52 protein-coding genes and 1 pseudogene (1 of these 53 running past the window's edge) are annotated in these 57,671 nt (G+C 49.9%); 30 read left to right on the forward strand and 23 right to left on the reverse strand.

Annotated features, from left to right (window positions below):
* Together FDX01_RS15755 and FDX01_RS15760 are read right to left on the reverse strand one after the other, a co-directional pair.
* Positions 1-1,175 (reverse strand): sugar transporter (locus tag FDX01_RS15755; protein ID WP_137400163.1); only part of this gene is annotated, 1,175 nt, incomplete at its 3' end.
* 150 nt (positions 1,176-1,325) lie between these two features.
* On the reverse strand, positions 1,326-2,201 hold the full coding sequence (locus tag FDX01_RS15760) for a LysR family transcriptional regulator (RefSeq protein WP_115258521.1): 876 nt from the start codon (positions 2,199-2,201) through the stop codon (positions 1,326-1,328).
* Positions 2,202-2,303: 102 nt separating this feature from the next.
* On the opposite strand from FDX01_RS15760, the gene sad reads away from it, so the two are divergent.
* The 6 genes from sad (at position 2,304) to FDX01_RS15790 (ending at position 8,391) form a co-directional block, all read left to right on the forward strand.
* Complete coding sequence (gene sad / locus FDX01_RS15765) at positions 2,304-3,692, forward strand: succinate-semialdehyde dehydrogenase (RefSeq protein ID WP_137363284.1); 1,389 nt, start codon at positions 2,304-2,306, stop codon at positions 3,690-3,692.
* A gap of 117 nt (positions 3,693-3,809) precedes the next feature.
* Complete coding sequence (gene glsB / locus FDX01_RS15770) at positions 3,810-4,736, forward strand: glutaminase B (RefSeq protein WP_096757076.1); 927 nt, start codon at positions 3,810-3,812, stop codon at positions 4,734-4,736.
* Positions 4,736-5,095, forward strand: coding sequence for a DUF4186 domain-containing protein (locus FDX01_RS15775; protein ID WP_137400112.1), 360 nt, complete (start codon positions 4,736-4,738; stop codon positions 5,093-5,095). Before glsB ends, FDX01_RS15775 begins: the two co-directional genes overlap by 1 nt.
* 81 nt (positions 5,096-5,176) lie before the next feature.
* Positions 5,177-5,704, forward strand: coding sequence for a GNAT family N-acetyltransferase (locus FDX01_RS15780; protein WP_135912062.1), 528 nt, complete (start codon positions 5,177-5,179; stop codon positions 5,702-5,704).
* 106 nt (positions 5,705-5,810) lie between these two features.
* Entirely contained in the window at positions 5,811-7,262 is a 1,452-nt protein-coding gene (locus FDX01_RS15785; protein WP_137400113.1) for a tagaturonate reductase, read from the forward strand.
* 214 nt (positions 7,263-7,476) lie between these two features.
* Entirely contained in the window at positions 7,477-8,391 is a 915-nt protein-coding gene (locus FDX01_RS15790; RefSeq protein ID WP_161959037.1) for a bestrophin family protein, read from the forward strand.
* Positions 8,392-8,396: 5 nt separating this feature from the next.
* Here FDX01_RS15790 and FDX01_RS15795 read toward each other — a convergent pair whose 3' ends face one another.
* Complete coding sequence (locus tag FDX01_RS15795; RefSeq protein WP_115258515.1) at positions 8,397-8,780, reverse strand: GFA family protein; 384 nt, start codon at positions 8,778-8,780, stop codon at positions 8,397-8,399.
* Positions 8,781-9,107: 327 nt separating this feature from the next.
* Between FDX01_RS15795 and FDX01_RS15800 the strand changes: the two genes are divergently transcribed.
* The 3 genes from FDX01_RS15800 to FDX01_RS15810 all read left to right on the forward strand — a co-directional run bounded on the left by FDX01_RS15800 (position 9,108) and on the right by FDX01_RS15810 (position 12,743).
* On the forward strand, positions 9,108-9,911 hold the full coding sequence (locus FDX01_RS15800) for a hypothetical protein (protein WP_137400114.1): 804 nt from the start codon (positions 9,108-9,110) through the stop codon (positions 9,909-9,911).
* Positions 9,912-9,944: 33 nt separating this feature from the next.
* Positions 9,945-11,867 carry an autotransporter outer membrane beta-barrel domain-containing protein gene (locus FDX01_RS15805; protein WP_170974783.1) on the forward strand — a complete coding sequence of 641 codons (1,923 nt, stop codon included), beginning with the start codon at positions 9,945-9,947 and terminating at the stop codon, positions 11,865-11,867.
* A gap of 369 nt (positions 11,868-12,236) precedes the next feature.
* Entirely contained in the window at positions 12,237-12,743 is a 507-nt protein-coding gene (locus FDX01_RS15810; protein ID WP_137400116.1) for a CaiF/GrlA family transcriptional regulator, read from the forward strand.
* Positions 12,744-12,847: 104 nt separating this feature from the next.
* Here FDX01_RS15810 and tam read toward each other — a convergent pair whose 3' ends face one another.
* A complete protein-coding gene (gene tam / locus FDX01_RS15815) occupies positions 12,848-13,606 on the reverse strand; it encodes a trans-aconitate 2-methyltransferase (RefSeq protein ID WP_117343113.1) in 759 nt (252 codons plus the stop codon).
* Between the two features lie 157 nt (positions 13,607-13,763).
* Between tam and FDX01_RS15820 the strand changes: the two genes are divergently transcribed.
* Positions 13,764-14,318, forward strand: a complete 555-nt coding sequence (locus FDX01_RS15820) for a GNAT family N-acetyltransferase (protein WP_137400117.1) — start codon at positions 13,764-13,766, stop codon at positions 14,316-14,318.
* Between the two features lie 299 nt (positions 14,319-14,617).
* On the opposite strand, the gene FDX01_RS15825 is transcribed toward FDX01_RS15820, so the two are convergent.
* The 5 genes from FDX01_RS15825 to FDX01_RS24105 form a co-directional block, all read right to left on the reverse strand.
* Positions 14,618-15,550 carry a hypothetical protein gene (locus tag FDX01_RS15825; RefSeq protein ID WP_137400118.1) on the reverse strand — a complete coding sequence of 311 codons (933 nt, stop codon included), beginning with the start codon at positions 15,548-15,550 and terminating at the stop codon, positions 14,618-14,620.
* 822 nt (positions 15,551-16,372) lie between these two features.
* Complete coding sequence (locus tag FDX01_RS15830) at positions 16,373-16,732, reverse strand: hypothetical protein (RefSeq protein WP_137400119.1); 360 nt, start codon at positions 16,730-16,732, stop codon at positions 16,373-16,375.
* A 74-nt stretch (positions 16,733-16,806) separates the two neighbouring features.
* Positions 16,807-17,211, reverse strand: a complete 405-nt coding sequence (locus tag FDX01_RS15835; protein WP_063929960.1) for a hypothetical protein — start codon at positions 17,209-17,211, stop codon at positions 16,807-16,809.
* 372 nt (positions 17,212-17,583) lie between these two features.
* Positions 17,584-17,898 (reverse strand): hypothetical protein, encoded by a 315-nt coding sequence (locus tag FDX01_RS15840; RefSeq protein ID WP_135912058.1) that lies wholly within the window; start codon positions 17,896-17,898, stop codon positions 17,584-17,586.
* Entirely contained in the window at positions 17,885-18,013 is a 129-nt protein-coding gene (locus FDX01_RS24105; RefSeq protein WP_255432753.1) for a hypothetical protein, read from the reverse strand. The genes FDX01_RS15840 and FDX01_RS24105 overlap by 14 nt, the downstream gene beginning before the upstream one ends.
* A 659-nt stretch (positions 18,014-18,672) precedes the next feature.
* Between FDX01_RS24105 and FDX01_RS15845 the strand changes: the two genes are divergently transcribed.
* On the forward strand, positions 18,673-18,927 hold the full coding sequence (locus tag FDX01_RS15845; RefSeq protein WP_117342769.1) for a hypothetical protein: 255 nt from the start codon (positions 18,673-18,675) through the stop codon (positions 18,925-18,927).
* A 345-nt stretch (positions 18,928-19,272) separates the two neighbouring features.
* Here FDX01_RS15845 and FDX01_RS15850 read toward each other — a convergent pair whose 3' ends face one another.
* On the reverse strand, positions 19,273-20,298 hold the full coding sequence (locus FDX01_RS15850) for an alpha/beta hydrolase (RefSeq protein ID WP_249360999.1): 1,026 nt from the start codon (positions 20,296-20,298) through the stop codon (positions 19,273-19,275).
* Between the two features lie 273 nt (positions 20,299-20,571).
* On the opposite strand from FDX01_RS15850, the gene FDX01_RS15855 reads away from it, so the two are divergent.
* The 6 genes from FDX01_RS15855 to FDX01_RS15880 all read left to right on the forward strand — a co-directional run bounded on the left by FDX01_RS15855 (position 20,572) and on the right by FDX01_RS15880 (position 26,391).
* Positions 20,572-21,729, forward strand: coding sequence for an aldo/keto reductase (locus tag FDX01_RS15855; protein ID WP_170974784.1), 1,158 nt, complete (start codon positions 20,572-20,574; stop codon positions 21,727-21,729).
* A 22-nt stretch (positions 21,730-21,751) separates the two neighbouring features.
* Positions 21,752-22,432: a heavy metal response regulator transcription factor gene (locus tag FDX01_RS15860; RefSeq protein ID WP_012606387.1), complete on the forward strand. Its 681-nt coding sequence runs from the start codon at positions 21,752-21,754 to the stop codon at positions 22,430-22,432.
* Between the two features lie 15 nt (positions 22,433-22,447).
* Complete coding sequence (locus FDX01_RS15865; RefSeq protein ID WP_137400121.1) at positions 22,448-23,905, forward strand: heavy metal sensor histidine kinase; 1,458 nt, start codon at positions 22,448-22,450, stop codon at positions 23,903-23,905.
* 64 nt (positions 23,906-23,969) lie between these two features.
* Positions 23,970-24,449, forward strand: coding sequence for a cupin domain-containing protein (locus FDX01_RS15870; protein WP_137400122.1), 480 nt, complete (start codon positions 23,970-23,972; stop codon positions 24,447-24,449).
* A complete protein-coding gene (locus FDX01_RS15875; RefSeq protein ID WP_137400123.1) occupies positions 24,427-25,188 on the forward strand; it encodes a carboxymuconolactone decarboxylase family protein in 762 nt (253 codons plus the stop codon). Before FDX01_RS15870 ends, FDX01_RS15875 begins: the two co-directional genes overlap by 23 nt.
* A 138-nt stretch (positions 25,189-25,326) precedes the next feature.
* Positions 25,327-26,391 carry an alpha/beta fold hydrolase gene (locus FDX01_RS15880; RefSeq protein WP_137400124.1) on the forward strand — a complete coding sequence of 355 codons (1,065 nt, stop codon included), beginning with the start codon at positions 25,327-25,329 and terminating at the stop codon, positions 26,389-26,391.
* Positions 26,392-26,443: 52 nt separating this feature from the next.
* Here the strand turns inward: FDX01_RS15880 and FDX01_RS15885 are convergent, their stop codons facing one another.
* Entirely contained in the window at positions 26,444-27,316 is an 873-nt protein-coding gene (locus tag FDX01_RS15885) for an aldo/keto reductase (RefSeq protein WP_117342775.1), read from the reverse strand.
* Between the two features lie 220 nt (positions 27,317-27,536).
* Between FDX01_RS15885 and FDX01_RS15890 the strand changes: the two genes are divergently transcribed.
* Positions 27,537-28,436, forward strand: coding sequence for a LysR family transcriptional regulator (locus FDX01_RS15890; protein WP_137400125.1), 900 nt, complete (start codon positions 27,537-27,539; stop codon positions 28,434-28,436).
* Positions 28,437-28,525: 89 nt separating this feature from the next.
* Here the strand turns inward: FDX01_RS15890 and FDX01_RS15895 are convergent, their stop codons facing one another.
* From FDX01_RS15895 to FDX01_RS15900, 3 genes are all read right to left on the reverse strand, one after another.
* Positions 28,526-29,317, reverse strand: a complete 792-nt coding sequence (locus FDX01_RS15895) for a carboxymuconolactone decarboxylase family protein (protein WP_137400126.1) — start codon at positions 29,315-29,317, stop codon at positions 28,526-28,528.
* A gap of 24 nt (positions 29,318-29,341) precedes the next feature.
* Positions 29,342-29,497: a cyclophilin-like fold protein gene (locus FDX01_RS23095; RefSeq protein ID WP_161959027.1), complete on the reverse strand. Its 156-nt coding sequence runs from the start codon at positions 29,495-29,497 to the stop codon at positions 29,342-29,344.
* Between the two features lie 92 nt (positions 29,498-29,589).
* Positions 29,590-30,639, reverse strand: coding sequence for an NAD(P)-dependent alcohol dehydrogenase (locus FDX01_RS15900; protein WP_135912050.1), 1,050 nt, complete (start codon positions 30,637-30,639; stop codon positions 29,590-29,592).
* A 450-nt stretch (positions 30,640-31,089) separates the two neighbouring features.
* Between FDX01_RS15900 and FDX01_RS15905 the strand changes: the two are divergent.
* Positions 31,090-31,374 (forward strand): annotated as a pseudogene (locus FDX01_RS15905) (aldo/keto reductase); the annotation flags it as partial.
* A 34-nt stretch (positions 31,375-31,408) separates the two neighbouring features.
* Here the strand turns inward: FDX01_RS15905 and FDX01_RS15910 are convergent.
* Positions 31,409-32,302: a LysR family transcriptional regulator gene (locus FDX01_RS15910; protein WP_137400127.1), complete on the reverse strand. Its 894-nt coding sequence runs from the start codon at positions 32,300-32,302 to the stop codon at positions 31,409-31,411.
* A 148-nt stretch (positions 32,303-32,450) separates the two neighbouring features.
* Here FDX01_RS15910 and FDX01_RS15915 point away from each other — a divergent pair, with 148 nt between their 5' ends.
* Positions 32,451-33,215, forward strand: coding sequence for an SDR family oxidoreductase (locus FDX01_RS15915; RefSeq protein ID WP_137400128.1), 765 nt, complete (start codon positions 32,451-32,453; stop codon positions 33,213-33,215).
* Positions 33,216-33,315: 100 nt separating this feature from the next.
* Here the strand turns inward: FDX01_RS15915 and FDX01_RS15920 are convergent, their stop codons facing one another.
* The 5 genes from FDX01_RS15920 to FDX01_RS15940 all read right to left on the reverse strand — a co-directional run bounded on the left by FDX01_RS15920 (position 33,316) and on the right by FDX01_RS15940 (position 38,585).
* Entirely contained in the window at positions 33,316-33,798 is a 483-nt protein-coding gene (locus FDX01_RS15920; RefSeq protein ID WP_137400129.1) for a GNAT family N-acetyltransferase, read from the reverse strand.
* A complete protein-coding gene (locus FDX01_RS15925) occupies positions 33,789-34,085 on the reverse strand; it encodes a DUF1778 domain-containing protein (protein WP_161959022.1) in 297 nt (98 codons plus the stop codon). Before FDX01_RS15925 ends, FDX01_RS15920 begins: the two co-directional genes overlap by 10 nt.
* A gap of 112 nt (positions 34,086-34,197) precedes the next feature.
* Positions 34,198-36,180 carry an alkyl sulfatase dimerization domain-containing protein gene (locus tag FDX01_RS15930; protein WP_137400165.1) on the reverse strand — a complete coding sequence of 661 codons (1,983 nt, stop codon included), beginning with the start codon at positions 36,178-36,180 and terminating at the stop codon, positions 34,198-34,200.
* A 308-nt stretch (positions 36,181-36,488) separates the two neighbouring features.
* Positions 36,489-37,118, reverse strand: a complete 630-nt coding sequence (locus tag FDX01_RS15935) for a winged helix-turn-helix transcriptional regulator (protein ID WP_117342784.1) — start codon at positions 37,116-37,118, stop codon at positions 36,489-36,491.
* Between the two features lie 279 nt (positions 37,119-37,397).
* Complete coding sequence (locus FDX01_RS15940; protein WP_137400130.1) at positions 37,398-38,585, reverse strand: outer membrane protein transport protein; 1,188 nt, start codon at positions 38,583-38,585, stop codon at positions 37,398-37,400.
* A gap of 850 nt (positions 38,586-39,435) precedes the next feature.
* Between FDX01_RS15940 and FDX01_RS15945 the strand changes: the two genes are divergently transcribed.
* The 5 genes from FDX01_RS15945 (at position 39,436) to FDX01_RS15965 (ending at position 49,687) form a co-directional block, all read left to right on the forward strand.
* Positions 39,436-44,775 (forward strand): peroxidase family protein, encoded by a 5,340-nt coding sequence (locus tag FDX01_RS15945; RefSeq protein ID WP_137400131.1) that lies wholly within the window; start codon positions 39,436-39,438, stop codon positions 44,773-44,775.
* 10 nt (positions 44,776-44,785) lie between these two features.
* Entirely contained in the window at positions 44,786-46,525 is a 1,740-nt protein-coding gene (locus FDX01_RS15950; protein WP_137400132.1) for a type I secretion system permease/ATPase, read from the forward strand.
* Between the two features lie 2 nt (positions 46,526-46,527).
* Entirely contained in the window at positions 46,528-47,862 is a 1,335-nt protein-coding gene (locus tag FDX01_RS15955; RefSeq protein WP_117342788.1) for an HlyD family type I secretion periplasmic adaptor subunit, read from the forward strand.
* Positions 47,863-48,019: 157 nt separating this feature from the next.
* Positions 48,020-48,307 carry a VF530 family protein gene (locus FDX01_RS15960; RefSeq protein ID WP_096757060.1) on the forward strand — a complete coding sequence of 96 codons (288 nt, stop codon included), beginning with the start codon at positions 48,020-48,022 and terminating at the stop codon, positions 48,305-48,307.
* 12 nt (positions 48,308-48,319) lie between these two features.
* The gene (locus FDX01_RS15965) at positions 48,320-49,687 is read left to right on the forward strand and encodes a glycoside hydrolase family 10 protein (protein WP_137400133.1); all 1,368 of its coding nucleotides are present in this window, start codon (positions 48,320-48,322) and stop codon (positions 49,685-49,687) included.
* 40 nt (positions 49,688-49,727) lie between these two features.
* On the opposite strand, the gene FDX01_RS15970 is transcribed toward FDX01_RS15965, so the two are convergent.
* On the reverse strand, positions 49,728-50,366 hold the full coding sequence (locus FDX01_RS15970) for a helix-turn-helix domain-containing protein (protein WP_135912040.1): 639 nt from the start codon (positions 50,364-50,366) through the stop codon (positions 49,728-49,730).
* Positions 50,367-50,564: 198 nt separating this feature from the next.
* Between FDX01_RS15970 and FDX01_RS15975 the strand changes: the two genes are divergently transcribed.
* Both FDX01_RS15975 and FDX01_RS15980 read left to right on the forward strand, forming a co-directional pair.
* Positions 50,565-50,903, forward strand: a complete 339-nt coding sequence (locus FDX01_RS15975) for a DUF3302 domain-containing protein (RefSeq protein ID WP_096757054.1) — start codon at positions 50,565-50,567, stop codon at positions 50,901-50,903.
* Between the two features lie 2 nt (positions 50,904-50,905).
* Positions 50,906-52,045: an HlyD family secretion protein gene (locus FDX01_RS15980; RefSeq protein WP_115259944.1), complete on the forward strand. Its 1,140-nt coding sequence runs from the start codon at positions 50,906-50,908 to the stop codon at positions 52,043-52,045.
* 48 nt (positions 52,046-52,093) lie between these two features.
* Here the strand turns inward: FDX01_RS15980 and FDX01_RS15985 are convergent, their stop codons facing one another.
* Both FDX01_RS15985 and hdeB read right to left on the reverse strand, forming a co-directional pair.
* Positions 52,094-54,037, reverse strand: coding sequence for a methyl-accepting chemotaxis protein (locus FDX01_RS15985; RefSeq protein ID WP_137400134.1), 1,944 nt, complete (start codon positions 54,035-54,037; stop codon positions 52,094-52,096).
* A gap of 156 nt (positions 54,038-54,193) precedes the next feature.
* Entirely contained in the window at positions 54,194-54,523 is a 330-nt protein-coding gene (gene hdeB, locus FDX01_RS15990; RefSeq protein WP_115258498.1) for an acid-activated periplasmic chaperone HdeB, read from the reverse strand.
* A gap of 400 nt (positions 54,524-54,923) precedes the next feature.
* On the opposite strand from hdeB, the gene FDX01_RS15995 reads away from it, so the two are divergent.
* The 3 genes in view from FDX01_RS15995 to FDX01_RS16005 are tightly spaced (at most 16 nt apart) and all read left to right on the forward strand, a layout consistent with a single transcriptional unit that may run on beyond the window.
* A complete protein-coding gene (locus FDX01_RS15995) occupies positions 54,924-55,790 on the forward strand; it encodes a MurR/RpiR family transcriptional regulator (protein WP_117342793.1) in 867 nt (288 codons plus the stop codon).
* 14 nt (positions 55,791-55,804) lie between these two features.
* Positions 55,805-56,392 (forward strand): D-alanyl-D-alanine dipeptidase, encoded by a 588-nt coding sequence (gene ddpX / locus FDX01_RS16000; RefSeq protein ID WP_096757050.1) that lies wholly within the window; start codon positions 55,805-55,807, stop codon positions 56,390-56,392.
* Between the two features lie 16 nt (positions 56,393-56,408).
* Positions 56,409-57,671: the 5' portion of an ABC transporter substrate-binding protein gene (locus FDX01_RS16005; protein ID WP_137400135.1), read on the forward strand. 300 nt of this gene lie beyond the right edge of the window; the window shows 1,263 of its 1,563 coding nt (coding positions 1-1,263); the start codon lies at positions 56,409-56,411; its stop codon lies off the right edge, out of view.

Below are 57,671 nucleotides of genomic sequence, written 5' to 3' on the forward strand. Positions count from 1 at the left end.
TCCAGCGCGACCGGCCACTTGCGAAAGATAATCACGGACCATATCAGCGCAGCCAGTGCGGGTATCGCACCGATGTAACCGATTGTGGACATCGACCAGTGCAAACTGACCTGATTTCCCACCAGTGCGCCCGCGCCGATACCCAGATTAAAGATCCCGGAAAACAGCGCCATGGCGACGTCGGTGGCATCGGGTGCCAGCGCAAGCACTTTCACCTGCATCCCCAGACCTATCACCATAATGGCCACACCCCAGAAAATACTCAGTATGGCGAGGTGCATCTCGCTGTCAGCAGCTGGTAATAGCAGCACCAGGCACACCGTCAGTAACGCGATAGCCGCACTTATCAGCCCGGATGCATGCTGATTACCCAGCTTGCCAAAGATGAGGCTGCCGATAATGCCCGCCGCACCCAGAACCAGTAACAACACGGTCGCAAAATTGGCACTCAGTCCGGCAACGGTCTGAACAAAGGGTTCTATATAGCTGTAAGCCGTGTAGTGCGCGGTGACTACAATGACCGTCAATAAATAAATGCTCATCAGCGCCGGGCGGCGAAACAGCAGCGGCAGGCTTTTTAGCGAGCCTGAATGCTCACTGGGTAGTTTTGGCAGCAGTTTAATCAGACAGAGCAAGGTGACTAATGCGGCGACGCCGATAGCGAAGAAGGTTGTGCGCCAGCCAAAATACTGGCCGACGATACGGCCAATAGGCAGACCCAGCACCATCGCCAGCGCGGTCCCGGTAGCAATCAGGCTCAACGCCTGCGCACGTTTGCCGGCGGGTGCCATGCGAATCGCTAATGACGCGGTAATCGACCAGAAAATGGCGTGTGCGAAGGCAATACCAATACGGCTAATGACCAGCACGGTAAAGTTCCATGCCAGGAAAGAGAGCACATGACTGGCGATAAACAGCGCGAAAAGGCAAATCAGAAGTTTGCGTCGCTCCACCTGACTGGTAAGCAGCATAAACGGCAGTGACATCAGGGCAACGACCCAGGCATAGATGGTCAGCATGATCCCGACCTGCGCTGTTTGCATATTAAAGCTTTGCGCGATGTCGGAGAGCAAACCGACGGGAACAAACTCCGTGGTATTGAAAATAAAAGCGGCAATAGCCAGCGTAACGACCCGTAGCCACGCGACCTTGCGGGAAACAGTGTGTGTTGTCATATCAAATAAATTGGATTAGCTGCGAAAAGGTGAGGTCACGATCTTAAAACGGTTACTGGTGAAAATACAATCATTTCGTGATTCAAATCACATTTTTATGCCTAATGCCTGGAAAGGAGGGCCGGGTGAACTTGCTCCACCCGGCGTCAGCTAATCTGCATTCTGCGCCAGTTGGGGGTTCAACACCTCAATAAATGCTTCCAGCTGTCGCGTCATCGCTCCCCGACGCCAGACCAGCCATGTATTGAGCCAACGCCAGTTTTCACTCAACGGCCAGGCGTTAACTTGATGGTGTCCCGGCATACTTTCCAGCATCGATCGCGGAATCAGCGCAATTCCCGCCCCGGCAATCACGCAGGCGAGCATGCCGTGATACGACTCCATTTCATGGATGGTGCCCGGCATTGCGCGATCGGCGTGAAACCAGCTTTCAAAATGGCGGCGGTAAGAGCAGTTCGCGCGAAAGGCATAAATACTGCAGCCGTTAACGTCGCTGGCCCGCTGTATGGGGGCGTGTCCGTGAGGGGTAACGATCATCATCTCCTCAAGGTAGACCGGCATGCCTTCCAGTCCCGGGTGGGTGATCGGGCCATCGACAAAGGCGGCGCTCAGCGTCCCCTCCAGTACACCGTCCAGCATGGTGCCTGAAGGCCCTGTTGCCAACGCAAACTGGATTTTAGGGTAGCGTCGATTATATTCAGCCAGCGTCGCGGGAATGCGTACGGCAGCGGTGCTTTCCAGCGAACCGAGAGAGAACAGTCCCTGCGGCTCATCGCCAGCAACGACCATGCGTGCTTCCTCTACCAGGGCAAGGATCCGCTGGCTATAGCGCAAAAAATTGTGCCCGGACGGGGAAAGTCGCAGGCGCTGGTTTTCACGAATAAACAGATCGACGCCAAGGTCGGCTTCAAGCTGGCGAATACGCGTGGTGAGATTGGACGGCACACGATGTACCTTCGCGGCGGCCTGCGTAATGCTGCCGGTTTCCGCCACCGCATTGAACATTTCCAGTTGCGTCAGATCCATTATTTTTCTCTATTCGTGAATGGTGTAGTTAATATTATTCATTTTTCAGAAAGAGTAAATACGCTCATGATATGACCATACCCTGCAAAAAGAGAGACAGCTATGACCATCACATCAGCAACACATGCGATTTCCGTCAATCCTGTGAACGGCGAAAGGTTAACGGCGATGCCGTGGGCTAGTCGGGATGAGATTGCCCATGCGCTTGATCTGGCCGCCAGTGGATTTAATGAATGGAAACACACCACCGTGGCGCATCGGGCGCAGATGCTGCGCAAGGTTGGGCACGCTCTGCGCCAGCGTGCGGAAGAGATGGCGCAGTGTATCTCACGGGAAATGGGGAAACCGATAAAACAGGCTCGTGCAGAAGTGGCGAAATCCGCGGCGCTGTGTGACTGGTATGCAGAGCATGGACCTTTGATGCTTAATCCTGAACCAACACAGGTGGAGAATAACCAGGCGGTGATCGAATATCGTCCTCTGGGCACTATTCTGGCCGTTATGCCGTGGAACTTCCCGCTGTGGCAGGTCATGCGCGGTGCCGTGCCTATTTTATTGGCCGGGAATGGTTACCTGTTAAAGCATGCACCGAATGTAACCGGGTGTGCCGGTATTATTGCGCAGGCGTTTGCTGATGCCGGTATCCCGCAGGGGGTATATGGCTGGGTGAATGCCGATAACTCGGGCGTTAGCCAGATGATCAATGATCCGCGTATTGCCGCCGTTACGGTAACGGGAAGTGTGCGAGCCGGGGCGGCAATTGGTGCTCAGGCGGGGGCGGCGCTGAAGAAATGCGTGCTTGAACTGGGTGGATCCGATCCGTTCATTGTCCTTAACGATGCTGACCTCGATCTGGCCGTGAAGGCGGCAGTCGCCGGTCGTTATCAGAATACCGGGCAGGTTTGTGCGGCAGCGAAACGTTTTATTGTTGAGGAAGGGATTGCGGCAGAATTTACTCAGCGTTTTGTGGCGGCGGCCAGTGCGCTAAAAATGGGCGATCCTCTGAATGAGGAAAACGATCTCGGCCCAATGGCACGCGTTGATCTGCGTGATGAACTGCATCAGCAGGTTGAGGCTTCGCTGGCTCAAGGGGCGACGTTGTTACTCGGTGGCGAAAAAATTGCCGGAAAAGGTAACTACTATGCCATCACGGTTCTTGGCGACGTGACACCTGAGATGACCGCTTTCCGCCAGGAATTGTTCGGCCCGGTAGCAGCAATTACCGTTGCGAAGAACGCAGAGCATGCGTTAGTACTGGCGAATGAGAGTGATTTTGGCTTGTCGGCAACGATTTTCACCGCTGATGAGACGCTGGCGCAGAATATGGCTGCACGCCTGGAATGTGGCGGGGTATTTATCAATGGTTATAGTGCCAGTGATGCCCGCGTTGCGTTTGGCGGGGTGAAGAAAAGCGGTTTTGGTCGGGAGCTTTCGCACTTTGGCCTGCATGAGTTTTGTAACGTGCAGACCGTCTGGAAAAACCGTATCTAATCTTCAGGGTGTCTCCACACGGGACACCCGTCCACGCATATCATCTGCATCCTGACGCGGTGCATTCAGCTCTGTTATACTCGCAGGCCTTTCAGACCTGCGAGCAAGGAGCATGTTGTGGCCAGGGCCATGGACAATTCAATCTTAGAAACCATTGTGCAGCAGGTTCGCCCGCTGATTGGTCAGGGGAAGGTCGCTGACTACATCCCCGCATTAGCCTCCGTTGATGGTTCCAAACTGGGTATTGCCATTTGTACCGTTGATGGTCAGCACTATCAGGCGGGCGATGCGCAAGAACGTTTTTCAATTCAGTCGATCTCGAAGGTGCTCAGTCTGGTGGTGGCGATGCGTCATTATCAGGAAGATGAGATCTGGCAGCGAGTAGGCAAAGATCCGTCAGGACATCCGTTTAACTCTCTGGTACAGCTGGAAATGGAGCAAGGAATACCGCGCAACCCGTTTATTAATGCCGGGGCGCTAGTGGTTTGCGACATGCTGCAGGGGCGTCTGAGTGCGCCACGTCAACGCATGCTCGAAGTCGTACGGGCGCTAAGCGGTGTGCCGGATATCGCCTATGATGCGACAGTTGCCCGCTCTGAGTTTGAGCATTCGGCACGTAATGCGGCCATTGCCTGGCTGATGAAATCCTTTGGCAATTTTCAACATGATGTTGCCACCGTTCTGCAAAACTATTTCCACTACTGTGCGCTGAAAATGAGCTGCGTGGAGCTGGCGCGTACCTTTGTCTTTCTGGCTAATCAGGGGCATGCCTTTCATCTCAATGAACCGGTGGTCACGCCGATGCAGGCCCGACAAATTAATGCGCTGATGGCGACCAGTGGTATGTACCAGAACGCCGGTGAATTTGCGTGGCGAGTGGGGCTGCCGGCAAAATCCGGGGTGGGTGGTGGTATCGTGGCCATCGTGCCGCATGAAATGGCGATAGCGGTCTGGAGCCCGGAACTGGATCCGGCAGGGAATTCACTGGCAGGTATTGCGGTGCTGGAACAGTTAACCCAACAGATGGGGCGTTCGGTTTACTGATGAACTCGCTCGAACCGCTGTTTTCCCGACTGGCGAAATCGACCTTTCGTTCACGGTTTCGCCTTGGTGACAAAGAACGACGCTATTGTATGGAGAAAGGCGCGCCGGTGATTGAGCAACATGCCGCCGATTTTATTGCCAAACGCCTGGCGCCTGCATTCCCGGCCAACGACGGTAAGCAGACGTCGATGCGCGGGCATCCGGTATTTATTGCCCAGCATGCGACGGCAACCTGCTGTCGCGGCTGCCTGGCAAAATGGCATGATATTCCTCAAGGGCAGGCGCTAAGTGCAGAACAGCAACGTTACGTTGTCACGGTAATTTATCACTGGTTAGTGCGGCAAATGAACCAGCCATAGATAACATAATCCTATGATAAGACCCCTTGTGTTGCGAAAAAGTTAAACGCACTATCATGGGGACTATCTGAGGAGAAAAAAATGGCCACTGGTACCCCCTGCATCGTGCTGAGCGCACAACAGATTGTGTCGAGAATCGACGAGCTTTGTGACGTTCTTGAACAGTGCGTGAATGACGGTGCATCTGTAAGTTTTATACACCCCTTCAATCGCGATAAGTCACTGCCATTCTGGACGGGCGTTGCGCAAAGCGTTGCCCGTGGCGAGAGAATTGTGCTGGCGGCTGAAAACACGCAGGGTATCCTGGTGGGAACCGTCCAGCTTATTGTCGATCAACCTGAAAACCAACCGCATCGTGCCGACGTCGCCAAATTACTGGTACATCCGTCTGCACGACGAACGGGTATCGCCCGGGAATTGATGAATGCGCTGGAAACGTGTGCGCGTCAACAGCATAAAACTACGCTGGTGCTCGACACGGCCACCGGTAGCGCTGCGGAGTTGTTCTACCACAATTGCGGCTGGCAAAAAGCGGGCATGATCCCCAACTACGCCCAAATGCCGGACGGAACGCTGACGGGCACCACACTTTTCTATAAATCATTGTAATTTGTTACCAGGGATTGATCAAAACAGGGTTTCAAGGTATTAAAGTTTGCTAACCTATTGGACCAATTCAATCAGGTTGTATGACTAATCAAAAAGGGAACCCATTGTGCAAACACTAAATCGTCGCGATTTTCCCGGTGCTCACTATCCTGAACGCATCATTCAGTTTGGTGAAGGAAACTTCCTGCGCGCCTTTGTTGACTGGCAAGTTGATTTACTGAATGAACATACCGATCTGAATTCTGGTGTGGTCATTGTTCGTCCTATCGAAAGTACATTTCCGCCATCACTGAGCACGCAGGATGGTCTCTATACCACCATCATTCGTGGTCTGAATGAAAAGGGCGAGGCCGTCAGCGACGCGCGTTTAATTCGCTCGGTTAACCGTGAAATCAGCGTCTATAGTGAATACGATGAGTTCCTGAAACTGGCGCATAACCCTGATATGCGTTTTGTTTTCTCCAATACAACGGAAGCCGGGATCAGTTATCACGCGGGCGACAAGTTCGACGATGCGCCTGCGGTAAGCTATCCGGCCAAGTTGACCCGCCTGCTGTTTGAGCGTTACAGCCATTTTGACGGCGCGCTGGATAAAGGCTGGATAATCATTCCTTGCGAACTGATTGATTACAACGGCGATGCGCTGCGTGAACTGGTGCTGCGTTATGCGCAGGAGTGGGCGTTGCCGGACGCGTTCGTGCAGTGGCTGGACGCGGCTAACGCATTTTGTTCTACGCTGGTGGACCGCATCGTTACCGGTTACCCGCGTGACGAAGTGGCCACGCTGGAAGCCGAGCTGGGTTATCACGATGCCTTCCTCGATACTGCAGAGCACTTCTACCTGTTTGTGATTCAGGGGCCGAAGTCATTAGCGACTGAACTGCGTCTGGACAAATATCCGCTGAATGTACTGATTGTTGATGATATTAAGCCGTACAAAGAGCGTAAAGTTGCCATCCTTAACGGTGCGCACACCGCGCTGGTACCGGTAGCCTACCAGGCAGGGCTAGACACGGTGGGTGAGGCGATGAATGACGCAGAGATTTGCGCTTTTGTCGAAAAAGCCATTTACGAAGAGATCATTCCGGTGCTCGATTTACCGCGTGATGAGCTGGCATCATTCGCCAGCGCGGTGACCGGACGTTTCTGCAACCCGTACATCAAGCATCAGCTGTTGTCGATTGCCCTGAACGGAATGACTAAATTCCGCACGCGTATTTTGCCGCAGTTGCTGGCAGGGCAGCAGGCCAATGGTCAATTGCCGGCGCGTCTGACGTTTGCGCTGGCGGCGTTGATTGCTTTCTATCGCGGCGAGCGTAACGGTGAGTCTTATCCTGTTCAGGATGATGCCCACTGGATTGAGCGTTTCCAGCTGCTATGGAGTCAGCACCACGATCGTCAAATAAGCACGCAAGCGTTGGTCCACTCGGTACTGGCGGTCAACGAGCACTGGGAGCAGGATCTGACGCAGGTTCCCGGTCTGGTTGAACAGGTTTCTGCCGATCTGGACGCCATTCTGTCCAACGGTATGCGCGAAGCCGTGAAGCCACTGTGCTAAAATAGTCACATAATTACCCGGTTTAGGCCGGGTTTTTTATACTTAATTATTAGTTACAACATACAACGTGCTTCTTAAATTCAGTTACCTCTGAAACTATAGCGCCTCATTTGTTCAGACAGGTAAAAAGGCGGGATTTAGTGCGGTGAGGTGCTTGCAACATTGATCGCGATCACGTTTAATGGCGCGGCTTTCACATTTTCCGAAGATAACTATGATTGTTCGACCTCAACAACACTGGCTGCGTCTGATATTCGTCTGGCATGGTTCAGTGTTATCGAAGATTTTCTCGCGCCTGCTGCTGAATTTTCTGCTTTCCATTGCCGTTATCATCATGCTGCCATGGTATACGATGCTGGGTATCAAATTTACCCTGGCGCCATTCAGCATCCTGGGCGTCGCCATTGCTATCTTTTTAGGCTTTCGCAACAATGCCTGTTACTCGCGCTACGTTGAGGCTCGACACCTGTGGGGACAATTAATGATTGCCTCCCGTTCGTTACTGCGTGAGGTAAAAAACACATTACCGGACGACGTCGAGCTGGGGCAGTTTGTACGTCTGCAAATCGCCTTTGCCCACTGTTTACGCATGACCCTGCGTCGTAACCCGCAGGCGGAACCATTAGCGAAATATCTCAGTGCCTCAGATTTGCAAACTGTCTTTGCCTGCCAATCACCGGCCAACCGTATTCTGCTGTTGATGGGGGAGTGGTTAGCCGTACGCAGGCGTAATGGCGAGCTATCTGACATATTATTTCACAGTTTAAACAATAGATTAAATGATATGTCGGCGGTACTTGCAGGTTGTGAGCGGATTGCTAATACACCGGTGCCATTTGCCTATACCTTGATCCTGCATCGCACGGTCTATCTGTTTTGTATCATGCTGCCATTCGCATTGGTGGTCGATCTGCACTATATGACGCCGTTCATTTCCGTGCTGATTTCATATACGTTCATTTCTCTCGACACGTTGGCAGAAGAGCTTGAAGACCCGTTCGGCACGGAAAATAACGACTTGCCGCTGGATGCGATTTGTAATGCGATTGAAATTGATTTGCTGCAAATGAACGATGAAACGACTGTACCTGCTAAACATATGCCCGATAAGCACTATCAACTGACATAACCGAATCAATTTTCGCCATGTCCTTTTTGCCACCATACCGGCATCATATCGGAAAAAGAGTGAAACTGTGGCGCCAGATTCTCATCATCGGGATCGTCAAATCCCCCGGCTAACAGGGCAATAATCGGGGCGTCATCGATGGCGCCCACGGAACTACCACACTGTGGGCAAAAGGCTCGGCTGGATATTTCTGATGATCGCCAGGTAGCAGGTTGACCCGCAATGCCCGTCCATTCTACGTTTTCAGCGTTAAATTCAATCCACACTACGGTGGGCGCACCCGTATGTCTGCGGCAAATATCACAGGAGCAGGAATGTGAGTTGTTGGGATTCGTTGCGGTAAAGCGTACCGAACCACACAGGCAACCGCCAGAATAGATTTTAGACACGACGACTCTCTTCAGCGAAACGTTATCTGACACTAGCAGATGACAAGCCTCGCCACTAGAAGCACATCTTAAAAAAGCGATGGCACGCATATGCGATACCCGGTGTAAAGATAAAACAGACCATTAAATGAACGACAACCTGTGATTGTCAATACGAAGGCTTATTTATCTCCGCGGAGCGTAAGGCCATTCACAGAATAGATCATTGTCTCGATAAAACCGTTGAAAGTGTAATCATGGCGTTCGTATAAAAAATCCATGTCGTCAGGGGGATTAACCTGCTGACGCTTTAAAAGGATGTACGCACGATAATCAGGAGGATTATCTATGAAAAACTTTCAGCTAATGCCTGCAAAACGCCCCGGCCGATTAGCGATTATTCCCGGACTGCTGTTAGCGTCAACAGGTCTGCTGGTACCTGTAGACGCCATCGCAGAAGAACGGCTATGTGAACGTGAATCAGCCGCGTTATGCACGGAAAATAAAAGTAAAACTACACTGCAAGCCAGCCGCATATTATTGGCGGCCCAACCGTATACACCAGCCAATGCCACCAGTGATGCGATCATTAATAATAACGCCAGTGTTCTGTTATCAAATACTGAAAATACTGACGACGTCTGGAATACTTTTCGTGGCCTGATTGTTGGTAAAGATTCTGCAGGTGCGTTGGTCATTGATGGGCGCCAAATTTCTTCGCTTACAGGCTCAATTGGTCGGGGAAGTGCCGGCATTGTGACCCTGACCAATGGGGCAATCTGGATACTGAGAGGGGGAGATCTCGTTTTAGGGACTAACAGCGGCAGTGGCCGCTTATTGGTGGAGCTTGGCAGCCAAATAAGCGGAATTAATGAACTCCGCATCGGCGAATTTTATGCCGGCGCCTACGGCAGCGTCATGATTGACGGAACGGGATCTACTGTTAAAACGAACTGGGTCGTGGTGGGCGATCAGGACACCGGCAAGCTCGATATTCTTAATGGTGGGCAGGTGGTCGCAACCGAACACATGAATATTGGCTATGTTGGTAAAACAGATCGCAATAACTTGTTTGGTAACGGTGCCGTCAGGGTTGATGGTGAGGATTCGTTACTGGACGTCGCTAAGCCGATTTTGCTAGGGGGATACTGAACCGGCAACAATGATGCACGCGGCGTGCTAACCGTGAGTAATGGTGGCACGGTAAAATCCGGGAAATATTTATGGTTAGGCGTCGGTAAGGGAAGTACAGGCATTGTCAACGTAGGGTCTGAAGAGGGGGACGTCGCGCAGCGCGCTGGCGTCATTAACGTTCCGTGGATCTATCTTGGCGATACTGCCGACAATACCAGCACTGTTCAACTGAATTTTAATCATAACAGTGACGATTTTTCACTCGCAGCAGATATAACCGGACGTGGTCAGGTCAATCATAATGGTCCGGGAACGACATTATTGTCGGGAAATAATGCCTACACGGGCATCACGTCGCTACGCAACGGTACGCTGCGGGCTGGCAGCACGGATGCCTTTAGCCGCAACTCAGATTTCACTGTGGATGAGACGGCGACTGTCGATCTGAATGGTTTTAGTCAGACTATCCGCTCGCTGTCGCTCGACGGTATGCTCAGTTTTGGCCAGCCGGGAACGGACGAGGCACTAAAACGTTCCAATAGTATCCTGACCGTTAGCGGTAATTACAGCAGCAACAACGGTCTTCTTATCCTCAATACAACAGAAGATGCCGTGCAACAAAAAGCGGTGGTGAACCAACTTCACGTGATGGGGAATACATCAGGGACCACTCGTGTCGCTTTGCAGGCACTGGGCAGCCAGACGGTCAGTAATCTCAATGGTGCACGGGTAGTGCGGGTGGACGGCGAGTCAGGTGGTGAGTTTGTTGCAGTTGGCCGTTTGACCGCGGGCGCCTATGATTACGCACTACTGCGGGGAAATAATACGGATGACTCCGCACTCATTCCTGATTCGAATCATTGGTATTTGACCAATACGTGGACTCCTTCTGAAGAACCGATACGCGATCCAGAAGAACCAATATGTGACCCAGAAGAACCGGCTATTGATCCCGACACACCGGTGTTACCTGTCCAACAAGAAGAACCCGCATCTCACGATTCGGTTTTACGCCCTGAATTAGGCGCCTACCTTGCGAATAAATCGGCGGGAAATACGCTGTTTACGACACGTTTGCACGATCGCCTGGGCGAAAGTCACTATATTGACCCCATAACGGGTGAGTCAGACGTGACCAGCATGTGGTTACGCAACGTCGGTGGGCATACCCGGTTTCGTGATAGTAGCGGGCAGCTGAAGACGCAAAGTAACCGTTATGTTCTGCAAATAGGTGGTGATGTCGCACAATGGAGTTCAGACGAGGTTGAGCGCTGGCATCTGGGCGTCATGTTCGGCTACGCAAACAGCCAAAGTAATACGCGGTCAGACGTCAGCCATTACCGCGCTGACGGTTCGATATCAGGTTACAGCGCCGGATTGTACGCAACCTGGTATGCCAACAATGTGGAGAAAAGCGGGAGATATCTTGACAGCTGGATGCTTTATAACTGGTTTGATAACACCGTTCGCGGTGAACAACTGGCGACAGAGAAATATCGTTCACGGGGGGTGACCGCCTCGCTTGAAGCAGGATATGCCTTTAAGTTGAAGGAGACGGCACGCCTGAGTTACTGGCTACAACCCCAGGTTCAGTTGACCTGGATGGACGTATCGTCTGACGATCATCAGGAGGCAAACGGCACCGTGATCCGAGATAAAGGCAAAGGGAATCTGCAAAGCCGGTTGGGGGTTAAAGCGTATTTGCGAGGCTATAACCAACGCGATGAAGGAAAAGAACGGCTTTTTCAGCCATTTATTGAAACTAACTGGCTTCATAATTCCCGAAATTATTCGATATCAATGAATGAAATACAGGGTGACGTTGATGGCGCAAAAAATATCGCTGAACTCAGAGCAGGTGTTGAAGCGAAAGTAAATACGCGTCTGCACCTTTGGGGAAACGTAGGTCAACAAATTGGCGACAGTGGTTACAGTGATTCTCAGGCAATGTTCGGTGTGAAGGTGTTATTCTGACAACACCCCGCATCCTAAATCAGGATGCGGGGTGTTTATTTCGCCACTACCATTCGCACGCGGAAAACGTATTAACCAAAAGTGTTAATTCACAAATCGCATAATAATCTTACGGTGTGAAAATATACCGACAGGCGTGTTACAAGGTTATTTCATCTAACTAAAAGACAGTGGTTAAGATCAATTGATTCCTGCGTACTATCATGTAAAAAAGTAATGGCTCGTCGAATCGCTAATATCTCTTTATTGATCATCTTAAAATCAACACTGCATTAACCCATGAGATATATTTCATTCCCGCTTTTTACAATAAAGCATTTGACGTTGCTTATCCTCTCTTTATGAATAGTGAATAAACAGGTTAATTTTATGATAAATCAGTCAAATAGGGCAGGTGAACAGTCCCAACAAAAACACCATGGTCATTTTCATATTCCAGACGAGATCCGCCATCTTGGTGATATGTCGCTTTACAGGGCGGTAGCCTGGTGGGGTTTTCTGCGTAAAACTGAGTTTACTCGGGATGATGTTAGCCAGGCGTTTCAGATAGATTTGAGACGTTCCAGTGGCATACTTAGCTATATTTGTCATCGACATGGGTATGATGATATCACATTTGAAATGCGTAAAATCCCAGTACAGGGCGGTTGTTGTCAACTTGCCGTACGAATTCTCAAGGTAGCAACGTCCCCGACATCGGTAAGAAAATCAGAAAAAAGCAGCAATACCAGAAAGGACGTGAAAACAAACAATCAACTGGACCAGCTTATGGCCCGTTGGATGTTATCAAGGCCGACTGGTAATAATGCAACACAATTGGAAGCATGGAAAGCGGGGTGCCCAATTTATGATAATATCAAATTCACCGAAGAGTAATTGTTGAATAGTCACTTTTCGAAATAAAATAATACCAACTAAATACTATTTCTATTTACCTACATTAGCCTCTGCAATGAAAGGCCAATGCAAGTATAAGGGGATTAAAAATCGCGTCTGGCAACAATAAACAAGCGTGGGAATGCCAGCAGGATTTTGCCATTTTCCTGCAGCGGATATTGCTCCTGTAGAAGTTCATGGTATCGAGCCAGATACTTTCGTTGCTCACTTTCGCTCAGATCTTGCAACCAAGGACGTAAGCCTGTCGCACTGACCCAGTCGATAATCGACTGATGTGAATCCATAATGTGGTAATAGGTCGTGCGCCAAATATCAACGTCACATCCCGCTTCAGTCAAAATATCATAATAAGCATGCACGCCGGGAAGAGGCGATCGACCGCGATCGGGATAATCCTGCTCATAGGCGACTTCACGCATTAAAATATGTGTCGGCTCCAGCCAGTTATCCGGCATTTGCACAGCAAGTACGCCGTTACGGTGTAACTGCGAGACAAGATATGGGAATAATTCGTAGTGATCGGGTACCCACTGTAATGAAGCATTCGCATAAAGCAGATCAAGAGGTTGCTCCGCCCGGAACTCGCTGATATCTGTTTCAACAAAATGACAGTTCGGTAAGGTTGCACGCGCCTCGTTGAGCATATTTGGCGAAGAGTCCACGCCTGTTATGTTGGCCGAAGGCCATCGTTGATACAGTAATGACGTGCTATTTCCCGGACCGCACCCCAGATCGGCGACTGAACGAACATTTTCTAACGCTACTCTGCTCAATAATTCTGCTGCGGGTCTTGAGCGTTCGCTGCCATATTGCAGATAAAGTGCAGGGTTCCAGTCGGCCATGTAGCTATCTCCTGTGTAAGATGAGATCGTATTCAATCTTCACGTTAAGCGTACGACATTATGGCTGTATTTGCTGAAGCGGGAAGGGCGCAGTAAAGTGTCTAGTGCGTAGAATAACGCTGAGTGATGATGTAAACATAATGGTAAGGAATGCAATATGATTGAAACATCAAGGCTCATTTTAAGGCAGTGGGGAAAAACAGATATGGCAGCATTTGCCGATCTGAATGCAGACCCAGATGTGATGCGCTTTTTTCCGGCACCGATGACGAGACAGGAGAGCGACAGTCTGGCAGAGAGATTCAGGGACGGAATAGAACAACGCGGCTGGGGTTTTTGGGCCGTTGAATCCAAAGAAACGCATGAATTTGTTGGCTGTGTCGGTCTGCACCCGCAGCCTGATAAATTTCCATTTTCTCCCTGTACCGAAATTGGCTGGCGTCTCAGCAAAACGTACTGGCATCAAGGGTTAGCCATGGAGGCCGCTGAAGCCTGTCTGCAATATGCTTTTACGGTTCTGATGCTGGATGAAGTCGTATCATTTACATCGGTACTCAACAAACCTTCAGAACACTTAATGAAACGGCTTGGTATGAAAAAAGTGGAAGAGTTTCCGCATCCAGCGTTGCCGGCAAATCATCGGCTGTCCCTGCATGTTCTGTATCGAATCCAAAAGATTTCTGTATTGGTTAATTCTGAAGGCCAAGGATGAAAATGAGAGACAGTATTCGAGCAAAGATAGTGAAGGTATGTGAAGCCAAGATAGCGTTCAGAGTCTATCAACAACCAGACCAAGGATGACCATAAAGTGCTGGATTCTGTCTGATCTCACATTGGTGCGCATAATGTATTGAACATGTTAAATGGCTGCACGAAGTGCGGACATTTAGCCTTCTGCACGCAACCATCAGGCGGTTACGAATAATTCTGGAATTACAGATACGCCCTCTACGTGATTAAATGGATGCAACAATACACCCTTCATTTTGTGGATATTTTATAGCATTCTCACTAGCTTACAGCAATGCAATCTACGCAAGGATTTCTGCTTTCCCATTGAAGTTTGAGCCAGTTCAGGTAGCGAACAAAAGTCAGTGCATCACCATCAGTCATATAGGTGTTTCGTTGAATTTTGCAGGTAATCGGATAGAATGTAACCGTACCATAGGGCGTTTCTGATATTATTATCCTCATGTTTCCATTAAACGTTACCTCATAATTAATTTTGTTTTTATTAAGAATGTCTTCGGCATCAAAAATAATATCATCCCGAACTTTATTTATTGCATGATAATTCTTGCCAGATATTTTCATCGCTGAGCGTCTTAACCCGGCTTCTTTTGCATTCTCAGCTATAGTAATGAAGCAAACAGTCTCAGGGGAGTAAATTCTTCGATGAGAATAGTCTTTATCCAACTCATATTCTCCGGGATTTATTTTCCATCGGGTATAGCCATGAAGTTTTGGAAGGTCATCGCAGAAATACTGAAAGTTATGCCATCTTTCACAAACAGTCACACCTTTATATCCTTTAAAATATTGTTTCCCTTTAACTGTCATGTAGCACCTTGCCAGCATGTTATGCCATAGAATGAATGACCTTGTTCTCTGGTGACTTCTGGCATTTTCAATAGTGGAGTGTCTTCCATTTCCAATATATCCCACATCATAATAACGCGGCCTCATCAATAATGTTATTCGTTCCTCTTCTGAGGACGGAAAGGCATCATCTGAAACTGCACCCGATTTAATATGCGTACCATAAGCCTCCTTAACTATGCCACTATCCTTAAATTCCACAACATAATATCCACGCCTTGATTTGTCTTCCGAACGACCAAGAATGGAGCATTCACCATTATGCTTCGTGGTAAATACAGCGCCTGGAAACAAAGTGTTATGGCTGTAGTTCTGATGATATTTCTTATTTCGAAAGTAAGTCATCTGACATTTCCTGGGTGACGAATGAAAAGGGGAAAAAGAATCGGGTCGGGTCCTACTTTTCCCTTTACCTTCTGTCAGGCCAGCACTCCGGGTGGAGGTCAGGAATTAAATTAAAGAATCCATTCAAAAAATAAAAATTAAAAATAATACAGACAATGCAATGTGACAGGTATCGTAGCACTCTACCAGTGCCGCTCTGCGACTGTCACTGAGTGGGCGTGGCATTCATGCCTTATCATGCACCAGTGCGCTCAGAATGCGCTACAGGCACTGTAAATACGAGTCAGGGCAGGGTGTGCTGAGCCTGTCTGATGGCAGGATTCCGGCATATACGGCGCTGTTCATTTATACAGTTAAATGAAATTGGTATAAATTGTGACCAGAGGTTGCGTGGGGGCGATTATGGGCTGTTTTAGGGCTAAAGCATGGTTTTGTACTGGCTGTAGCCCTTTAATGGCTCGTGATGCGTTATATGAATCAGATTATGCTGATGTGCTGCGCCGGAATTACCCGATAGGGTGGAGAGATAAAAAATAAATATGATTTATTTACAGATTTAAATATCCGTGATAGCATCGCCGCAAGGTTTGCCGGGGTTAATGTTTTATATATATCTATTCCTGCTTTGTTATCTTCACTGGTTCTCTGTACTTGTTTACTCTGTATCTCTCTATTGTCTTAATATTATCCCAATATTGCTCCAGTATTTAGCCCTCCGCAGGAGAGCCATACGGCTTGAGTTATAAAAGAATAAATTAAAAATAATAAATTTAAAAAATAAAGAGTCCTCAAATCAATGAAGACTCTTTGGTGTGGTTACAATCAGAACTTCACATCTCTTAAGTCAATCGATGTGTCATCCCTGAGTGAATCCATCTTATCAATTTCTTTTGCTTTCCGTAATGACTGTAACTCCTTGAGTATGGATTTCAAAAGGTCAGCCTGAACAAACTGGATAACTTTTGCCTCATAAGCCGTGATGCTTTTAATTACCCATATGCCACAAATAACAGTAATGATAATTTTGGCAGAGTCCATACTGATGAGAGCATAACTTCGAATAAGGTTAATCAGGAGCGGGTCATTTGTTCCGATGATATACAACCAGACAAGAATTGTAATTGTAAGATTGATGACTAAAGAGAGTTTTGACAGATGCTTTGTTAAAAATGAGCTGTTCATTTATTTTCTCGCATTCTTCCATTCGTTTGATTTACAAAACCCGGATATCAATAAGGGAAGGGTGGCTGACTTATTCATGCAGCACCTCCCTGTAAAATACAATCAAGTCCCATTGCATCTGTACCCCAGAGTTTGATGTCTGGCTCACCACCTGAGGCTCCTTGTGTGCTCATGTCCAGTACGAGAATGTAGAAGTTGTTCCTGTCCACATCAAACTCATAGTTAATAAGTGGAGCACCGCTGGTCTGATAAACAGACTGCTGAATGTTCTGAATGCGTTTTTCGGAAATCAGTTTTCCCCGATGGAACAGCTTGATGATACCCGCATCTTTCCTGTAACTCAGAAATCCACTTTCGGCACTTCCGGTAACGTGTCGCTCAACGCTCCAGCCATCACGGCAGACAATATTATCAGCCATTGCTGGCGCAGAAAGTGACGAGCCTGCCGCAACGGCAAGAGTCAGCATCAGTCGTTTCATTTAAATCAGTCCTCAAAGATAAAGCAACAAGGCGACCCGTAATCCCGGTGAAGGCCGCAAGACATTTCAATCGTTATGCGCAGCAGAGAGCACATACAACACAGCAGACCAAGGATGACCATAAAGCGCTGGATTCTGTCTGGTTCCACATTGGTGCGCATAATGTATATTATGTTAAATGCAAAAGAACATGTAAATATGGCGTGTTAATGCAGTCTGAATCGTGCCTGTCCGTTTGCTCCCTTCCCTGTCGTGACGCTGCGTGAATTCTGCAGATTTTCACCAGTAATCCTGCACACGATTTCACGCAGCACACCACGCAGACATAAAAAAACCGGCCATTGTGGCCGGTTCGTCGTGACGGTTTCTGACTTAATGTATTTTTGCCTGGGCCGCTGCTTTCTCAGACTGACGCTCTGCAGCTCTGACAACGGCCATAAACGCTTTGACACCCGGATCCACATCCGGCGACAACATGCGCATAATTGATTTTGAATTCCTGCCGACCTCGTCTGAAATCGCTGGATAACCGCACGTGACCTTAATCAGCGTGCGCAGCATTCCTTTTGCGACTTCGATTTCACCGGCCAGGATTAACTCGTGGATCTCCTGGATAATCTGAACACGTGACCCGATGTCCTCTTTAAGCAGGTTTTCCCACATTTTTTCGATGTCATGCGCGGCCATGTTTTTTACTCCTCAGATAATCAGCCCGATATTTTTCGGCGGCGTCCAGGTCGTTATTTTGCCGGTCCTTGAAACCGGCACACAGTAAAATGACAATCTCGTCGCCGTCCTGCATCAGATACACCCGAATGGCAATGCAGGCACATTATTTATCGTCTGAAATCGTTTTGCATTCACACTTGCCACCTACACTGGCAGCGGTCAGACATAATTCACCGGTTATCGGTTCGTATTTTAGCGTTGCACCTGGCATGACCTGCGCGTGTGTAACCGTGCCGCCGCCTGACCTGTTTGTTTTTGTATACGACGCCGCCGAGAACCCAAAAAGTTACAGTGTAACTTTCCCAGAATATATTTACTGAACATCAGTGATCCTGCCAGCGGCGACAGAATCCCACACCCGACGCCCTGACGACCCCGCCTGATAAACGCTTGTGACGATGCCCTCGAAACTGATTTCAGGCTGATTCGTTACGATACCGTCAGCAATTTTTATAACCTGTCTCCAGTGCCGCTTCCGCCACGTCGCGCGACAGCTCGTAACCCTCGCTCGTCTTGGCATCAAAGGTGATGGCAAGTCCGGATTCGGTGACAATAATTGCAGTGTTACTTTGTGAGGGTTTAACCTGCCGTTGCTGATTGCCGTCATATTTAATTAACGAATCAATTTAAATGTGTTTATATACTAGACATGATGCTTTAAAAAACATTTGCTATAGGTAGTGTGCGTAGGTGTATGATGACTGCACTTTTAATATTTCAAAGGGAGTGATTATGGCTTTTAAAGAGTTTGCAACGTTTGGTACTTTAATAACACCCAAAATACTCGTCGCCGTTTACTGGGTATTAACTATTATTTATATTATCGCTGCTGTTATATTTGCATTTAACGGTAATTTTAGCGCCTGTGGTTTAAGTATTCTTGTTTTAGTTATTACTCGCATTTCATTTGAACTGATAATGATTTCGTTTAAAAATAACGAATTTCTGTTCCGCATTTGTAATGCATTAGAAAAAGACAAGCAATAAACATCAGCCCCGCATTGACGCGGGGCTTTTTTTAGTCTGACACAGCGCCCGCTGTTTCTGCCAGATTAAAAGGTAGCTGCCGAACATAGAAGAAAATATACTCCCGCCGTTCCCGTCCATCTATGATTTGAAATCACTTATCACTTCACACACAAGCCACACTGCCGCCCCAACCCACATCCACCACTCTTATGAATTCAGCTCATAGCGCCTATTTAAGCAGCGTAATTATCTTTAACCGCAACTTCGTTAATCTGGGTCTATCGCGTGAACACGCAAGCGGAAAGTGGCGACAGCTAATGGACACACCCCAGCCTGCAAGGCTGGGGCTTCATTAGAGGCTAACTAAATATTCTTATCGAAGAAGACGTCTAACTTTTGCATTGCCTGGTCAACGTATTTGGGCACCCAATACGTCTCGATATGGGTAGCGCCATCGATCAGGAAGAGTTCTTTGTCCTTCGTACCGGTGGCTTTCGCGAACGCATCTTCAGTCATATAGAGCGTATCCGCTTTTGTACCGGCAATCATCAGCAGCGGTTTATTAATGAGATTGATATGGTCCGTGACGTCAAAGCTCATCAAATCCAGAAGACTACTGGTGGTGTATTTAAACGTGGAGTTTGGGTGGGCGTGGGTTTTCCAGTAGTACTCGTAGCCCTGGCGATACAAGGCAAAAGGTAATTTAGCAATCTGTTCATCAGTCAGGTTGGCATCGCCGGAGTAAAGCACTTCTCCTCCGGCAGCTTCCTGAGCACGTGCATCGGAAGCCTGCTGAAGACGCTGCTGGATAGTATCCAGCTGTGAATCCTGCATACCGTTACGGCGCACTAGGCCTGAATTAAACATGCTGATGGTGGCTATCGATTTGAACCGCTTGTCAGTTTCAGCCGCAACAAGTGAATACCCGCCGCCTCCGCAAATACCCAGCAGACCAAGGCGGGCGGTATCCACACCAGGATACTGGCTGATGTAGTCAGCCATGCCGTGGATATCCTCAATGCGATTAGCGGGTTTATCCACGCTGCGCGGCATCCCACCGCTAGCGCCCTGATATGCCGCGTCGGCGGTAATTGTGATGTAACCCTGCTCGGCGAGACGCTGGGCATACAACCCGGCGACCTGTTCTTTTACGCCGCCATTAGGATGCGCGACCACCACGGCAGGGTATTTTTTGGCGGGATCGTAGTTAGCTGGGGTATAGACATTCGCAGCAATCTGGATGCCGTGCAGATCGTATTTCACGGGGTGAATGTTGACCTTGCCTTTGATGTTCTCAGTAATGGCACCGTCATAAACGAGTGTGAATGGATTTTTTTTGTAATCAGCCGCATTGACTGAGGTCACTCCAGCCATTGCCGTGAGTAACATTGCACTAATAAGCGTGAATTTCATGGTCTCTCCCGATGAGTGTCGGCCTGGTTATTCAGGCTCGCGGAATCAATTTTCAGGCTCAGATTAGGCGGAGAGGGCTGTCAGCATCGTGACAGGAAAATAACATTTTTGTCAGGAAACGGACTGGGATGGATAAATGTTTCTGACAGCGCTGTCAGGTAACCGTCAGCTTTATGTTGGCAATCAGAAGGCAGAATGGTCTCGCTTAAATGAGATTCACGTTCAATTTTCTGAGAAAAGGAGCGATCAATGAAAAGCCAGAATGACCCAACAATGCCAGAGCGACGCAAGCTATTAGCCGCCGGAGCGGGCATTGCCGCCGCTTCGCTGATTCCGCACGTATCAGCGGCGAGCCAATCATCTCAGGTAGATTCATCCAGACAAACCCGCCAACGCCCTGCTCCACCCAGCAAACGTAAACTCGGGCAACTGGAAGTCTCAGCCATCGGTCTGGGCGTGCAGAACATGAGTCGCAAATACGACACCTCTGCTCCCTGGCGTCCCGAGATGATCAATATCATCCACCGGGCATTTGATGAAGGAGTCACGTTCTTCGATACCGCTGAAGCCTACGGCCCGTTTGAAGTTGAAAAAATTCTCGGTGAAGGCGTCGCCCCGTTCAGGGACAAAATCGTTATCGCCACTAAGTTTGGCTGGAACATTGACCAACAAACGGGTAAGCGTCTGCCGGGCCTTAACAGCAGGCCGGAGCATATAAGGCAAGTCGTCGAGAACATGCTCAAACGCCTGCGTACCGATCGTATCGACTTACTGTATCAACACCGTGTTGATCCGCAGATCCCAATCGAAGATGTCGCCGGCGCGGTGAAAGATTTAATGGATCAAGGGAAAGTCCTGCACTGGGGGCTGTCTGAAATGGGCATCAACACATTGAGACGCGCCCATGCAGCATTACCCGTGACCGCCGTACAAAGTGAATACTCCATGCTCTGGCGCGGCCCTGAAAAGCAGGTCCTTCCGGTGTGTGAAGAGCTGGGCATTGGCTTTGTGCCATGGAGCCCACTCGGCGTGCAGTTTTTAACGGGCTGGATTGATGAGAATACCCGGTTTGCTACCGGTGATTTTCGTGCGGCAGAAACGCGCTTCTCGCCTGAAAATCTGCCACACAACTTACAACTTGTTGAACTACTGAAATCCTGGGCAATAAGAAAAAATGCCGCCCCGGGACAAATTGCGCTGGCATGGCTCCTGGCGTGTAAACCCTGGATTGTTCCCATCCCTGGCACCACCAATAAAGACCATATGCTGCAAAACACAGCGGCTACCAGCGTGTCGCTGACTCTCGCCGAGATGACCGAACTCACCCACTCACTGGATGCCATTACTATCCAGGGTCAACGTCTGCCGAATGCTGTGCAGGTTTATTCTGATGTTGAAGCACCTTGAAAAGTTAAGAGGAAATCCCGTTATGCGCCTGTTGTTAGTCGAAGATGAAGAAAAAACGTCAACCTATCTCAACCGTGCGTTGAGCGAGTCTGGATTTACGGTAGATGTCTCTGCAGATGGCGCGGAAGGTCTTCATTACGCGCTAGAGTTCGACTACGACGCGATAATACTGGATGTGATGCTGCCGGGGATGGATGGCTACCGGGTACTTGAGGGTGTGCGAGCAGCTAAACAGACGCCGGTGCTGATGCTCTCGGCACGCGGCTCGGTCGACGAGCGAGTTAAAGGGCTTCGTCTTGGCGCGGATGATTATCTGCCCAAGCCCTTTTCGCTTATTGAACTGGTGGCGCGTATTCAGGCGCTGGTGCGTCGTCGCGCTACGGATGGCGCAGACATTACCCAACTGCAAATTCACGATCTGCATCTCGACCTGCTGGCTCGCCGGGTATTTCGCGCCGGAACTCGGCTGGAGCTGACCGCGAAAGAGTTTTCCCTGTTGAGCCTTCTTGCCCGACACCAAGGAGAGATTCTGTCAAAGATGATGATAGCTGAGCAGATATGGGACATGAATTTTGACAGCGACGCCAACGTGGTTGAAGTGGCCATTAAACGACTTCGAGCCAAAGTGGATGCGCCGTTCGATATCAAGCTATTACATACCGTTCGTGGCATGGGGTATGTCCTCGAAGTCCGGTCCGAATAAATGAAGGGGATAAGCATGCCTAAACGTTCCATCTCCGTTCATCTAGCGCTGATGTTTGCCTTATCCGCGCTGCTGATTGTGTCCGTTATCGGTATCCTGCTCAGAAGCTCCTTGCATGACTCTTTGCAAAAGCAGATGCACAACGAACTGTTGTTCCGCGAATCATTAATGAGTCCGTGGATCACTGCACGAACGTCGGCTGACGGCTGGTCAACGCTTGCCAATAAATTTAGCGTATTAACCAATTCTGAAGGTGAGCGCGTTCGCTACTGGATAGTGAGCGATAACCCGCGCTTTAGCATGGGGGGAACACCGCCGGTGGGCGTTCAGTGGTCTTCTTTGCAGGAGGGCTTTAATAAAGTACCGGGCGCATCGGAAGGCGCATGCTCACTGTTTCTGTTAGTGAAAACGATCCCCGCCAACGGTGACAGACCTGAGCTGCGCTATATTGTTGCAATCGACTCCACGCCATATATGGGCACACTGAATGCCTTCACCCGGACGTTGCTAATCATTACCGCACTGGGCGTCGTGATTGTCGCCCTACTGGGATATGTCGTTTCAAGGATAGGTCTTCGTCCCGTTGAAGCACTCAGTAAAGAGGCCCAGCATCTCGCACCGGGAGACCATAGTCAGCGCCTGAATACCCGCGCATTGCCCGAAGAACTACAGCAACTGGCATCATCATTTAATGGCGTGTTAGCGCGTCAGGAAATCGCCTGGCGGCAGCTCGAAAGCTTTAATGCCGATGTTGCACATGAACTCCGTACCCCACTGACTAATCTGATTGGTCAGACGCAGTTAGGGCTATCACGCCGACGCTCGCAGAATGAACTGGAAGAGTTATTGGGCTCTAATCTGGAAGAACTGGAACGCATGACGTCTATCGTTAACGACATGCTGTTCCTGTCTCATGCTCACGCGGGTGAACATGCTTCCCAGCTTACCCAGGTGTCTCTGCGAGAAGAAACACTGAAAACAGCGGAGTATGTTGAACCCTCATTTGCGGAAAAACAGCTTTCTCTGGATGTGGAGGGGGACGTCACCGCGCATATCGACCGGCGGCTGTTCCACCGCTCACTGGCTAATTTACTGGAAAACAGCGCAAGACACTCCCCCTCCAACAGCACGGTTACGGTGCGCTTAAGCGAAAAATGTCATCAGGCCTGTGTTGAAGTTTCAAACCCAGGCGATCCGATAGCACCAGAGCACTTAAACCGGCTTTTCGAGCGCTTTTATCGCGTTGACACCTCCCGGCCCAGAAGTGATACCCATCATGGGCTGGGCCTGTCAATTGTACGCGCCGTCGCCATTATGCACCGGGGAGATGCTTTTGCCCGTAGTGAAAGTGGCATCAATACTTTCGGCCTCACCTTTGCGATACAAGCGGATAAAGCGGCGGGCAATGCTCAATCCGACGCTGAACCGGGACCAGGGTTAACTGACAGAATTGTCAGGGGGGCGTCAGTCTGACGTCATCATACTCTCGATAAAATCATCGCAGGCAATCCCCTCTTCATTGATAAGGACGCTTTGCATGATTAGACATTTACGTTACCTCGGGCTGTTACTGCCCCTCTTCACATTTTCATCCTGGGCAGCGGAGCAAAATCCCGCTGTCCATATCGCCCCCGCAGGAAGTCAGAATGCGGTGTTCGGGCCAGCCGATAACTTTACCGGGCGCGTCAGGGTTGATCCTCTCTTCAAACCGGATAACGACATCCCTGTTTCCGGGGCTTATGTCACGTTTGAACCCGGTGCGCGTTCCGCCTGGCATACGCATCCGGCAGGCCAGCGGCTGATTGTGACCTCGGGTGTTGGGCTCACCCAACAAGAAGGCCAGCCGGTGCAGGTTATCCGCGCCGGTGATGTTGTCTCTTGCCCGGCGGGCGTCAAACACTGGCACGGGGCGGCACCCGGCAGCGCGATGACGCATCTGGCGGTAACCGGGATTGTGGATGGCAAAAGCGTTAACTGGATGGAGAAAGTGACAGATGAACAATACCACGCCCATTAAAGCATTGGCGGCAGCGGTACTGCTGACCTTTGGTTTTGGTCTCACGGCACATGCTGCACCCGTCAATAAAGGAGCCTCAGAAATGAACCACGAACAAACGGTTTCAGATACGCTGTCAGCCCGCCAACAGGCCATCCCGTTGATTGCGGCATCGATGGCCAGCAGTCAGATGGATAAGCTGAATGCAGCCCTGAATCAGGGGCTTGACGCCGGGCTCACGATAAACGAAACCAAAGAGATTCTCGTCCAGCTTTATGCCTATACGGGATTTCCCCGTAGCCTGAATGCGCTTAGCGAACTGATGAAGGTCGTCGAAGCACGTAAACAACGTGGTATCAAAGATGTTGAGGGTAAAGAGCCGGTTGCCCCGATCCCTGTCGGGGATGAACTTCGCCGTGTCGGTACAACAAACCAGACAAAAATCTCAGGCGCTCCCGTCCAAGGCCCGCTGTTTGATTTTGCCCCAGTGATTAACCAGTTCCTGCAAACGCATCTGTTTGGCGATATTTTCGCCCGCGATAACCTCGACTGGCAAAGCCGCGAGCTGGCAACGGTTGGCGCATTAGCGGCCACACCAGGCGTGGAATCACAGCTGCTGTCGCATACGCGAGCCAGCATGCGGGTCGGCCTGACGGCAGCGCAGTTGCGCCAACTGGCACAGGTGCTGCGTGAACATGGCGAAAGTGATGCAGCAACGCGAGCTGAAAAGGCGCTGCAACAGGCGCTCGATAGCAAATAAGTTAAGTTGGTTAGAGACGATACGCAGCTAATCGTCCGGATTCATGAGTCTGCCAAATAAGGGTAATCAGGGGTGCTAAATAATTAACGCTGACAACTCAGATATGATTGAACGGCAAACATAACAGAGGATGTAATATTGAAGACAATCTTAAAAACGCTGGCCATCTGCATCATGGCGGGTGGCCTGGTGGCTCAGACGGTCTATGCCGAGCCGCTGGTCATTCAGGAACAGGGAAGCTTTTCTGCAGGTGGCACTATCATCACCGCGCCTGGAACATTTGACGCGAAAAAGCCGCTGGATTCTGCTGGCCAAACCTATCATGGCGATCATGCCTCTGTGTTCTACCAAATTCCGGAAAATCCGCATAAATACCCTATCGTCATGCTGCACGGCGCAGGTCAGTTCTCCCGTACCTGGGAAAGTACCCCGGATGGTCGCGAAGGGTTCCAGAACATCTTCCTGCGTCGCGGGTTCTCAACTTATCTTGTCGATCAGCCACGCCGGGGCAGCGCCGGTCGCACGACTGTAGAAGGTACTGTTACGCCAAAACCGGATGAACAGATGTGGTTCAACCAATTCCGCGTTGGCGTGTGGCCAGAGTATTTTAAAGGCGTTCAGTTCTCTCACGACAAAGAAGCACTGAATCAGTATTTCCGTCAGATGACCCCAAATACCGGGCCGTTTGATATCAATGTCATCTCTGATGCGATGTCCGCCGTCGTGGATAAATCCGGCCCCGCTATCCTCTTCACCCACTCTCAGGGTGGCGGACCAGGCTGGTACACGGCGATGAAAAATGACAAGGTCAAAGCCATTGTCGCCTTCGAGCCAGGCAGCAGCTTTGTCTTCCCGGAAAAAGAACTCCCTGCCCCTATGCCAAGCGCATTCGACACGCTGAAGGGTGAGCCTGTGCCAATGGCGCAGTTTATGGCACTGACCAAAATCCCGATTCTGATTATTTACGGCGATAACATACCGGATAAACCTGTCGCCATGCCCGCGCAGGACAGTTGGCGCGTACGTCTGGCAATGGCTCGCGAGTGGCGTGACGAGGTGAACAAACATGGCGGGGATGTGACGGTGACGCATCTGCCAGAAGTGGGAATCAAAGGGAATACCCACTTCCCGTTCTCTGATTTAAATAATGTGCAGATTGCTGATTTGGTGAGTCAGTTTTTGAAAGAGAAAAATCTGCAATAGAAAGAAGTCGTATTGAGCCTTCATTATTGAAGGCTCAATACTAATATCAGCATTAACGATCGTGAATTTTTACACCAAGACAGCCACGCACAAATTCAGGATTAAAGTGTTTCACGGCATCACCAACGTAGCCTAAATCGAGTGAGCTGATTTGCGCCATTTCGCTCTCAGTCAATGAGAAATCCCAGATGGCAAAGTTCTCTTCAATACGTTCCTGACGGGTGGATTTAGGGATGACAGTGACACCACGCTGTACATTCCAGCGCAGGACAACCTGAGCAACCGTTTTTTTGTGAGCATCGGCAATTTGTTGCAGCATTTCATTCTCATAGGGCTTATGTCTTCCGCCACCTAAGGGCGCCCAGGCTTCCGGCTGAACGTTGTAATACTTCATAGTTTCAAGTGCAGCAGGCTGAGCAAAGTAAGGATGCAATTCAACCTGATTTACCATTGGCTTGATTCTGACGGTTTCGCAGAAGTTTGCTAATACATGAGCATAGAAATTGGACACCCCAATTGCCTTAAGCTTACCGGCATCATAGGCATCTTCCAGTGCACGCCACGCGCTGAAATAATCACGCATGGCCTGATGCAGTAAATAAAGGTCAAAATATTCCAGCCCAGATTTTTCTAACGACGCTTCAATCCCTGCTTTGGCCATATCGTAATTGGCCATGTCTTGTACCCACAGTTTTGAGGTAATAAATAGCTCTGCGCGGCTACATAACCCTTCGGCAATGGCCTCGCGCACTGCGTCACCAACGGCATCTTCATTACCGTAAACTGCTGCGGTATCGATAAGGCGATAGCCAGCACGAATAGCAGTCAATACAGACTGTTTACATTCTTCTTTATCTGTTACCTGAAAAACACCAAAGCCAGCCATCGGCATTTTCAGGTTGTTGTTTAATAATGAATAATCCACTATTGAATTCCTCTGTTATACCTAATCAATCATTCTAGAATAAAAAGACAGACATGAGTAAGGCGCGAAACCTGATATGACTTATGCACGATTTTCATAAATTACGCCCTCTGAAGCCGACCCGGTTAAAATCAGTAAATTGCCCATCCATTAAGTGCCCCTTCGCTATGCATTACGCTACACTACCCCTTCACTCTCTTTTGGCAGTAAGGGGCACAGGTTGGCACGGGAAAACCTTAATGATTTAATGGCGTTTATAGTCGTCGCGCGTGAAAAGAGCTTTACCAAAGCAGCGGCGCATTTAGGCGTTTCACAATCAGCCCTCAGCCATACCATTCGAACCCTCGAATCCCGTCTTGGGATGAAACTTCTGACCCGAACCACGCGCAGTATTTCGTTGACCGATATAGGGCAATCCATGTTGGATGACCTCGGCCCTTATATCGATGGGATCCAGGGGCGATTACAGTCACTGAAGGACCTCAACAGTAAAGCCGCCGGTACGGTACGTATATCAACGTCAGATTATGCGATCGGCTCTGTTATCTGGTCCAAGCTTGAGCCGCTACTCAAGGAATACCCGGATATTACTCTGGAGCTGATTGATGACTATGCGCTGACGGATATTGTCTCCGGCCGCTTTGATGCAGGAACGCGGCTCGGAGAGCAAATATCTAATGGCATGATCTCAGTGCGTATCGGCCCGGATGTACGCTTTGCCGTCGTGGGTTCTCCTGACTATTTTTCCCGTCACCCTTACCCGCAGCATCCTAACGATCTTATTGATCACAACTGCATCAACCTTCGGTTTCCAACTCACGGTAATTTGTATGTCTGGGAGTTCGAAAAAGAGGGTAAGAGCCTGAACGTCAAAGTTAGCGGTCAGCTTGTGTTTAGCCGTATCTATCAGAATCTACAGGCTGCCATAGAAGGATACGGACTGGCATATGTTCCCCGTGATATCGCTGAGAAACAGCTCGCCCACGGCGAACTGATTAGCGTCCTTGAAGACTGGTGTCCTTACTGGGATGGTTATTACATTTACTACCCGGAAAACAGAAATCACTCGAAAGCTTTCCAGCTCGTTATTGACGCTCTGCGCCACTACAAACATCCCTGAGTATTCCCTGGCAGGATTAACGACATATGACTCCAGGGAGAATAAAGCCAGCACCTGTTCAGGTCCTGGCTTTTGCTCATCGTCATCCGTCAGTCGTGATTTCTGCCTGTAAATACCTCTTTAAATACGGGTAATGCCGAGAAAATGTTTGGCCAGCCCGCCACAAAGGCCAGCTGTGTCAAGACCTCTGAGGCCTGAGTCTGGGTCAAACCATTATCCATCGCCCGATTAAGATGATACGGCACTTGCGCCACTTGTCCGGCGGTAACCAGTGCGCTGACGGTTATCAAGCTTCGGTCCCGTGGTGCCAGACCCGGCCGCAGCCACAGGTCAAGGAATAGCGCATCCGTGGTGTATTTCACTACACCTGGTGATACCTTGCCAAAGTTTAACTCAACCATCGTGGCACGTTGGTTTTCCGACGCTTTATCAAGAGGCAGGAAATCCACTTTATCCCCTGACAATGACGCCGTATCGATATGGCGTTGCGCAAAGACGTTGCGGGCAACCAGCGCCGCAGAGGTGGCATTTGGCCAGCCAGCATAAAATGCCAGATGGGTAATTACTTCAGAGATTTCAGCAGGCTTAACGCCGCTATCCAGCGCCACGTTAAGGTAGTGCGGAAGCTCAGCCGTATCATTGCGGCTGATGAGTGCAGCAACTGTGACAAGGCTGCGGTCGCGACGCGACAACTCCGGACGATTCCAGAGATCCTTTTCAATAAATCGTTCAGCATACGCAGCCATAGCGGGCGCGACTTGAGCGACAGCACCATGTGTATCTTCTGGTGTCATTTTCAAACTCCTGTTTTGCGTGGTTTGGGAAACGCATCCGCTCATCAATAACAGAGAAACAATCGCCAGGAATGCCCTGTTTATCATTCATGTTCTCCCGCCGAGTGACGATTATTCTGTCATCAGTTCAAATCTGGCGCTGTAGGCATCAGGGGGGACGGGCAATGCGTCAGGCTCATCTAATTGCCCCAGTTTAATTAAGCCAGACACATAACTATGGGATTTATAAAAAATAGCCAGATTTCCCCATGGGGCATAAATCGTTATATCCCTTTTTTTGCTGTCGTTCCTTCGGGTGAACCTTCGGTGGTCAACCGGGAAGGTAAGTCACTTATTTTCTCCTCCCCTGCAGTATCTGCTTACTCTGCGCTCAGCGAGGCCATATCAATGACGAAACGGTGGGCCATGTCTCCCTGTGCAAGGCGGGTGAAAGCATCGTTTATCTGATCGATACTAATCATTTCGCACTCAGGATAGATATCATGCTTCGCGCAGAAATCCAGGACTTCCTGAGTTTCCGCAATGCCGCCGATCAGCGAACCCGCAACGCGACGGCGTCCCATGATCAGAGGTACCGTGAGCGGTTCATCCATCAGACCAACCTGGCCGACAATGACTAACGAGCCATCAATATCTAATAATGGGGTATAGATATTCAGGTCATGCTTAACGGGAGCAGTATCAATAATTAAATCGAATGCGCAGGCTGAATCCTGCAATGACTGTGGATCAGAAGAAGGCAGAATTCCTTTCGCACCCAGTGCTTTTGCCTCTTCCTCTTTGTTCTTATTGCGGCTGATGACGGTCACCTCGGCCCCCATCGCCACGGCCAGCTTAACCGCCATATGACCCAGGCCACCTAATCCGATCACGCCAACGCGACTTCCCAAACCCACATTCCAGGTACGCAGCGGAGAGAAGGTGGTGATACCAGCGCAAAGGATCGGTGCGGTCTTTGCCAGGTCCATATTTTCCGGTACGCGCAGTACAAACTCTTCGCGGACGACAATATGTTTGGCGTATCCACCCTGGGTGACTTCACCGCTCAAGCGGTCCGGTGCGCCATAGGTAGGCGTCATCCCGTTACGACAGAATTGCTCTTCGCCATGCTCACACTGATCGCAGTGCATACAGCTATCCACCATGCAGCCAACGGCGACATGGTCGCCTACATGATATTTTTTGACGCGCGGTCCCACGGACGTGACGACACCCACAATTTCGTGGCCCGGGATCAAAGGATAAGGCTGCGGGCCCCAGTCCCCATTGACCGTATGCAAGTCTGAGTGACAGACGCCGCAGTAAAGTATTTCAATGGCGACATCGTTTTCACGTAAATCGCGACGCTCAAAATGATAAGGAACCAGTTTCGCGTCATCAGTGTGCGCTGCATAACCAACCGTTTTCATAACTACCTCATATCGTGACGGAAAAATGGCGTTGTTTTAATATGCAATCAGATAATTATGACAGATGAAGCCGTATCGCCTGTTAACGATTGTTAATAACAACGCCCTTTTTCAATTTCAGAATCAGTAAAGCCTCTGGTTAGCGCGTGCAGTTATCTGGCAAGAGACGCGCCAATTAATGAATTGGTGCCATTTTGATGCGAAGATTATTCGTCAAAACGTTCATAAAGGTAACAACAACGACTTTCTCCGCACAACAGCACAATTGTGATATCAATAATGAACATAATTAATAAATCGCAGAGATCATCATAAACGTCCACGAGATTCACCGCTCTGTACTTAACAGTGGATTGCTGGTTTTTATCACACCGTTGTGGCTATCAGAAAATCGATCAGCGCTTTCACTGTTTTGGTTTTACCCGCGTTTTTATCCTCATCGCAACGTCTTCCCTTGATTAAGCCAATGAAAAGCTGGTCTCATTGCTGGGTGAACTGGCGGCAGAGAAAAGTGTGACGTCTGCACAAATCGCGCTGGCATGGCTGCTGGCACAAAAGCCATGGATTGTTCCTATCCCGGGCACAACTAAACTGCACCGGCTGGAAGAAAACCTGGGGGCTGCCGACATCATTCTTTCGCAGAATGACTCACAGCAGATAACCCAGGCGCTTGAAACGATTAAAGTCGTCGGCGAACGTTACTCTCCTGAACACCAGGCACGCGTCGGCCGTTAATGCCCAAACGGGTCCACAGCAAAATGCGGGCCCGTTACTCTGAATAGCGAAGTGCATCGATCAACAGCGCAAAAGCGGGTGGATGCTGCTTACGGCTCGGGTAGTAGAGGTAATATCCGGGGAAAGATGGGCACCAGTCCTGCAAAACCTGAATAAGCTCTCCTGACTTGATATAATCCTGCACCCTGTCTTCAGGTATACAGGCGATGCCAAAACCGGATAACGCCGCATCAATCCTTTCTGCCTGCAGATTAAATGTGACCTGCCCTTCCACTCTGACCCGTAACGGTTTCCCATCCTTCTCAAACTCCCAGTGGTAAAGCCCACCGGCTGTCGGCAGGCGCATATTGATACACCGATGATTTTGTAGCTCGTGCGGCGTTTGGGGTGCAGGGTATGTAGCGAAATAAGATGGGGCTCCCACTACGGCCATTCTCATGTCCGGCCCAATTCTTACCGCAACCATGTCCTTATCCACGCTTTCACCCAGTCGGATCCCGGCATCAAAACGCCCCTCAACAATATCGACAAAGCCGTTATCCACCACCAGCTCGAGATTAATTTCCGGATATTCCCTGAGGAAGGGTTTTAGCTTCGGCCAGACCAGACTTCGCGCGGCATGCTCCCCGGCAGATAAACGGATATTGCCGGAGGCAGTACCGTTCAGTTGAACCAGCGATTCCAGCTCCTGTTCAAGATCGGCAATACGCGGTTCAAGGCAGGCAATAATTATCTCACCGGCCTCTGTAGGGGCAACGCTTCGAGTAGTGCGGGTCAGAAGGCGGATATTCAGCCTTTCCTCCAGGGCCTTCATCGCGTGGCTGAGTGCAGACTGAGAAACGCCCAGTTTACCCGCTGCTTTGGTAAAACTTCGCTCCCTCGCTACCACAAGAAAGATTTGCAGTTCGTTGAAGTTTTCTTTGAGCATAGGCGATTTCCTTATGGAGGCATTCCCTTCATCGCACACTCATGAAGGGTGTTCATAGACACAATCATTTTAGCCCTATTACTGACAATAATGATAATTGATATTCTGGCTGTATCGAAAATAAGTCTGCATTATCAGAAGGTTTATCATGAAAATACTCGTTGCCGGGGCGACAGGAAGTATTGGTCTTCATGTCGTCAATACCGCTATTGAAATGGGTCATCAGCCCGTGGCGCTGGTCAGAAATAAACGCAAAGTAAAATTGCTTCCTCGGGGAACGGATATTTTTTACGGCGATGTTTCAATGCCTGAAACACTCACCGAATTACCGAAAGATATTGATGCCATCATCTTCACACTCGGTTCTGATGGTCAGGGTCGAATTGGTGCCCGCGCTATCGATTACGGCGGAGTACGCAATATTTTACGAATATTCAAGGGTGTACCTGTTCGTATCAGCCTGATGACCACGATTGGCGTGACTGAACGGCTCAGCACCTGGAATCAGCGCACTGAGGTTCATGACTGGAAAAGACGTGCCGAGCGTCTGGTCAGGGCCAGCGGTCATCCCTATACCATCGTCAGGCCCGGCTGGTTTGATTACAACAATGATGATGAGCACAGAATCGTGATGCTCCAGGGAGATCGTCGCCATGCGGGAACGCCGGAAGACGGTGTGATATCTCGAGAGCAAATCGCCCAGGTCCTGGTCAGTGCCCTGACCAACGACGAGGCAAAAAATAAAACATTCGAGTTGGTGGCTGAACGAGGCGAAGCACAGCAGGATCTTACGCCACTGTTTGCAGACCTGCAGACTGATGATCCACAAAAAAATGATGGGGTTTTAGACATGGACAATATGCCTCTGCGTGAAGAACCTGACTGCATTATTAACGAGCTGAACCTATATTAGATTTTAGAGGAGGTTATACCCTGCCGTTTTGACTTTCAGGACTTTCATTTGTAGTGGTCAAGTAATACGCATTCTGGCGATTCGGGAACAATACGGTTGCTTAAATTTTGTAGAACAACGTATTTGCCGCTATTGGGGACTGAACGAAACCAAAATATTCATAGAACGCTCTGGCCTTGCCATCAATAGCATGTACCATGATGGCTTTGATACCCACTTGATCGGCTAAGTTGGAAATGCGCAGTACAGCATCATTAAGCAGCCATTTTCCAAAACTATGACCTTGCGTACTGGCATCAACAGCAAGACGGCCCAACAGAACAACCGGAACAGGATCGGGCATATTCTGACGTAAGCTACGCCCTAAGTCAGCGTGGCTCACGGATCCAGTTGCAATGGAATAGTAACCCACTACGCGCTGAGTAGACTCCAGACAAATGACGAATGTGCGCGATGCGTTGAGGTACTGATTTTTAATCGCCCGGCGACGTAGCCAATCATTTAACACCTCATTACCGCAATCGAATGGCTGCAGCTCATGCCCTTCGGTCAGCAACGCCGGCGCCGTGACGTTTATTTCCATTCTGGCTTCACATCCATCAGGCGTTGACGCCCCTCAATATTTTGTACAGGCGCTTCAAGCTGCTCAATGAAAGACTGATATCGGGCATCGTCCAGGACGAACACACGCTGATCCAGAATGATATTCTGGGCCTCATGCACGGCCTTCTCAATGATAAAGTCAGTGCGGTTTTTATTAACCAAACTTGCGGCATAATCAATCACTGCGCGTTCCTCATCAGTAGCGCGGATATTAATTTGCTTATCGCGAGTTGGCTTACGAGCGCTGGTTTGCATAAGTTTCTCCATATGGTAACAAATTGCTATACACAAACCTTAGCCCAATTGGTAGCAGATTGCTATACGAAACTTGAGTTGCACCCGCCTGATTCGGCGGGTTTTAACTTCACCTTCTACATAATCAAGGTGTTACAATATTAAACCAGAAGTCGAAGCTGTCTAAATAGCCGAGGAATTCGTCAAGTTTTGCGTGATTACCTCTGACGTGTAACTCGCCCTTTTCTTCTGCTTGTTTTAGCGACTCCTCTTTGAGGATGATTTTGTTCAGGGTCGCGCGGTTCAATACAATTGAAGCATCAGCGTTACTGGCCTGCACGTTAGCACTATGATTAAGCACGCCATTTTCCAGCTCCAGCTTATAGTTGCCACCGTCATTGCCTAAATCGACATTAAAGACCGCTTTTGCATTTGCTGCCTTTTCGCCGTTGATGTGCACCGCCAAATAATCAAAGAACATCTCCGGTGACATAGCTTTAACCGTATCTGGGCTGGCCGTATTTGGTGTCGCACCTTTCACCACGCCGTTGCGTAACTCCTGGGCACCGGTCAGATAAAAATTCCGCCACGGACCTGATTCAGCCTGATATCCCATTTGCTCCAGGGCATCGGCCTCGAGGTTGCGTGCCTCTTTGTTGTTAGGATCGGCAAAGACGATATTGTTCGTAACTTGCGCCACCCAGCGATAATTGCCCTGGGCATAATCTGCTTTTGCTTTTTGCATAATGACATCAGGGCCGCCCATGTAATCAACATATTTCTTTGCCGCTTCGACGGGTGGCAATTCATCGAGGGTTGCCGGGTTGCCGTTGAACCAGCCGAGGTAAAAAACATAGGTTGCTTTCACGTCATGGCTGACAGAACCGTAATAACCGCGGCTGGCCCATGATTTTGCCAGACCGGGCGGCAACGTGAAGTTCGCCGCGATTTCATCACGGGTCAGTCCCTGGTTAGCCATGCGTAAAGTCTGATCATTAATGTAGCGATACATATCGCGCTGGCTCTTCATTAGCGTCACGACATTTTCATTGCCCCATGTTGGCCAGTGGTGTTGAGCAATAATAATGTTTGCTTTACCGCCCCAGCGACCAATCACGTCGTTGATATATTTTGACCATGCCAACGGATCGCGAATTTTCGCACCGCGTAGCGAATAGGTATTATGCAGCGTGTGAGTCACATCTTCTGCCGCTTCAATCATGCCCTTCTCTTCTACATACCACAGCATTTCTGATGGAGCTTCCGAACCTGGAGCCATCATAAAATCGTAGGTCAGCCCGTCGATAACTTCTTTCTGCCCGGTGTGGGTGATGTAGTTGGTAGGTTCAATCAGCGTCACCGTCCCGGCGGAGGTTGTCGTCCCAAGCCCCGCCCCAACCTGTCCTTTCGCATCGGGCTGTAATAAGTTGCCGTACATATAACTGGCGCGGCGACTCATGGCATTACCTGCCATAATATTTTCTGACACCGCTTCTTTCATAAAACCAGCCGGTGCATACACCTTCACTTTCCCGGATTTTACGTCGGATTCATCAACGACGCCGCGAACGCCACCATAATGGTCAACATGGCTGTGAGTATAAATGACCGCCACGACGGGTCTCTTTCCACGATGTTGATAATAGAGATCCATCCCCACTTTTGCGGTCTCAGCGGATACCAGCGGATCAACCACCGTAATACCCTCTTTACCTTCCATTATGGTCATATTTGAAAGGTCCAGATTTCGGATCTGATAAACCCCTTCGGTTACTTCAAAAAGTCCACCGATATTGATCAGTTGTGACTGACGCCACAGGCTTGGGTTCACTGTATCGGGCGCTTTTTCACCTTCTTTAATAAATGCATACTGCTGCGGATTCCAGACTATATTGCCTTGTTTTCCTTTAATCAGGTCAGCCGGAAGCGGAGCAATAAATCCTTTGTGAGCATTAGAAAAATCAGTTTTATCATTGAAAGGTAACTGCCCGTACAATGAATCGTTTGCACTTTTCGTTTGTGCCGTGGCATCTTTCGCTCCCTCTTGCGCCATAACTGGCAGCGACATTAATGATGTGGAACACACACCAGCGATGACCATATAACCCACTATTTTATTAAGTTGCATAAATCCTCGGCTAATATACTTTATGAGCAGGGCTTCCCTACTCTTTTGAATGTTGAAAAATTGTATAAGGGTGAAAATGTAAGTCTGTATTATTCGATAATAAAAGACTAACACCAAAAACCAATGGGGTTAATTAAAAAGATGTTTAATTATAAATTTTCATTTACTCTTAAATGAGTGTGATGATTGTCTTTTTCATATCTTACCTATTGTGGAAATACAGCCATGGTTGATGGATATAACGTACCACCACAATAGAATATTCAAGCCCTGCTGATAACTGATATTTAATTTATTTTTGGATTTACTCAGAACCTCTCAGGTAATCTGCTGATTGATGTCAGATACCCCCCACGTTCGAAATCAATATAACCACCTTTTTTTAACGCGGAGACAACATTCAAAATGCTGCTACGCGATAAGTGCGTACGCTCTTGAATATAATCTAAAATAGCGACTCGCTGGCGTGTCTCCTCGGGTAAAAGCATCATCTCCTCCAGATGATTGCGTATTACTGAATAGGTACGCTGCTGTACCACTAAATCATCACGATAGAAGAGATAACCGGTATGGTAGGAAACTATGGAGGCAACGTCTTCCCATAAACCATTTTTATGAAACAGCTCTCGCGCTTTATGCGCATCGACGCGTAGTATTGTTGACTCTGTTTCTGCACGTAATAAATGACCGTGAATTGGTTGGAGCATCTCGGCGAGACCGAACAGATGAGGTTCATAGACCGTGACGATCAGTAGGCCATCCGACGAACGCAAAATAGAAAGCTCTCCTTGCAGAAAAAGATACAACTGAGGCTGATTTTTGTGCATCCAAAGGATACGCCGACGTGGCACAACCTTGAGTTTTTCTGCTATGGGTTCAAGCGCTTGCGTCAAGCGTTGGATGCTTTGTTCAGGACGTACCGGTGGTAAAATTTGCATGATAAAACCCGTACTCTTTCAATTGAGCTAACGATGTAAACCAAGATAACTTCAATGAAGATAGACCATATTCCAGCCATAGGGTTCCTATTAATAAAAGAACAAATTTATTTTTATTAGGCTATGTCATATGGAAAAGTCCACCAGCCGGTAGCGACAGACGATTAATTATGCCGCTGTACGCTCCCGGTATGACACGGGAACAGATGTTGTGAATTCAATAGTCCACAACCGTTACTATTAGCATCATTCTAAAGCCGGGTTTATTAAAATGATGCGCTAAAATTGATAGCTGTAATTAACGCTGGCAAACCAAAGCCACGGTTTTTTATATTCGCCCGCAAAAGCATCTGATTTAACCTGAGAAGACTGCATATGCAAATACTCCACGGCAAACCCAATATTACTGGCAGGTGTAATCTGGTATTGTGCCCCGGTGCCAAATCGCCATTCGTCGCCGGTAGGTAACGACAGAGCAACATCACTTTGTGTTTTGTACGGCGAACTGTCAAACGCAACTCCTGCATTAATTCGCCACTGCTCATCAGGGCGATACTGTACGCCTAACGCGGTATGCCATGTATCTCTCATACGATTGGCGTGTTCGTTCGATTGACCATTAACGGTTATTTGTGGGCTACCAAACTGACTCCAGTCCTGCCAGCCAAGATCGCCCATCACCGACCACTGCGTGTTGATATCGTGAACCAGACTCAACATCACCTGCTGCGGTGCACGAACTTGTGCGGAGATCGGCAGGTCATACTCAACATTTGGCAGGTTTGGGAAACGCGCTTTTCCATCGATATTGAAATGATAATCGGTCTTACTGGTCCAGGTAATACCTGCTCGGGTGCGATCGGTTAAATCCATTAGCAAGCCAAGACGGTAATTCGTCGCCCAGTCATGATCGTTTTGTTTCTCATCATTACCCCCGACATTTCGGGTTAGCGACAGAAAACCATAGTTTAGCCCCACAGCCGCACCCACTGAGACTTTATCATTCAACTTCCAGGCCATCCCAGGGCTGAGGGTCATTGCTACCATCGTACTTTTTTTAATTAACCGATCCCCTGTCCAGTTGCCAAAATCGATACCCAGTCCATAGTTGCCATATAATCCAATCCCCGCCGAAACGGAATCACTGAGTTGCTGTGTATAAAACAGACTGGCATTAGGAAAAATTGTCATGACGTTGCCGGGGCTTTGTCGATCCACCGATTCGTTATTCAACGAATAGGGAATATCTCCCCCCATTGCCTGCAATCCTGTGGTAACCATGTGGTCAGGTAAGCGAGTCATGCCTGCGGGGTTAGTGAATAGCGTTGACGCATCCTGGGCCCGGGCGGCCTGCCCGGCTCCCGCTAGCGCGGTATCTTCCGTACCTATTTCGTAAAAATAGAGCGCACTTGCATGACTGAGCGTTGAAAATAGCATCCCGGAGATGAGAATGATTTTTTTCTTCATTTGGTTACCTGCATTGATGGATAATCTTTTTGTGTAAGAAGTATGGCCAACAACGTGCCCGTCTCTCTAAAAACTATAGAGTTACCCCTCTGTTTCGCAAAGATTGTCTTATTGTTTTCGGTAACATCATAATCAGGGGACTGGCGTGGTGTCGTGACAAAATCGATCCAATATTAAATTTTCAAATTCAGTACTACGACTTCACTATTACAAAACACATTTAAATCATCTGTTTTACGTAGAGTATTAAGAATAAGACTACATTGACGATCGTCACAGGGTTTGCTTACCCTCAGTGGCTTAGTTTGTTAAATAATGACCAAAATACTTAAAGAATCATAGGTCCTCATACCTTACCACTACTCAATACATATTGGTCTTTGAAGCATTATTTTATGGTGGGCGTCAGCACCTCGTGGTGATAATTAACTCAAGTGTAAAGAAATGAAAATTTAATATTTTCATTATAAAGTATGAGTGAAGTCGCCACAGGAAAATCCATAGTTATGATCATAACAAAAATGTCATGTGAGATAAAAACGCCACTTTTAACCTTTGCGAAGACGTCGTCTTCGCAAAACTGTGTGTCCTGAGTATGTGATTAGATTCAATGGGTTAAACAGACTTCCATTTTTTTCAAACCTAATCAATAAGTGAGGTGAATATATTAGCACGCAAACCAGGAGAATAACTTTAATAATGACGCCAATATTTTAACTATTTGAAGAACGGAATCTGTACACGTAATAGCACACGAGAATCAAATAAGACTCATTCTCATATCTGTTTTAGTTAGTAACAGAGATGACAGATGATAGCTAATCCAAAGTAAAGATAGGGGTAATTATTTATGGCCTCACAATATGACTTTACTGTCACACTCCACGATCTCGCTTTTATTCTTAAGCAGATCAAAATATCTGAAGCAGCAACTAATCCGGATGGTTCGATCAATGGCGATGCCCTTCGAGAGTCAGTATCCAGCCCGCTATTACCCTATGGACTGCGCACGGTAGACGGTTCGTGGAATAGCCTTTTGCCCGGCCAGGAGTTATACGGCTCTGCCGACCAGACAATGCCGAGGTTAACCGCATTGAATTGGCAGGATGCCGATGAGGGGTCCAGCTACTTCCAACTTGGTGGTACGGTTACTGATGCAGACCCCAGAATCATCAGTAACTTGATTTCGGACCAAACAGCCTCTAACCCTGCCGCTCAGGAGGTGTTTGACGCATTATCAGGCGTGCCAGGCGGTGGTACCATCACCGGGGAAGGCAATACCTTAACCATCCCTAACCAGTCTCCGGATGTTGGACTCTCCCCTGCTTTTAACGGCTGGATGACGTTCTTTGGTCAGTTTTTTGACCACGGCCTGGATCTGATCCCTAAAGGTGGCAACGGGATTGTTTTTATTCCCTTGCAACCCGATGACCCGTTGTACGAGGCAGGTTCACCAACTAACTTTATGATCCTAACCCGGGCCACGGTTGATAAAGACCGTGAAACGGTCAACACGACGACGCCATTTATTGATCAAAACCAAACCTACACCTCTCATCCTTCGCATCAGATTTTCATCCGTGAATACGTATTAATTGACGGTATACCAGAGCCTACCGGTAATTTGTTGGGCGGTGCTAACGGTGGTCTGGCGACCTGGGCTGACGTCAAACATCAGGCTGAGACCTTACTCGGTATTACACTCACCGATCAGGATGTCTTTAGTGTTCCACTGCTGGCGACCGACCGTTACGGTAATTTGATTTTAAGTGACAGCGGTAAAGTACAAATTGTCACTAAAGGTGGCCTGGTTGAGGCTAACGGTGGCCCGTTACCTTCAGATACATTCCGGACGGGACATGCGTTCCTCGATGATATTGCCCACACGGCTGCGCCAAAAGCGGGCCTGGCTGCTGATAGTGATGGTGCCGTTGGCAACGGTAACGCAACCGAGCAACCAGCAGGTACTTACGACAACGAACTGCTCGATCGCCACTTTATCACCGGCGACGGGCGCGGTAATGAAAACATTGGCCTGACTGCCGTCCATGCGGTGTTCCACAGCGAACATAACCGCCTGGTGGAACAATATAAAACCACCCTGCTGGAAACCGGCGATGTTGACCTTATTAACCAGTGGTTAATGCCCAAACACCAAATAACCGAACTGCCCGAAGATACCAGCACCCTGGTCTGGAATGGTGAGTACTTATTCCAGGCAGGACGTTTCTCTACGGAAATGCAGTACCAGCACCTGGTGTTCGAGGAATTTGCACGTACAGTGCAACCTGCCGTCGACCCGTTTGTCTTCTCTAACACGGCGGATATTAACCCACTGATCTTTGCCGAATTTGCACATGTGGTGTATCGCTTTGGCCACTCGATGCTCACAGAAACCGTGGCGCGTACCGATATCGACAACGAAAACGGCGATCTCGATTTAATTACTGCGTTCCTCAACCCGGTGGCATTTAATCAAATCAACGGTGTGGGTGTTTCTGATGATGCGGCCATCGGCGCAATTGTTCGCGGCATGACGCGTCAGGTGGGCAACGAGATTGATGAGTTTATTACCGATGCCTTGCGCAATAACCTCATCGGGTTACCGCTGGACTTAGGTGCACTCAACATTGCGCGCGGTCGTGATACCGCAATGCCAACGCTGAACCAGGCTCGCGAGCAGTTCTTTGAACTCAGCGGTGACTCGCAGTTGCGCCCCTATACCAGTTGGGCCGATTTCACCACCTACCTGAAAAACCCGGCGTCCATTATTAACTTTATGGCCGCCTACGGTCAGCATGAGCTGATCCTTAACGCCACCACCCTCGTCGAAAAACGCGCGGCGGTTAACTTCCTGTTGTTTGGCGATAAAAACAATGCCCCACCAGCAGATGCGCTCGATTTCTTCAACAGCACCAACTCATGGGCTACCAAAGAAACCGGCCTGAATATGGTCGATTTCTGGATCGGCGGCCTGGCCGAGCGCAAAAACGAATTCGGCGGCATGCTGGGTTCGACCTTCAACTTTGTGTTTGAAACGCAGATGGAAATGCTGCAGGACGGCGACCGGTTCTACTACCTGAGCCGTGTTCAGGGCCTGAACCTGCTCAATGAACTGGAGGCAAACTCGTTCTCCGCACTGGTGATGCGTAACAGCGACCTTGGCGAAGCGAATTCCTCTCACCTGCCCGCTAACCTGTTCCAGACGCCGGATCATATCTTCGAAGTCAACACCTTGTTGCAAATGGAAAGTGACCCAACATGGGGGAACCCGCTGAAAGACCTGCTGACACCTTTGCTGGTGCGACGGGCTCCGGGGAATGATGTGGATGGTGATACCCATGCCGACGGCGGCTACCTGAAATACATCGGCGACGGACATGTGGTACTCGGCGGCACTGCCGGAAACGACACGTTAATTGGCGGTAAAGGTATCGATAGCCTGTGGGGTGACGGTGGTGATGACCGTCTGGACGGGGGCGACGAAGCAGATGTAGTCCACGGCGGTGACGGCAATGACATTATTACCGACACCGGAACACCGGTTGGCGATGCTGATTTCCTGCACGGCGATGCCGGGCACGATGTCATCTTCTCCGGTAACGGTAACGATCTGGTCTTTGGCGGCAGCGGCAGCGACTTCGTAGTGGTTGGCGAAGATGCACAGGAGGTCTTCGGCGGTCTGGATAACGACTTTGCGTTGGGCGGTTCGGGTGCTGATACCCTGATGGGTAACGAAGGTGACGACTGGCTGGAAGGCGGCGACGGCTTCGACACGCTAGCCGGTGATAACTCTGAGCTGTTCTTCAACAGTACCATTATTGGTCATGATGTGCTGAACGGTCAGGGCAACGATACCGACTACGATGGTGAAGCTGGCGACGATATTATGGTTCAGGGCGCGGGTATTCAACGCAACAATGGTATGGCCGGTTTCGACTGGGCAATCCATAAAGGCGACCCGAACGGTGCGAACTCCGATCTCGGGATCCCGATTTTCGTTAATCAGCAGGAATTCATTCTGCGTGACCGCTTTGACCTGGTCGAAGGGCTTTCAGGATGGAAGCACAACGACATTTTGACCGGCACGGAACAGCCGATCGGCACCGCGCCGGTTCAGGGCACCCCGCTCTCCAATAACCTGACGCAGGAAGGTGCGGACAGGATCAACGGCCTACAGTCCATTCTCGGCGTCGAGCGTTCCTCTAACCCGAATGCGGTGTTGCTGAATCCGGATGACGGCAGCGACATCATCCTCGGCGGTGGCGGCAGCGACCGTATTATGGGTAAAGCGGGTAACGACATCATTGATGGCGATGCCTGGCTGAACGTGCGTATTGCCGTCACCGGCATGGCAGGACTCACCAGTGCAGAAAGCATGGCTGAGCTGAAGTCGTACATGCTGGCCGGCACCCTGAAACCGAACCAGCTGTCGATCGTGCGTGAGATCTTGCGTGAAGGTAACGGCACCGAAACTGACGTTGCGGTGTATCGCGATATCAGCACGAACTATGCCTTTACCCGTATGGCGGACGGTAGCCTTCGGGTCGACCACGCAACGCCGAATGCCGCCCTCAACCTGGATGACGGCACTGACCGCCTGCTGAATATCGAAAAACTGGAGTTTGGCGACGGTCAACAGCTGTGGGTCACCGCACAAAAAGCGACAGGTAACGTCAACATTAGCAGCGCGACACCTTCGGTCGGTGACTTGCTGCGCGTTAACGTGGCCAACTTGCTGGATGGTAACGGACTCGCGGCAAATACGGTGATCACCATGACCTGGCAGGCTCTGGTCAACGGACAATGGCGCGATCAGGCAACCGGCGTAGAGTTCAGAGTACCGGGCTCTATTCAGGGCGCTCCGCTGCGTGTGGTCGCCAGTTTTAACGACCAAATGGGCGATGCGGAAACCTTAGTCTCAGCACAAACCCAGGCCATTATGCCACGCAATCAGGCGACCACCGGCGCACCGGTGATTAACGACCTGACGCCGACTGAAAGCCTGACGTTGACCGCAGTGGTCTCCGGCATTGCTGATGCTGACGGTCTGAGTGGCGGCAACTTCAGCTACCAATGGCGAATGAGTTCCCCGACAGGGTTCATCAACATTGTTGGTGCAACATCGGCAACCTATACCCCAGGTCAGGCCGCTGTGGGACGCACGTTGCAGGTAGTGGTCACCGTCGTTGATGACGAAGGCAACCCCCCTGTTGTTCTGACATCAACCACCACTCAACCGGTGGGGGATCTGATTGTTGGTAATAACGGAAACAACACGCTGAACGGTACCGCATGGAGTGACATTCTGCGCGGTGAAAACGGCAATGACAATTTGTTTGGTGGTGCGGGTGATGACCTGCTGGTCGGAGGGGCCGGAAACGACAGCCTGTCTGGTGACGCGGGACAAGACACGCTGCAAGGCGATGCCGGAGATGACCTCCTCGATGGTGGTTTGGGGGCAGATAGCATGACCGGGGGTGCCGGTAATGACACCTACATCGTGAATGACGTTGGTGATGTGGTGATCGAAGGTCTGAACGGCGGGACGGACGTGGTTCGCACCAGCCTCAGCAGCTACGACATGACCGGTAACGTTGAAGAACTGGTGTTCACCGGCAGCGGCAGCTTTATCGGTACCGGTAATGGGCTCGCCAACATCATTACCGGTGGTGCGGGCAACGATCAGCTGTTTGGTATGGGAGGCAACGATCAGCTGTTCGGTGGGATCGGGAATGACTTCCTGGATGGCGGAGACGGCAATGATAACCTGCAAGGTGGAAACGGCAACGACGTCATGATTGGCGGCGCGGGCGTCGATACCCTCACCGGCGGTAACGGTGACGACATCCTCAATGGTCAGGAAGGCAATGACAATCTGGATGGCGGTACCGGGAATGACATCTTCGCCTTTGCCGCCAACTTTGGGCGAGACCGCATCACCGGTTTTGACAGTAATCCTAATGGTGGTCAGGACTATCTTGACCTGGTTCAGTTGGGCATTAATGCGGGGAATTTTGCCAGCAGCGTGTCCATCACCGGCAGTAACGGCAATACCATCGTGACTATCGGGGCTGACAACATCACGTTGGTCGGCGTCAATTCAAGCACCGTCACGATAGGTGATTTTTATCTGGAAACGCCGAACACCCTTGCCAGTAATAACGGCAACGGTTCATTGATCGTATAAGGAGAAGACTATGTCGCGCCAGCATACGCCAACAGAACTGAATGATGCATTAAAAGGAACGAAACCTACTTTTCTTATCCTGTTATTTTTTAGTTGTGTGATTAATATGCTTATGCTGGCGCCGGCAATTTATATGCTACAGGTTTATGACCGCGTTCTGGTGAGTAAAAACACCACCACGCTGTTAATGTTAACCTTACTTATTGTCGGATTATATACTGTCATTGCCATGATTGAATCAGCCCGTGCTAAGGTCATGGTTCGTCTGGGAAATCGGCTGGATGTGAAGTTAAGCCAGCTGATTTTTAACTCAGCGTTTAAAAGAAAGATTGCCACCGGAGAGAACAATCCCGCGCAGTCAATAGCAGAACTTGACCAGGTTCGTCAGTTTCTTTCTGGCAATAGCCTGTTTGCTCTGCTGGATATTCCGTGGACCCCCATTTATTTATTCATCGCCTTTCTTGTCCACCCTTTATTGGGATATCTCTCCCTCGGCGGGATATCCATACTGTTTATTCTCACCATAGTGTCTGAATTATCGACGAAGCGACCTATTCAACAAGCCCATGCGTTGACCATCAACAATGCCACCAAACTCAATAAGCAGTTGCAAAACTCCGATGCCATTGAAGCGATGGGGATGCTCTCTACCCTCAAGTCCAACTGGCAAACCCAGCATGACAAGGTGCTGGTATTACAAACGCAGATCGCCGACAAAACGGCAGGATTAAGCAGCCTGAGCCGCTTCGTGCGAGTGTTATTGCAGTCCATCGCGCTGGGCGCCGGTGCGCTACTGGTGATCGGGGGACAAATTACCCCCGGCCTGATGATTGCCGCCTCGATTATTCTGGGGCGCGTTCTGAACCCGGTTGAACAGGTGATCGGCAGCTGGAAGCAGTTTGTGCAATTTCGCAGCGCGTGGCACCAGTTATCAAACCTGCTGAAGGAGTACCCGGCTCCGAAAGATGTCCTGACTCTGCCAAAACCCAAAGGCAATATCAGCGTCGAAGCCGTCTTTGCGGCCGCCCCCGGTCAGCATACTCCGCTGCTACGCAATATTTCATTTCAGCTTGAACAAGGCGAAGTACTGGGGATTATCGGCCCGTCAGCCTCAGGCAAAACATCGCTGGCTAAAGTGCTGGTCGGCGTGTGGAAACCGTTATCGGGTAAAGTCAGGCTCGACGGCGCGGATATTTGTCAGTGGGATAAAGAACTGCTGGGTCCGTCCATCGGCTACCTTCCGCAGGATGTCGAGCTGTTTGACGGTACAATCGCGCAAAACATCGCCCGTTTTACGAAAAATGACAGTGAACTTATCGTGGCGGCCGCGCTGCTTGCGGGTGTGCACGAGATGATCCTGCGCCTGCCGCAGGGGTATGACACTTTACTGGGTTCAGGTGGATATCAATTATCAGGTGGTCAGCGTCAGCGTATCGGGCTGGCGCGCGCGGTGTATAACAACCCCGCATTTCTGGTCCTTGATGAGCCAAATGCTAACCTGGATGATGCCGGTGAATTTGCCCTCATCAAGGCGATTAATACCCTCAGAACCCAGGGGCAAACCACCGTGATCATCTCCCACCGCCCCACGCTGCTCGGTGTGGTGAACAAGGTTTTACTGCTCAATGAAGGGGCTATCCAGGAGTTTGGTACCCGTGATCAAGTCTTTACCACGTTACGCCAGGCCAATGTATTAAAACCAGTGGCGACAGCGTCTTCATCTAACAATGAACAAAAACGCGAGGCATGAAGATGAAAAAGAATACAAAAGGTTCTGGAAATCCGGGGTCTTCAGGTGTGGATACCAATATCTGGGCGCCGATTGTTCGGGGAATCATCGTCATCGTGCTCGGCGTTGGCGGCTTTCTGCTCTGGGCGGTACAGGCGCCGTTGGATGCCGGGGTGGTCGCGGATGGCACGGTGACGGTATCAAGCAACCGGAAAACAATTCAACATCTGAGCGGCGGACGTGTAACGGATATCTTCGTTAAAGAAGGTGACCAGGTCAAAAAAAATCAGGTCCTCGTCCGTCTGGATAAAATGCAGCTCGATATGCGTTTCAGTGCCTTAAACGCGCAGTATATTTCAGCAAAAAGTATTGAAGACCGGCTGATGGCAGAGCGAGACGGCCTGGAGGAGATTGCCTTCAATAGCGCGCTGACTCAGCAATTTTCCGGGAATAAACGTCTGACAGAAGTCAGAAATTTGCAGGCCAAACTCTTTGATACCCGGCGTAAAACGATTCAGGATGAATTGTCGATGATTCAGGAAACGCTTGATGGCCTGATCGGGCAGACGGAAAATCTCAACAAAATAAAAGGTTATCGCGATCATCAGTTCACGCTGATTAACCGCGAGCTCGGCGCAATTCGTGCATTGAGTGAAAAAAACTACTACCCGAAAGCGCAATTACTGGTGCTTGAACGTGAGGCCGCTGAAATCTCCAGCAGTGTATCCGAAGATATTCTGAACATTGCCAAACTCAAATCTCAGCAAAATGAGTTGAAAATCAAAGCATATCAGGCGCGTCATCAATACCTGCGTGAGGTAGAGTCTGAACTGACCGAAAACCAAAAAGAAGTCGCCATGCTGGAAGATGAACTGGTATCTACCCGTCATGAGCTGGATAACACAGAAATTCGCTCCCCCATTAACGGTGTGGTACTGGACGTTAAGGTCAGTACCGTTGGCGGTGTAATTCAACCGGGCGAACATCTGATGGATATTGTTGCCGCCGGACAACCGATGCAAATCGATGCCAAAATACCGGTACATGCCATTGATAAACTGGCGCCAGGGTTAACCGTGGACGTCCTGTTCCCGGCCCTTAACCACGCGTTGCTGCCGTCAGTACCTGCGCATGTATTAACCGTCTCCGCTGACCGGTTAATTGATGAAGCCACCCAACAGCCCTATTATCTCGCCGAAGTGCAGGTTTCCTCTGAAGGTGCGCGCTTGCTGGGTGATTACAAGATTAAAGCCGGGATGCCCGCCAGCGTAACGATAAAAACCGGCGAGCGGACATTTTTAAGCTACCTGTTTAAACCCTTACTCGCCCGTCTGGAACTGGCGTTTAAAGAATACTGATCGTCAATTCATTACCCTGACAGGAACCCTGGTGCTCATTCGCGAGCATCAGGCCTGTTTATGCCATTGCTGGTCGCCCTGCTTTCTTGTAACCTTCCCCTTCGCAAGCCTACTGCGTGCGTGAATGATTAATTTGCACCCCTGAACTGGACTTCATATGAATGCTCATACTTCGAAAGACCCTTTACACGGCGTAACGCTTGAAATGCAGGTCACTGCGCTGGTTGACCGCTTTGGTTGGGCTGAGCTGAGCCAACTCATCAACATCAACTGTTTTAAAAACGATCCCAGCGTTAAATCCAGTTTAAAATTTCTGCGCCGCACGCCCTGGGCGCGCGCTGAAGTAGAAGCGTTGTATCTTGATTCCCTGAATGATGACGCCCCGGAAAACACCGAGTCACCGGACTTCGATCCCTGGGCTAATAGTCGCGCTAATAAGAAATAAGAGCCCTTTCAGATGTCTGCACCCGGTTTTATTTCAGGTCATTACCAGAAAAAGCTGGCGAATCTCGTCGCCCGTTCTCGCAACATACTGCCGATAACCAACGTGAAATGGTTCGCCGTGCTCGTCGGCAGCATGTTTTTACTCGGCAGTTGCTCTTCCGAGCCGCCGGTGCCGAAAACCTCGCCACAGCCGCCGTTAACCAAACCGCAGCGTAGTCAGGAGCCGATGCGTGGTGTCTGGCTGGCAACGGTTTCGCGCCTGGACTGGCCGCCGATCTCCTCGGTTAACGGCAGTTCGTCCGCCATCCGCATTAGCCAGCAGAAAAAAGCGCTGACGGACAAGCTGGATAATCTTAAGCGTCTTGGGATCAACACCGTGTTTTTCCAGGTCAAGCCAGATGCCACCGCGCTATGGCAATCCAAAATTTTGCCGTGGTCAGATACCCTGACGGGCAAAATTGGTGAAGATCCGGGTTACGATCCGCTGCAGTTTATGCTCGACGAAGCCCATAAGCGTGGGATGAGAGTCCATGCCTGGTTTAATCCGTATCGCGTTTCTGTCAACACCAAACCCGGAACGGTAACGGAATTAAATAATACCTTGTCCCAGAATCCATCCAGCGTCTTTGTTCTGCATCGGGACTGGATCCGCACGGCGGGTGAGCGTTTCGTCCTCGACCCGGGCATTCCTGAAGTCAGGGACTGGGTAACCAGCATCGTGGCGGAAGTGGTTGAGAATTATCCCGTCGACGGCGTGCAGTTTGATGACTACTTCTATACCGAATCACCCGGTTCTGCACTTAACGACAGTCAGACCTTCAGAAGATATGGTCAAGGATTTGCCTCGAAAGCGGACTGGCGACGCCATAACACAGAAAAGCTCATTGCGCAGGTCTCGCAGACTATCAAGAAACTGAATCCTGAAGTGGAGTACGGCGTCAGCCCGGCAGGCGTATGGCGTAACCGTTCGCACGACCCGGCGGGTTCCGACACGCGCGGTGCGGCGGCCTATGATGAATCCTATGCAGATACACGCCGCTGGGTTCAACTGGGCCTGCTGGATTACATCGCCCCACAGCTTTACTGGCCTTTTGCCCGGGATGCCGCGCGTTACGATGTGTTGGCAAAATGGTGGGCGAACGTGGTCAAGTCAACCAACACGCGCCTGTATATCGGGGTTGCGCTGTATAAGGTTGGTGAGCCGTCAAGAAAAGAGCCCGACTGGGCGGTTAACGGTGGTGTTCCGGAACTGAAAAAACAGCTCGATATGAACGAGACTGAACCGCACATCAACGGTACGATCCTGTTCAGAGAGGATTACCTTAATCAACCCCAAACCCAGGATGCGGTAACCTATATCCGCACCCGCTGGGGGCAGTAATGTTGCCACTGTCCGCCGCTATGGCATCAAGCGGCGGATGTTAGTCGATACAGATGCACACCAGATGACCGCGCTGAAGCTGGATTGCCCCCTGCCGTTTGAGTCTGGCAAGGGTATCCATAACCGTGCTACGCGAAAGTCCAGTACGATCCCGAATGTATTGTGCTGCAGAGATCCTTTGTCTGATCTCCTCAGGTTCTTGTTGCAGCAGTTCGAGGTGTCCCCAGACCATATCTGTGGCACTCCGGCTGGTGATAAGGCGATCGCGTTGGCTCATTACCTGGATAATGTAGGCTTCAACGACCGCTACCGACTCCCATAACTGATCGCGATTCACGACCGTCATAAAATCTGTTTTCTTGATAACGTGTGTCGTACAAGGACTGACGGCCTCAATATCATAAAAATTTTGCCCGGTAGGAAGAAAAAACTCTGCCATTCCCAGCATTATCGGCGCCTGCTGGCTTGCCAGAATAAGACCATCAATGCGACGTCTTATCACGATTCTCCCCTCTGTCAGCAGCCAAATTCCGTTCTCTCCCTGCGAGTCCATAATAAAAGACCCACTGCGATATAAGGATTGTGGTTCGGAAAGTGGTAATAACGCATTGAAAAGTCGGGAAATATTTACCGACAGAAGTTCGTCACTGCGACCTGATTGTTCGGGGGGATTTGTCATAGCGTTCTCAAGATTATTTATATTGCCTCTCTTCAATAATTATCCTTCTGAACGGAAAAAGCAAATGAGGAAAATCCAATTTTGGATTGGCTTATATCGGATAATTTTCGAGAAAGTCTTATTTTATACTTTTAACATATTAACACTCTTTGCCATTAAAAATATGGCGATAATGTATCGCTAACAACGGGAGTTTTTATGGTACTCAATTATATTGCATTAGCGATGCTCATTTTCGTGTTCTTAGTTATTTTTTATGGCGTACTGATTTTGCATGACATTCCCTATGAAATTGCCAAAAAGAGAAATCACCCACATCTGGATGCGATCCATGTAGCTGGTTGGGTAAGCCTGTTTACGCTACATGCGCTCTGGCCATTTCTGTGGATATGGGCAACGTTATACAGTGATAAACAGGGTTGGCATGGTCATGTCTCGCGTAATGATACGCAGGAACTTACCGCGCGGATCGCCTCGCTGGAGAAAACACTCGAAAAAATAGCACCCGGTAATGTTCAGGAATCGAAGGTGAATTGATCGTGGAAACATTATTAGTATTAAGTTACGCCGCTATTGTTTATGCCATTTTCAAGATATTTAAAGTACCGTTAAATAAATGGACAGTCCCTACAGCGGTTCTTGGTGGGATAGTTATGCTGGGCGCGTTAATTCTCACCATGAATTACAACCACCCCTATACCGAGGATGCGCAAAAACTGGTAGTGGGTATTCCTGTTGTCCCACAGGTTACGGGCGTGGTGTCTGAAGTCACGGATAAAATTAATACACCGATCAAAAAAGGTGAGATTCTGTTTAAAATTGACCCTACCCGCTACAAAGCCAAACTGGAAAAACTGGAAGCGGACATTGTCACGGAAAAGCATGACGTTATGGCGCTGGAAGAAAAACGCAACAGCGCGCGTCTTCAGTTTGAGCAGGCGAAAGCAGAGCGCGATAAGTATTACAAAAATTATCAGCGCTACCAGCAAGGAAGTCGGGCTAAGGTTAATCCCTTTACTGCCAATGATATTGATACCGCGCGTCAGGATTATCTGGCGCAGGATGCGGCGATGGATGCCGCCCATGCTGAATTGAACAGCATTCAAAAAGAACTCGACAGCAGTATTAATGGTCAAAATTCACAGATTGCCAGTTTACAGGCACAAATTGATGAGGCGCGATTCAATTATGAACAAACGATTGTTCGTGCTCCAAGTGACGGTTATATCAGTCAACTCCTGGTGCGGCCCGGAACCTATGCCTCGAGGCTCCCTTTTAAACCGGTGATGGTATTTATTCCTGCCCATAAGAATCAAATTGTGGCGGCTTTCCGTCAGAACGCTATTTTACGTCTTAATGTTGGCGACGATGCAGAGATTGTTTTTAACGGGTTGCCGGGACAGGTGATCGAAGGAAAAGTGGTGAACGTGGCCCCGGTAATCCCTACCGGAGCCTATTACGCCCAGGGCACGTTACAATCACTGAATATGGCGCCAGGAAGCAACAAAGTGCTTGTGAGCATTGATGTCGGTGAGAATCAGGCGGAACAGCAGTTGCCAGATGGCGTGGCCGCGCAGGTTGCGGTCTATTCCGCACACCATTTTGAAGCCTTGTCGTTGCTGCGAAAAATACTGTTGCGTATGACCAGTTGGATGCACTACCTGTATCTGGATCACTAATGGCGTATTCGGGCGCAGACGTTGCGCCCGAATACCAGTTTTACGGAATCAGGCCGCGGCTGGTTCAGGCAATTTGAATGTCGAAACCAGCAGCGCTAACTGCTCGGCCTCTTCTTTAAGCACCTGGGTACGTGCGGCAGCGTCATCGATTAACGACGCATTCTGCTGCACGGTGCTGTCCATTTCAGTTACCGCCAGCGTGACTTCTGAAACACCTTTGCGTTGTTCTTCCCCCGCTACGCGAATTTCACCCATCAACTGGCGTACCTGGCGCACATTGCTGACCAGTTCTTCCAGCCGTTCGCCGGCAGTGTGAATTTGCTGACTGCTGCTGCCCACATGAGACACCGACTCATCAATCAGCGCTTTGATTTCCTGAGCGGCCGTAGCGCTGCGCTGTGCCAGCGTACGAACTTCAGAGGCGACAACGGCAAATCCTCTCCCCGCATCGCCCGCGCGAGCGGCCTCAACGGCAGCGTTCAGGGCCAGAATGTTGGTCTGGAAAGCAATACTGTCAATCACCGCGACAATTTCTACCATTCTGCCGGATGAGCCGCTGACGTTATCCATGGTGGAGATCACCCCCTGCATCACATCGCCGCAGCGGTTGGCCGTTTGCGCGGTATTGTCGGATAACTCATCTGCCAGCTGCGTATTGCTCGCATTTTGATGAACGGTCGCATTTAACTGTTCCATCGCCGCTGAACTTTCTTCCAGCGCCGCTGCCTGCTGCGTCACCCGTGAAGAGAGCTCCATATTGCTGTCTGCCAGGCTGACCGCGTTATTGGCGACCACCACGCTGCTGCTTCTGACGGTAATCAGGATGGCCGCGATTTTATCGACAAACAGATTAAACGCCTCCGCGATGGCTGAAATCTCATCTTTGCCGCGGACATCGAGACGACGGGTCAAATCACCTTCGCCCTGCGCAATATCATCCAGAGCGCGACGCGTATCGTCCAGACGCGAGATCAGTCTGCGCACCACCAGCCAGGAGCCCACCAGCAGAACCGTCATAATCGGGATCAACACTTCCAGGACGTCCTGCATCATCACTTTTGCAAGGCCAACAATGCGTGATTCTGGCGTGACCAGGCCCACCACCCAGCCGGTGTTCGCCATCGGGAACAGCATCACTCGCGACGGTGTATTCAGCACGCCATCGTTTTCCAGCGTAATGGTTTTCACCCCGTCGGCAACGCGAAGCGACTTCAGGCCATTTTCGACCGGAGCCAGCCATTGCGCAGTGCGGGACAGATCGCTAAATGTTTTCTGTTTTGCGTTATCGGCCTGCGGGAAGTACAGGATTTGTCCCTGTTTATCGACCACAAACGCATAGCCACCGGTGCTGTTGCCCTGCTGCTGCATAAAGGTCGCGACGTTATCCAGACGAATATCGGTGGTCGCTACTCCGGCAAACGTGCCCGAGTGCAGGTATGGGATACTGCAGGTCACCATATTGACGCCAGAACTGGCATCCTGATAAACATCAGACCACAAACAACTGTTCTGAGAATGCCCTTTGGCATGCTGATACCAGCTTTCGTTGTGATAGCCATTTGAACCTTCGGCGTTATAGTCGTTGGAAAAATCCAGTTTCCCCTCCGCGTTACGCGCCCAGAAAAAGCTGCGCTTCTCCACGCCCGGAGTGAAAGCATTTGGCTCCGGCCAGATCCCGCCGCCGGTAATAATCGAATTCTTATCCTCGCCAATCAGGTGCGGCACCACGCTTTGGTACAGGGATTCATCGTTAGGTAATACTTCAGCCAGACGTGACAGACTAACGGTCTCGCCCTCAATACGCGATAACACGGTACTCAGTTGGCGGGTTAACCCTTGCCCCGTCTCTTCGATCAGGGCGGTATTGATCTCAACAACCCTGGGCTGACCGCGCCAGAGCATAATCGCGACAATCACCAGGGTGGTGACGGCAAGCAGCAGAATGCCGCCAATGGTTAAACGCGTGGAAATACGAGTAGGATACCAGGCCATACAAACTCCTTCTGCAAAAGGCTAACTTTTAAGCAGTATCGGCACGGGTGTTTATATCTTTATGATGATTTATCAGAGGATGTGAAAATATATATGTGACACTGTCACGTATAGCAAAACCCAGCACTGTGGCTGGGTTTTAATAAGTGTTTAATCTTATTTAGATAATTCTTTTTTGATCTCAGCTTTTATTTTACTTAATTCACTCTGTGGATTTTTTTTGCACATTTCAATGGTCAGGGGAACCGCAGTAGTGATCGTTTCGTTATAGTCTACGTAGTCACCCCCTTTGAAGTCTTCATCTTCGTTCAGCACCCAGAAGGCAACCGGCGCCATGGTTTGTGGGTTCAAATCAATAAACTCCTGGCAGCTCATTCCTTTAGGCGTCACTTCAGTTTTTGTGGTCTCAGTTGCTGCATTGACGCTGACACTGGTTAACAACGCGGCAACCAGAATACCTGCGGTAGAAAGGGAGAATTTATTCATTGTAGTACTCCATTTATAATATAGATAATATCTACACTTGCGCTTTAAACCGTTAATGTAGCTCGGGAAAAATAATACCCCTACTATTAAAAGAATAAAGATGATGGTCGTTGATATGGCTGAAATTTATATTTCGGGTTACCAATTCTGATGTCAGTGGGGAAAATATCGCTCACAATGTGATCGTCCCGACGAAATCCACCGATTCATACCCCGCTTTCCCTACCGTTGCACCAAAACTGAACTACGCTGCACAAATGTTGATCATTGGTTAATAAAATTACGCATTATTTAACAAGTGGCGCCAGTAAACCGGGGGCGCAGACATGGCACGCGTCCTGCATTGTTAATCCAGTAACAACGACACGGCATCTGACAGGCAACTAACAGCGAGACGGTAATGACATCAAAACCTGAATTATTCGCCCGCGTAGAACATACCTTCAGCCAGCTTACGCCGAGTGAAAAGCGTGTTGCCGGTTGGCTGTTAGCACACGCTGCGCAGATCCCGTTTGAAACTGCAGACGGCATTGCTAAGGCCACGGGAACCAGTGGCATTACCGTTGGACGCTATCTGCGCAAACTGGGTTTTCGCAATCTGGAAGATGCTAAAGCCAGCCTGCGCGAACTGCCTGTTATCCCCTATCAGCCGTGGGGAATGAATGAACGGCTTGATTCCTGGCACCAGCAGCAACGTCTGCCGGACCGGGCGCAGCAGTCGCTGCTGCTGGAAATTGATGCCATTACCCATGTTTATCAACTGGCGCAAAGCGAGACATTTTTACGCATTGCGCAACAGCTGGCACACGCCGAGGCCGTGTATATCCTCGGCATTCAGTCGACCCGCGGGATTGCCAACGCCTTTTTCAGCCATCTGGAATACCTGCGACCCAAAGTCAGTTACTCCGAGGGCTTGTCCGGAAGCTGGGTTGAGTCACTGAATTCAGGGTTTGACCAGCCGTATGTGGTGATAACCGATATGCGCGCCTACTCGGCAACATCACGACAATATTGCCGGGTCGCCCGCGACCGCCACATTCCGCTGGCGCTGATAACCGATGTTTGGTGTCCGTGGGCCAGAGACTACGGTATTGATTTACTCCAGGTGAAAACCGACACCGGGCATTTCTGGGACTCCCTTGCCCCCGTCAGCTGTCTGTTCAACTTATTACTCTCCGCGGTGGTGGCGCAACTGGGCGACGCTCTCGCCGGGCGCCTGCAAACCAATCGCCAACTCCAACAGCAGTTTGGTCAATTCGAACAATAAACAGGAATCGTGCTATGCCAGAAACCTCTGTTCTGGTCGATCTGTCGGTGATCTTTCCGTCACTGCATATCGATCTCAAATACGCTACCCGCGATAACATTACCGGCGCACCCGTCTACCGGGAAGCGCGCTGCCTGTTACACACCGATGCGGTCACGGGACTGGCCAAAAGCATCAGCATTGCGAAACTGGCGGGCCTGAATCTGGTGGTGTACGACGCTTATCGTCCGCAGCAGGCGCAGGCGATGCTATGGAATGCCTGCCCGGATCCGCAGTACGTTGTCGATGTCGCAATTGGCTCCAATCACAGCCGCGGCACGGCCATTGACGTCACGCTGATGGACGAACGTGGCAATGTCCTCGATATGGGGGCCGATTTTGATGAAATGCACGATCGTTCCCACGCCTGGCATCCTTCCGTTGCGCCACCCGCACAGCGTAATCGACTGATGCTGAATGCCATTATGTCCGGTGGCGGTTTTGTCGGGATCAGCAGCGAATGGTGGCATTTTGAATTACCAGACGCAGCTCGTTACCCCCTGCTTGATGACTGTATTGCGTGTTTCCCTGCCCCCCAAATAACAACACCACACCCCCTTTAATTTCTGGAGCCTGGTTATGAAGACAACACACGCCTTAACATCGCTGTTTCGCCCCGCGCTGATTGCTTTAGCATTAGCGGCAGCCCTGCCCGCTGCACAAGCCGCGGTACCTAAGGATATGCTGGTGATCGGTAAAGCCGCCGATCCACAAACGCTCGATCCTGCCGTCACGATTGATAACAACGACTGGACGGTAACCTATCCATCTTATCAGCGTCTGGTGCAGTACAAAACTGAAGGTGATAAAGGCTCCACGGAAGTAGAAGGCGATTTAGCCAGCGGCTGGAAGGCGTCTGACGATCAAAAAGAGTGGACCTTCACCCTGAAAAGCGAGGCCAAATTTGCCGATGGCACGCCGGTAACGGCTGAGGCGGTGAAGCAATCTTTTGAACGCCTGATCAAAATTGGTCAGGGACCTGCCGAAGCGTTCCCGAAAGATTTGAAGGTAGAGGCCATTGATGCCAGTACGGTGAAATTTACCCTCAGCCAGCCGTTCGCGCCTTTCCTGTACACGCTGGCGAATGACGGCGCGTCAATAATCAACCCGGCGGTGTTAAAAGAACATGCCGCCGACGATGCGCGCGGTTTCCTTGCCCAGAATACGGCGGGCTCGGGTCCTTTTATGTTAAAGAGCTGGCAAAAAGGACAGCAGCTGGTTCTGGTGCCGAACCCGCATTGGGCGGGCACCAAGCCAGTATTTAAGCGCGTATCGGTGAAAATCATCGGTGAAAGCGCCTCCCGCCGCCTGCAGCTGTCGCGCGGCGATATCGACATCGCTGATGCACTGCCCGTCGATCAGCTTGCCGCCTTAAAGCAGGAAGGCAAAGTCAAAGTAGCAGATTACCCGTCACTGCGCGTGACCTACCTGTACTTGAACAACAGTAAAGCACCGCTCAATCAGGTGGATTTACGCCGCGCTATTTCGTGGTCAACGGATTATAAGGGCATGGTGAACGGGATCCTCAGCGGCAACGGTAAGCAGATGCGCGGCCCGATCCCCGAAGGCATGTGGGGCTTTGATGAAAAAGCCATGCAATACAGCTTTGATGAAGCGAAAGCCAAAGCCGAGTGGGACAAAGTCGCAAACAAACCAGACAGCCTGAGCTTTCTGTACTCGGATAACGACCCGAACTGGGAGCCGATTGCCCTCGCCACCCAGGCCAGTCTTGGCAAGCTGGGGATCAAGGTCAAGCTGGAAAAACTGGCCAACGCCACCATGCGTGACCGCGTTGGTAAAGGTGATTACGACATCGCCATCGGCAACTGGAGCCCGGACTTC

Source organism: Citrobacter sp. wls613 (genome assembly GCF_005281195.1).
GTDB classification, from domain to species: Bacteria; Pseudomonadota; Gammaproteobacteria; order Enterobacterales; family Enterobacteriaceae; genus Citrobacter; species Citrobacter gillenii.

Excerpts from the sequence above, each read along its gene's own strand:
- FDX01_RS15760 (WP_115258521.1), bottom strand. The coding sequence starts at position 2,201 with ATGGATCTGACGCAACTGGAAATGTTCAATGCGGTGGCGGAAACCGGC.
- sad (WP_137363284.1), top strand. The coding sequence starts at position 2,304 with ATGACCATCACATCAGCAACACATGCGATTTCCGTCAATCCTGTGAAC.
- FDX01_RS15775 (WP_137400112.1), top strand. The coding sequence starts at position 4,736 with ATGAACTCGCTCGAACCGCTGTTTTCCCGACTGGCGAAATCGACCTTT.
- FDX01_RS15780 (WP_135912062.1), top strand. The coding sequence starts at position 5,177 with ATGGCCACTGGTACCCCCTGCATCGTGCTGAGCGCACAACAGATTGTG.
- FDX01_RS15790 (WP_161959037.1), top strand. The coding sequence starts at position 7,477 with ATGATTGTTCGACCTCAACAACACTGGCTGCGTCTGATATTCGTCTGG.
- FDX01_RS15800 (WP_137400114.1), top strand. The coding sequence starts at position 9,108 with ATGAAAAACTTTCAGCTAATGCCTGCAAAACGCCCCGGCCGATTAGCG.
- FDX01_RS15810 (WP_137400116.1), top strand. The coding sequence starts at position 12,237 with ATGATAAATCAGTCAAATAGGGCAGGTGAACAGTCCCAACAAAAACAC.
- tam (WP_117343113.1), bottom strand. The coding sequence starts at position 13,606 with ATGGCCGACTGGAACCCTGCACTTTATCTGCAATATGGCAGCGAACGC.
- FDX01_RS15820 (WP_137400117.1), top strand. The coding sequence starts at position 13,764 with ATGATTGAAACATCAAGGCTCATTTTAAGGCAGTGGGGAAAAACAGAT.
- FDX01_RS15825 (WP_137400118.1), bottom strand. The coding sequence starts at position 15,550 with ATGACTTACTTTCGAAATAAGAAATATCATCAGAACTACAGCCATAAC.
- FDX01_RS15830 (WP_137400119.1), bottom strand. The coding sequence starts at position 16,732 with ATGAACAGCTCATTTTTAACAAAGCATCTGTCAAAACTCTCTTTAGTC.
- FDX01_RS15835 (WP_063929960.1), bottom strand. The coding sequence starts at position 17,211 with ATGAAACGACTGATGCTGACTCTTGCCGTTGCGGCAGGCTCGTCACTT.
- FDX01_RS15840 (WP_135912058.1), bottom strand. The coding sequence starts at position 17,898 with ATGGCCGCGCATGACATCGAAAAAATGTGGGAAAACCTGCTTAAAGAG.
- FDX01_RS24105 (WP_255432753.1), bottom strand. The coding sequence starts at position 18,013 with ATGCAGGACGGCGACGAGATTGTCATTTTACTGTGTGCCGGTTTCAAG.
- FDX01_RS15845 (WP_117342769.1), top strand. The coding sequence starts at position 18,673 with ATGGCTTTTAAAGAGTTTGCAACGTTTGGTACTTTAATAACACCCAAA.
- FDX01_RS15850 (WP_249360999.1), bottom strand. The coding sequence starts at position 20,298 with ATGTTACTCACGGCAATGGCTGGAGTGACCTCAGTCAATGCGGCTGAT.
- FDX01_RS15855 (WP_170974784.1), top strand. The coding sequence starts at position 20,572 with ATGAAAAGCCAGAATGACCCAACAATGCCAGAGCGACGCAAGCTATTA.
- FDX01_RS15860 (WP_012606387.1), top strand. The coding sequence starts at position 21,752 with ATGCGCCTGTTGTTAGTCGAAGATGAAGAAAAAACGTCAACCTATCTC.
- FDX01_RS15865 (WP_137400121.1), top strand. The coding sequence starts at position 22,448 with ATGCCTAAACGTTCCATCTCCGTTCATCTAGCGCTGATGTTTGCCTTA.
- FDX01_RS15870 (WP_137400122.1), top strand. The coding sequence starts at position 23,970 with ATGATTAGACATTTACGTTACCTCGGGCTGTTACTGCCCCTCTTCACA.
- FDX01_RS15875 (WP_137400123.1), top strand. The coding sequence starts at position 24,427 with ATGAACAATACCACGCCCATTAAAGCATTGGCGGCAGCGGTACTGCTG.
- FDX01_RS15895 (WP_137400126.1), bottom strand. The coding sequence starts at position 29,317 with ATGATAAACAGGGCATTCCTGGCGATTGTTTCTCTGTTATTGATGAGC.
- FDX01_RS15900 (WP_135912050.1), bottom strand. The coding sequence starts at position 30,639 with ATGAAAACGGTTGGTTATGCAGCGCACACTGATGACGCGAAACTGGTT.
- FDX01_RS15910 (WP_137400127.1), bottom strand. The coding sequence starts at position 32,302 with ATGCTCAAAGAAAACTTCAACGAACTGCAAATCTTTCTTGTGGTAGCG.
- FDX01_RS15915 (WP_137400128.1), top strand. The coding sequence starts at position 32,451 with ATGAAAATACTCGTTGCCGGGGCGACAGGAAGTATTGGTCTTCATGTC.
- FDX01_RS15920 (WP_137400129.1), bottom strand. The coding sequence starts at position 33,798 with ATGGAAATAAACGTCACGGCGCCGGCGTTGCTGACCGAAGGGCATGAG.
- FDX01_RS15925 (WP_161959022.1), bottom strand. The coding sequence starts at position 34,085 with ATGGAGAAACTTATGCAAACCAGCGCTCGTAAGCCAACTCGCGATAAG.
- FDX01_RS15930 (WP_137400165.1), bottom strand. The coding sequence starts at position 36,180 with ATGCAACTTAATAAAATAGTGGGTTATATGGTCATCGCTGGTGTGTGT.
- FDX01_RS15935 (WP_117342784.1), bottom strand. The coding sequence starts at position 37,118 with ATGCAAATTTTACCACCGGTACGTCCTGAACAAAGCATCCAACGCTTG.
- FDX01_RS15940 (WP_137400130.1), bottom strand. The coding sequence starts at position 38,585 with ATGAAGAAAAAAATCATTCTCATCTCCGGGATGCTATTTTCAACGCTC.
- FDX01_RS15945 (WP_137400131.1), top strand. The coding sequence starts at position 39,436 with ATGGCCTCACAATATGACTTTACTGTCACACTCCACGATCTCGCTTTT.
- FDX01_RS15950 (WP_137400132.1), top strand. The coding sequence starts at position 44,786 with ATGTCGCGCCAGCATACGCCAACAGAACTGAATGATGCATTAAAAGGA.
- FDX01_RS15955 (WP_117342788.1), top strand. The coding sequence starts at position 46,528 with ATGAAAAAGAATACAAAAGGTTCTGGAAATCCGGGGTCTTCAGGTGTG.
- FDX01_RS15960 (WP_096757060.1), top strand. The coding sequence starts at position 48,020 with ATGAATGCTCATACTTCGAAAGACCCTTTACACGGCGTAACGCTTGAA.
- FDX01_RS15965 (WP_137400133.1), top strand. The coding sequence starts at position 48,320 with ATGTCTGCACCCGGTTTTATTTCAGGTCATTACCAGAAAAAGCTGGCG.
- FDX01_RS15970 (WP_135912040.1), bottom strand. The coding sequence starts at position 50,366 with ATGACAAATCCCCCCGAACAATCAGGTCGCAGTGACGAACTTCTGTCG.
- FDX01_RS15975 (WP_096757054.1), top strand. The coding sequence starts at position 50,565 with ATGGTACTCAATTATATTGCATTAGCGATGCTCATTTTCGTGTTCTTA.
- FDX01_RS15985 (WP_137400134.1), bottom strand. The coding sequence starts at position 54,037 with ATGGCCTGGTATCCTACTCGTATTTCCACGCGTTTAACCATTGGCGGC.
- hdeB (WP_115258498.1), bottom strand. The coding sequence starts at position 54,523 with ATGAATAAATTCTCCCTTTCTACCGCAGGTATTCTGGTTGCCGCGTTG.
- FDX01_RS15995 (WP_117342793.1), top strand. The coding sequence starts at position 54,924 with ATGACATCAAAACCTGAATTATTCGCCCGCGTAGAACATACCTTCAGC.
- ddpX (WP_096757050.1), top strand. The coding sequence starts at position 55,805 with ATGCCAGAAACCTCTGTTCTGGTCGATCTGTCGGTGATCTTTCCGTCA.